Source organism: Planctomycetota bacterium (assembly GCA_016872555.1).
Taxonomy (GTDB): Bacteria; Planctomycetota; Planctomycetia; order Pirellulales; family UBA1268; genus F1-20-MAGs016.
Window position 1 is genome coordinate 1 of the sequence record VGZO01000028.1, and the last position, 56,094, is coordinate 56,094.

At 72.1% G+C, this 56,094-nt stretch carries 43 protein-coding genes; 16 read left to right on the forward strand and 27 right to left on the reverse strand.

Features of this window, described 5'->3' with window-relative positions; all coding sequences use genetic code 11:
* The 3 genes from FJ309_10645 to FJ309_10655 form a co-directional block, all read right to left on the reverse strand.
* Window positions 1–473, reverse strand: a 473-nt coding sequence (locus FJ309_10645) for a hypothetical protein (GenBank protein ID MBM3955054.1), incomplete at its 3' end; no start/stop codon positions are given.
* A gap of 103 nt (window positions 474–576) precedes the next feature.
* On the reverse strand, window positions 577–2,049 hold the full coding sequence (locus tag FJ309_10650) for a signal recognition particle protein (GenBank protein ID MBM3955055.1): 1,473 nt from the start codon (window positions 2,047–2,049) through the stop codon (window positions 577–579).
* A 49-nt stretch (window positions 2,050–2,098) separates the two neighbouring features.
* Window positions 2,099–2,386 carry a hypothetical protein gene (locus tag FJ309_10655; GenBank protein MBM3955056.1) on the reverse strand — a complete coding sequence of 96 codons (288 nt, stop codon included), beginning with the start codon at window positions 2,384–2,386 and terminating at the stop codon, window positions 2,099–2,101.
* Between the two features lie 208 nt (window positions 2,387–2,594).
* Between FJ309_10655 and FJ309_10660 the strand changes: the two genes are divergently transcribed.
* Window positions 2,595–3,572: a hypothetical protein gene (locus FJ309_10660; GenBank protein ID MBM3955057.1), complete on the forward strand. Its 978-nt coding sequence runs from the start codon at window positions 2,595–2,597 to the stop codon at window positions 3,570–3,572.
* Window positions 3,573–3,585: 13 nt separating this feature from the next.
* Here FJ309_10660 and FJ309_10665 read toward each other — a convergent pair whose 3' ends face one another.
* From FJ309_10665 to FJ309_10690, 6 genes are all read right to left on the reverse strand, one after another.
* Entirely contained in the window at window positions 3,586–4,563 is a 978-nt protein-coding gene (locus FJ309_10665) for an NAD-dependent epimerase/dehydratase family protein (GenBank protein ID MBM3955058.1), read from the reverse strand.
* Between the two features lie 153 nt (window positions 4,564–4,716).
* Window positions 4,717–7,044 carry a glycosyltransferase gene (locus FJ309_10670; GenBank protein MBM3955059.1) on the reverse strand — a complete coding sequence of 776 codons (2,328 nt, stop codon included), beginning with the start codon at window positions 7,042–7,044 and terminating at the stop codon, window positions 4,717–4,719.
* A 62-nt stretch (window positions 7,045–7,106) separates the two neighbouring features.
* Window positions 7,107–7,430, reverse strand: a complete 324-nt coding sequence (locus tag FJ309_10675; protein ID MBM3955060.1) for a hypothetical protein — start codon at window positions 7,428–7,430, stop codon at window positions 7,107–7,109.
* Between the two features lie 28 nt (window positions 7,431–7,458).
* Window positions 7,459–8,496 carry a GDP-mannose 4,6-dehydratase gene (gene gmd / locus FJ309_10680; GenBank protein ID MBM3955061.1) on the reverse strand — a complete coding sequence of 346 codons (1,038 nt, stop codon included), beginning with the start codon at window positions 8,494–8,496 and terminating at the stop codon, window positions 7,459–7,461.
* Window positions 8,497–8,578: 82 nt separating this feature from the next.
* A complete protein-coding gene (locus FJ309_10685; protein ID MBM3955062.1) occupies window positions 8,579–10,237 on the reverse strand; it encodes a glycosyltransferase family 4 protein in 1,659 nt (552 codons plus the stop codon).
* Entirely contained in the window at window positions 9,805–11,250 is a 1,446-nt protein-coding gene (locus FJ309_10690) for a hypothetical protein (protein MBM3955063.1), read from the reverse strand. Before FJ309_10690 ends, FJ309_10685 begins: the two co-directional genes overlap by 433 nt.
* On the opposite strand from FJ309_10690, the gene FJ309_10695 reads away from it, so the two are divergent.
* On the forward strand, window positions 11,249–14,371 hold the full coding sequence (locus FJ309_10695; GenBank protein ID MBM3955064.1) for a glycosyltransferase: 3,123 nt from the start codon (window positions 11,249–11,251) through the stop codon (window positions 14,369–14,371). The genes FJ309_10690 and FJ309_10695 overlap by 2 nt on opposite strands.
* Before the next feature lie 27 nt (window positions 14,372–14,398).
* Here the strand turns inward: FJ309_10695 and FJ309_10700 are convergent, their stop codons facing one another.
* Complete coding sequence (locus tag FJ309_10700) at window positions 14,399–14,869, reverse strand: hypothetical protein (protein MBM3955065.1); 471 nt, start codon at window positions 14,867–14,869, stop codon at window positions 14,399–14,401.
* A 96-nt stretch (window positions 14,870–14,965) separates the two neighbouring features.
* Between FJ309_10700 and FJ309_10705 the strand changes: the two genes are divergently transcribed.
* The 3 genes from FJ309_10705 (at window position 14,966) to FJ309_10715 (ending at window position 17,972) form a co-directional block, all read left to right on the forward strand.
* Entirely contained in the window at window positions 14,966–15,232 is a 267-nt protein-coding gene (locus FJ309_10705; protein MBM3955066.1) for an acyl carrier protein, read from the forward strand.
* Between the two features lie 319 nt (window positions 15,233–15,551).
* A complete protein-coding gene (locus FJ309_10710) occupies window positions 15,552–17,285 on the forward strand; it encodes a beta-ketoacyl-[acyl-carrier-protein] synthase family protein (protein ID MBM3955067.1) in 1,734 nt (577 codons plus the stop codon).
* A gap of 48 nt (window positions 17,286–17,333) precedes the next feature.
* Window positions 17,334–17,972, forward strand: coding sequence for a DUF4254 domain-containing protein (locus FJ309_10715; GenBank protein MBM3955068.1), 639 nt, complete (start codon window positions 17,334–17,336; stop codon window positions 17,970–17,972).
* Window positions 17,973–18,030: 58 nt separating this feature from the next.
* On the opposite strand, the gene FJ309_10720 is transcribed toward FJ309_10715, so the two are convergent.
* The gene (locus FJ309_10720) at window positions 18,031–20,040 is read right to left on the reverse strand and encodes a potassium transporter KefB (protein ID MBM3955069.1); all 2,010 of its coding nucleotides are present in this window, start codon (window positions 20,038–20,040) and stop codon (window positions 18,031–18,033) included.
* A gap of 198 nt (window positions 20,041–20,238) precedes the next feature.
* On the opposite strand from FJ309_10720, the gene FJ309_10725 reads away from it, so the two are divergent.
* From FJ309_10725 to FJ309_10745, 5 genes are all read left to right on the forward strand, one after another.
* Window positions 20,239–21,090: a hypothetical protein gene (locus FJ309_10725; GenBank protein ID MBM3955070.1), complete on the forward strand. Its 852-nt coding sequence runs from the start codon at window positions 20,239–20,241 to the stop codon at window positions 21,088–21,090.
* Between the two features lie 406 nt (window positions 21,091–21,496).
* Window positions 21,497–21,769: a carbon storage regulator gene (locus FJ309_10730; protein MBM3955071.1), complete on the forward strand. Its 273-nt coding sequence runs from the start codon at window positions 21,497–21,499 to the stop codon at window positions 21,767–21,769.
* Window positions 21,770–22,027: 258 nt separating this feature from the next.
* The gene (locus FJ309_10735) at window positions 22,028–22,804 is read left to right on the forward strand and encodes a hypothetical protein (protein ID MBM3955072.1); all 777 of its coding nucleotides are present in this window, start codon (window positions 22,028–22,030) and stop codon (window positions 22,802–22,804) included.
* Between the two features lie 37 nt (window positions 22,805–22,841).
* Window positions 22,842–24,263, forward strand: coding sequence for an MBL fold metallo-hydrolase (locus FJ309_10740; GenBank protein ID MBM3955073.1), 1,422 nt, complete (start codon window positions 22,842–22,844; stop codon window positions 24,261–24,263).
* A gap of 5 nt (window positions 24,264–24,268) precedes the next feature.
* Window positions 24,269–25,195 (forward strand): LOG family protein, encoded by a 927-nt coding sequence (locus FJ309_10745; protein ID MBM3955074.1) that lies wholly within the window; start codon window positions 24,269–24,271, stop codon window positions 25,193–25,195.
* Between the two features lie 10 nt (window positions 25,196–25,205).
* On the opposite strand, the gene FJ309_10750 is transcribed toward FJ309_10745, so the two are convergent.
* The 4 genes from FJ309_10750 to hemE form a co-directional block, all read right to left on the reverse strand.
* A complete protein-coding gene (locus tag FJ309_10750) occupies window positions 25,206–26,936 on the reverse strand; it encodes a PAS domain-containing protein (GenBank protein ID MBM3955075.1) in 1,731 nt (576 codons plus the stop codon).
* A gap of 28 nt (window positions 26,937–26,964) precedes the next feature.
* Complete coding sequence (locus FJ309_10755; GenBank protein ID MBM3955076.1) at window positions 26,965–27,678, reverse strand: response regulator; 714 nt, start codon at window positions 27,676–27,678, stop codon at window positions 26,965–26,967.
* Between the two features lie 166 nt (window positions 27,679–27,844).
* Complete coding sequence (locus FJ309_10760) at window positions 27,845–31,333, reverse strand: DEAD/DEAH box helicase (GenBank protein MBM3955077.1); 3,489 nt, start codon at window positions 31,331–31,333, stop codon at window positions 27,845–27,847.
* A gap of 103 nt (window positions 31,334–31,436) precedes the next feature.
* Entirely contained in the window at window positions 31,437–32,498 is a 1,062-nt protein-coding gene (hemE, locus tag FJ309_10765; GenBank protein MBM3955078.1) for a uroporphyrinogen decarboxylase, read from the reverse strand.
* 104 nt (window positions 32,499–32,602) lie between these two features.
* On the opposite strand from hemE, the gene FJ309_10770 reads away from it, so the two are divergent.
* Both FJ309_10770 and FJ309_10775 read left to right on the forward strand, forming a co-directional pair.
* Window positions 32,603–33,487, forward strand: coding sequence for a hypothetical protein (locus FJ309_10770; protein MBM3955079.1), 885 nt, complete (start codon window positions 32,603–32,605; stop codon window positions 33,485–33,487).
* Window positions 33,484–34,758 (forward strand): glutamyl-tRNA reductase, encoded by a 1,275-nt coding sequence (locus FJ309_10775; GenBank protein MBM3955080.1) that lies wholly within the window; start codon window positions 33,484–33,486, stop codon window positions 34,756–34,758. Before FJ309_10770 ends, FJ309_10775 begins: the two co-directional genes overlap by 4 nt.
* A gap of 52 nt (window positions 34,759–34,810) precedes the next feature.
* Here the strand turns inward: FJ309_10775 and FJ309_10780 are convergent, their stop codons facing one another.
* From FJ309_10780 to FJ309_10820, 9 genes are all read right to left on the reverse strand, one after another.
* Complete coding sequence (locus FJ309_10780; GenBank protein MBM3955081.1) at window positions 34,811–35,242, reverse strand: type II toxin-antitoxin system VapC family toxin; 432 nt, start codon at window positions 35,240–35,242, stop codon at window positions 34,811–34,813.
* Window positions 35,239–35,493 carry a plasmid stabilization protein gene (locus FJ309_10785; protein ID MBM3955082.1) on the reverse strand — a complete coding sequence of 85 codons (255 nt, stop codon included), beginning with the start codon at window positions 35,491–35,493 and terminating at the stop codon, window positions 35,239–35,241. Before FJ309_10785 ends, FJ309_10780 begins: the two co-directional genes overlap by 4 nt.
* 77 nt (window positions 35,494–35,570) lie before the next feature.
* Window positions 35,571–36,536: a sugar kinase gene (locus tag FJ309_10790; protein MBM3955083.1), complete on the reverse strand. Its 966-nt coding sequence runs from the start codon at window positions 36,534–36,536 to the stop codon at window positions 35,571–35,573.
* A gap of 53 nt (window positions 36,537–36,589) precedes the next feature.
* The gene (locus FJ309_10795; protein ID MBM3955084.1) at window positions 36,590–37,531 is read right to left on the reverse strand and encodes an SPFH domain-containing protein; all 942 of its coding nucleotides are present in this window, start codon (window positions 37,529–37,531) and stop codon (window positions 36,590–36,592) included.
* Between the two features lie 83 nt (window positions 37,532–37,614).
* Complete coding sequence (locus tag FJ309_10800) at window positions 37,615–39,423, reverse strand: redoxin domain-containing protein (GenBank protein ID MBM3955085.1); 1,809 nt, start codon at window positions 39,421–39,423, stop codon at window positions 37,615–37,617.
* A 49-nt stretch (window positions 39,424–39,472) separates the two neighbouring features.
* The gene (locus FJ309_10805; GenBank protein MBM3955086.1) at window positions 39,473–40,564 is read right to left on the reverse strand and encodes a terpene cyclase/mutase family protein; all 1,092 of its coding nucleotides are present in this window, start codon (window positions 40,562–40,564) and stop codon (window positions 39,473–39,475) included.
* A gap of 188 nt (window positions 40,565–40,752) precedes the next feature.
* Entirely contained in the window at window positions 40,753–41,325 is a 573-nt protein-coding gene (locus tag FJ309_10810; protein ID MBM3955087.1) for a hypothetical protein, read from the reverse strand.
* Window positions 41,326–41,547: 222 nt separating this feature from the next.
* A complete protein-coding gene (locus tag FJ309_10815; protein ID MBM3955088.1) occupies window positions 41,548–42,990 on the reverse strand; it encodes a DUF1501 domain-containing protein in 1,443 nt (480 codons plus the stop codon).
* 20 nt (window positions 42,991–43,010) lie between these two features.
* Window positions 43,011–45,611 (reverse strand): DUF1553 domain-containing protein, encoded by a 2,601-nt coding sequence (locus tag FJ309_10820; protein ID MBM3955089.1) that lies wholly within the window; start codon window positions 45,609–45,611, stop codon window positions 43,011–43,013.
* Here FJ309_10820 and FJ309_10825 point away from each other — a divergent pair.
* Window positions 45,610–46,899 (forward strand): aminoacetone oxidase family FAD-binding enzyme, encoded by a 1,290-nt coding sequence (locus tag FJ309_10825; GenBank protein ID MBM3955090.1) that lies wholly within the window; start codon window positions 45,610–45,612, stop codon window positions 46,897–46,899. The two genes, FJ309_10820 and FJ309_10825, sit on opposite strands and share 2 nt — an antisense overlap.
* Before the next feature lie 36 nt (window positions 46,900–46,935).
* Here FJ309_10825 and FJ309_10830 read toward each other — a convergent pair whose 3' ends face one another.
* Window positions 46,936–48,048, reverse strand: a complete 1,113-nt coding sequence (locus FJ309_10830; protein ID MBM3955091.1) for a glycosyltransferase family 9 protein — start codon at window positions 48,046–48,048, stop codon at window positions 46,936–46,938.
* Window positions 48,049–48,069: 21 nt separating this feature from the next.
* Window positions 48,070–51,219 (reverse strand): hypothetical protein, encoded by a 3,150-nt coding sequence (locus tag FJ309_10835; protein MBM3955092.1) that lies wholly within the window; start codon window positions 51,217–51,219, stop codon window positions 48,070–48,072.
* Between FJ309_10835 and FJ309_10840 the strand changes: the two genes are divergently transcribed.
* Entirely contained in the window at window positions 50,945–52,570 is a 1,626-nt protein-coding gene (locus FJ309_10840) for a hypothetical protein (GenBank protein MBM3955093.1), read from the forward strand. The two genes, FJ309_10835 and FJ309_10840, sit on opposite strands and share 275 nt — an antisense overlap.
* A 3-nt stretch (window positions 52,571–52,573) precedes the next feature.
* Entirely contained in the window at window positions 52,574–53,029 is a 456-nt protein-coding gene (rpiB, locus tag FJ309_10845; protein ID MBM3955094.1) for a ribose 5-phosphate isomerase B, read from the forward strand.
* Between the two features lie 33 nt (window positions 53,030–53,062).
* On the opposite strand, the gene FJ309_10850 is transcribed toward rpiB, so the two are convergent.
* A complete protein-coding gene (locus FJ309_10850) occupies window positions 53,063–53,800 on the reverse strand; it encodes a hypothetical protein (GenBank protein ID MBM3955095.1) in 738 nt (245 codons plus the stop codon).
* 230 nt (window positions 53,801–54,030) lie between these two features.
* Between FJ309_10850 and FJ309_10855 the strand changes: the two genes are divergently transcribed.
* Complete coding sequence (locus FJ309_10855; GenBank protein MBM3955096.1) at window positions 54,031–55,860, forward strand: helix-turn-helix domain-containing protein; 1,830 nt, start codon at window positions 54,031–54,033, stop codon at window positions 55,858–55,860.
* Window positions 55,861–56,094: the final 234 nt, after the last annotated feature.

The following is a 56,094-nucleotide window of genomic DNA, read 5'->3' on the forward strand; positions in this document are numbered from 1 at the left end:
GCGACCTTCTTGGCGACCTTCTTCGTGGTGCTTCCACGGGCCGGCTTCAGGGGCTTTTTGCCGGCCGGTTTCGTCGCGCCGTGTGGCCACTTCGTGTGCGCCGGCGTCGCCGCCGGCTTCCGCGGGCGGCGGCTCGAGCGCGCGGCGGAGACCGCATCGAGGAACTCGTTGGCCTTCTCCTCGAGATCGGCCGCCGAGATCGGCTCGACCTCGTCGATCACGAACAGCGACAGCCCGCCACGGCGCGCCTCGTCCATCAAGGCCTGGTACTCGACCAGCGACAGGTCGTCGTGGTCGTCGTCCTCGCTGCTGAGGAACTCGAATCCGACCCGTGCCTTCGGATCCCAGCCGTCGATGTCGAACTCGACGCCGTATTCGCGGAAGCGGACGTTGCGCTGGAGCGTGTAGCCGCGGGCGCGGAACAGCCGGGCGAGCATGTCGCAGCCCTCGATCTCGGACAGGGGGTCTGACATGGGGTCGGTCTCCGTGAAGTGTTCGACGGGCGGCTCGTCGCGGGGCGGCTCGCCGGCGATGTGCCGAGGGGGTTGCGGACGGGCGGAACGCCGCCACCGGGCCTCAGCTGCCGCGCTTCCGCCGCCGGGCGTCTTTCTCACGCTGCTTTTTCTGACGGCGCCGCTCCTCCGCGGTGAGCCGCTTGCCGGTGTCTCCCTTGGGGCGGGCGAGCCGCGCGGCGGGGTTGGCGAGCTCCCCCTGGAGTCGCTGCATCTGCCGGACACGGTCGGCCATCCCCAGGCCGGCCATCCCCTTCATCATCGCCGCCATGCCGTCGAACTGTTTGACCAGGTCGCTGACCTCGGCCGGCTCGACGCCCGCCCCGGCGGCGATCCGCCGGCGCCGGGCCTGGTCGATGAGCCGCGACGGCTGGCGACGCTCGGCCGGGGTCATCGAGTCGATGATCCCGAACAGCCGGCGCATGTCCCCCTCGATGTCGGTGCCGGCGAGCATCTCCTGCATCCCGCCCATCCCCGGGATCATCCCCAGCACCCGCCCCAGCGGCCCGAGACGGCGCGTCTGCTGGAGCATCTTCTTGAAGTCCTCGAGGGTGAACTCCCCCTCGCGGAGCCGCTCCTCCTGGCGGCGCATCTCCTCCTGGTCGAACTTCCGCTGCGCCTCCTCGACGAGCGACACGACGTCGCCCATGCCGAGGATCCGGCCGGCCATGCGCTCGGCGTGGAACGGCTCGAGGGCGTCGATCTGCTCGCCGGTGCCGATGAACTTGATCGGCACGCCGGTGACGCTCTTCACCGACAGGGCGGCGCCGCCGCGGGCGTCGCCGTCGAGCTTGGTCATGATGACCGCGTCGAGCTCGAGCGCCTCGTTGAACGCCTTGGCGCTGCGCACGGCGTCCTGGCCGGTCATCGCGTCGACGACGAGATACACCTGGTCGGGACCGACCGTGCGGTCGATCCGCGACAGCTCGGCCATCAACGCCTCGTCGATCGCGAGGCGCCCGGCGGTGTCGAGGATCACGACGGAGTGCCCCTCGCGCTTGGCACGGGCGACACCGGCCGAGCAGACGGCGACCGGATCGGCACCGCTCCCCTCGGGGACATGGACCGGCAGCTCGAGCTGGCGGCCGAGGACGGCGAGCTGCTCGATCGCCGCGGGGCGCTGGAGGTCGGCGGCGACGAGGAGCACGCCGCGCCCCTGTTCCTTGATCCGCTTGGCGAGTTTGGCGCAGGACGTCGTCTTTCCGGAGCCCTGCAGCCCGCAGAGCATCAGCACCGTCGGCCGGCCGGGGACGAACGGGATCGTATGGTCCACCGGCCCCATCAGGCCGACAAGCTCGTGGTGGACGATGCCGACGAGCTGCTGCGTCGGGTCGAGCGACTCGAGCACCCTGGCCCCGGCGGCCCCGGCGGCGACACGGTCGAGGAACCCGTCGGCGACGTCGTAGGCGACGTCGGCCTCGAGCAGCGCCGTGCGCACGGCCTCGAGGCCCTCGCGCATGTTGGCGTCGGTGAGCCGACCGCGGCCGCGGAGGCTCGTCAGGGCCGCCGACAGCGAGGCGGATAGCGATTCGAACATGGCGGGCGCGAGCGGAGGAAAACCGGGAGTATAGTCCCGCCCGCCCCGGTCAGTTGAACGCGCCGGCCGGCGCCATCGGCATCGTCACCGGAACCCCCTCGTGCATCGCCCCGTCGCAGCACGGAGCGGCCGACTCGCCCGCCGGCGGGCAGCCCGTTCCGCACGCCGGGGTTCCACACGCCGGAGCCGGGCTCCCCTGGAGCATCCCCGCGCCGCACGGGGAACCGAATTCGAGGAACGACGGGCGGCGGCAATTGAAGCCACCGAAGCACCCGTTGCAGCCGGGGGCCGCCACGAGGCTCGCCAGCACGATCGACAGGCATGCGACACGGGACATGGAGGTTCTCCACCGCGGCTGACGGGCCGCGCCGGTCCCGCCAGGCGCCACGCGGGTGGACGGCGTCGGGACCGTCAACCATAGCCCACGGATCGCGCCCGTGCGGAGCGGCGACCGCCGCCGCGCACCGGGACGCGTGCTAGGGTTTTCGGGCGGATTCTCAGGTCCGCCCCTGCGCACCGGTTGCCGTCCCGTTTCCGGATCGGTCATGCATTCCCCCACCCGCCGCCTCGCGCCGGTACCGAGCGGCGGTGCCCGGGGACCGTATCGGTGGCATTCGCTGGCCGCCGTCTGCCTGCTCGCGGCGGGCCAGCTTGCCGCGCCGGCAGCCGAGCGGTGCGAAGCTCCGACCGGCCCGGATGTCTGGGCGGTCAGTTCGCGCGGTGGCGGCGATCCGACCGAGCGGGTGCAGCACTACGTCCCCGGCCAGGGATGGGAGCGGTCGGATGCCGGGGCCCTGTTCGACGGTGACGGCAGGACGCTGGTCCTCCTCGTCCACGGCAATCGCTACGAGCATGCCGACGCCCTCGACCAGGCGCTGCGCTTGGCACGGTGGCTGGGCACCTGTGCCGACGGCACCCGCCCGGCGCCGCGCGTCGTCGCCTACTCCTGGCCGAGCGACAAGCAAGGCACGCCGCTCCGCGACAGCCGGCGAAAATACGAACGCGCGAGCCTCGAGGTGCGCCGGTTCGCCGGCCTGCTCGAGCGCATCGAGCCGCAGCGACCGGTGGGCATCGTCGGCTACAGCTACGGGGCCCTGGTGGCGCTCGGGGGCCTCGCCGCACGCGTCGGCGCCGATGGCAACGCCGCCGGTGGCCCGCGTGGCTGGGCGCTGCGCGAATCGCCTGTGAACCTCGTCCTCGTCGCCGCCGCGGTCCGCTGCGATGCCCTCGCCCCCGCCGGACCCTACCGCTCGGCGGCAGCGATCGTGGATCGCGTCGTGCTGCTCAACAATTCCTCCGACATCGCCCTGCGGTTCTTTCCCTGGGTCGACCGGGGCCTCGAGACCGACGCCCTGGGACGCGTCGGGATGCCTGCCCGATGGCTCCCCGAGGGAGTCGAGTTCCGCCAGTATGACGCCGCCGACGCCGTCGGCGTGAGCCATCGGTTCCTCGGCTACCTCGAGTCGGCGGGAGTCGCCCGGCGATTGTGTGCCGGGCTCGTCGACGGTGCGGCGGCAGAGTGACGAGGCCGGTGGATCATGCCCCGGCGCGGTCGGCGAACCAGGCGGCGGTCTCCGCCAGCCCGGAGTCGAGATCGACGGTCGGGCGCCAGCCGAGGAGGCGGCCGGCCCGCCCGGGATCGACGAGATTGCTGCGCAGGTCGCCGGCCCGGGGCGGGCCGTGGAGCGGCGTCGGCGCGGGCCGTGGCGCGGCGGCGCGGTGAGGCAGGCCCTCGAATGCGGCGCGAAGCCGCTGCTCGAGCATGACGACGTCGACACCGATCCCGGTGCCGACGTTGAACGCGGTCAGCGTGCCGGGGGCGACGACCTCGGCGCCGGCCGTCAGCGCCAGGACGTTGGCCCGGGCGACGTCGGCGACGTGGACGTAGTCACGCACGTAGCGGCCGTCGCCGTTGATCGTGGCGGGCTGCCCGGCGAGCCAGCGGTTGAGGAAGATCGCGACCACTCCCGCCTCGCCGTGTGGATTCTGCCGAGGACCGTAGACGTTGGAGTAGCGGAGTGCGACGGTCGTGAGCCCGTGCTCGCGGGCGAAGAACCCGAGGTACCGCTCGCCGACCCACTTGGTGATCCCGTAGGGGCTCACCGGATCGGCAGGAGTTTCTTCCGGTGCCGGGGCGATGACCTCGCCGTACAGAACCCCGCCGCTGGACGCGAAGACCACGCGGCGGCAGCCGGTCGCGGCCGCGGCCGCGAGGACGTTGATCGTCCCCAGGCAGTTGACCCGCGCGTCGAACGCCGGCTCGCGCACCGAGCGGCTCACCGACATCTGTGCCGCCTGGTGGCAGACGGCGTCGGGGCGCTGGCGGCCGAAGATCTCCGCGACGGCGTCGGCGTCGGCGACGTCGGCCACGTGGAGGGGCACGTGGGGCGGCAGATTGCCGCGGCTCCCGGTCGACAGGTCGTCGAGAACGCTCACCGCGTGCCCGGAGGCGACCAAGGCGTCGACGACGTGGCTGCCGATGAACCCGGCGCCGCCGGTGACGAGGATCTTCATATGACGGGAAACTGCTCGATGGTGGGGCCCCCGACGACCGCCGCCGGGACCTGCGGTCGGCCCGTCCGGCTCGGGTCGCCATCATCATGCGGACAGATGGAGCCGGGATCCAGCGGTGGCCACCTCGTCCAAGCGTTCTGAGGCCGGCTGGCTTCAGGCCGCCGCCCGGGCGCCGGCCACGGCGATGCCGAGGGTCTCGAGGAGCCCGGTGGCATAGCGGTCGAAGGCGTGTTCGCGCGTGTAGGTGGCGCGCGCCGCCTCGTCGCGGCCGCCGTCCACGCCGGTGGCGATCCAGGCGTCGAGAGCCGCCGCCACGCTCTCGGGGGCGAGCTCGTCGCCGACGCGGGCCACGGTCACCGGCGCGTCGAGAGCGGCGGCCAGATCTTCGTTGGCGACCGTCGGCAGCCCGGCTGCCACGCAGTCGACCAGCGCCCCGGACAGGCCCCCGAAGCGGTGCGTCCGCAGCTGGATCCCGTAGTCGGCGGCGAGCAGCCAGTCGCGGTATTCGGCTTCGCCGACCCACTCGTCGCTGACGTGGACCCGCCCGGCGGCGCCGTGCCGTGCGGCGCGGGCGCGGAGGGCCCGGGCCTGCCTGCCGGCACGGCCGACGAAGCGGAGCTCGACGTCCCGGCCGCGCCGCACCAGCGCCGCGATCGCGTCGATGCACGCCTCCGGCGCCTTGAGCGGCGAGACGATTCCCAGCGACACGACGACGATCCGCCCGCGCGGCACGCCGAGCCGTGCGCGGATCGCCTGCCGGGCGGCGGGGGCGACGGCAGCGGCGCTGAATGGCCGTTGCACGCAGAACGGCAAGTGGACCGGACGGGTTCCGTAGTGGCTCTCGATCGAGTCGGCCAACGCCCGGCTGTGGACCACCAGCGGTGCCGCCGCAGCGACGACCTCGCCGAGAAACAGCGTCGGCAGCGTGTGCGGATGATCGGTCCACCCGGCGAGCTCGCGGCGCGTGATCCGGCGGCCGAGCTCCGCTTCGGCGCGGTGCCGGAGGCCGTCGGTACCATGCCACCAGCCGTACAGGTCGGTGAGCCGGGAATCGTGGAGGATGCACGGCCCGCCATGGCGCGTGTGGAGGTCGAGGATCCGCCCGTGGAATCGCGAATTGCCCAGCACGGCGACCACCGCCGCGTAGTCGGAGCGGAGCAGCGCCGCCGGACCGAGCGCGCAGTGACGGCGGACCGCCGGCGTCGCGAGCGCCGCCGGCTGTTCGGAGTAGACGTCGACGTCGACGTGGGGGGCGAGCGCCTCGACCATGCCGGCGGTGTAGTCGGCGACGCCGGAGCGGTCGGGGGGGAACGGCGAGAGCACGGCGATCGCCGGGCGGCGTCGGGGAGCGGGCCGGTCGCCGCGCTGCCGGCGCCAGGCGGCCTCGACGGCGCTGCGGATCCGTCGCCCGACGGCGGCGGCGGTGAAGCGGCGGGGCACTTCTGCTTGGCCGGCGACGATCCGAACGCGTTCGGCCGCCGATGCGGTGACCGTTTCGAGCCGGGCGGCGAGGCCGTCGACGTCGTCGGGATCGAACCGTGCGGCCGGATCGGCGACCAGTTCGCGGTGGGCCGGAATGTCGGAGACGAGCACCGGTGACCCGCAGGCCATCGCCTCGATGACAGGCAGCGAGAACCCCTCCGCCCGGCTGGCGGTGACGGTCGCCAGCGCGTGGCGGTACCAGCCGGCCAGTTCGGCGTCGTTGACATGGTCGAGGAACAGCACCGCCTCCCGGCCCGGGACGCCGTGCCCTGCCGCGGCGCGGATCCGCTGGCGTTGCCGCTCCGGATACCCCCCGGCGACGACGAGCGTGGCGGGGGCGGCGTGCCGCTCGGCCATCCGCGCCCGCGCGGCGGCAACGGTCTCGACGTTCTTCCGCCAGTCGGCACCGCCGACGAACAGCAGATACTCGCCGGGAGCGCTGGCGGGGCGGGGGATCCCCGCCGCGTCGCCCCCGAGCAGCGCCTCGAAGGCGGGGCGGAGGGAGACGCCGGTGACGGCGATCCGCTCCCGGGGGATGCCGAGCCCGGCGGCGAGGTCGTCGGCGCACGATGCCGAGATCGGCAGGAACACGCGCATCGCCCCGAGCCACTGCCAGGCTGCCGCGTAGTGGAGCAGATCGGACCGGCGCCGAAGGTAGCGCGCGGGATGGTCGCGCGGGATGAAGTCGTAGACGACCGCGCAGGGGAGGATGTTGGGCCGGTCGAGCAGGCGCGCCGGGGCCCGGGTGTCGTGGGTCATCGGCGAGAGCTGGAGGAACAGCGCCGGCCCACCGGGCTCGGGTTCGGTGAACCCCGGGCGGATCGCGACGCACGCCCGCCTGACCCCGGCCGACGGCTGGGGAAGCGCGGGGTCGGTGAGCCCGACGATCCGGGCGCCGCCTTCGGCGAGGGCCTCGAGCACCAGCGCCGCGTGAGAGCCGATGCCGCGCCGCGCGTGGAGCGGATCCTGGAGCGCCCGGATGTCGGCGAGGATGAGCATGGGCCGCGGCCGCCTGGGCTGGAGTCCGGGGTCCGGCGGCTGTCCGCCGGCGATCGCCCCTGTCAGGCCGCGCGACGCCACCGAGTGGCGGGACCGACGCTGCCCGCTACGGGTTCGTCGGCCGTCCCCCGGCCGGCAGCCTCGATGCCGTGGGCGGGGGGCGGGCCGGCGGCGAGCAACCCTCTCACCAAACCGTCGAGGTCCCGGCCGGCCGCTTCGGGAACGGTGATCGCGGCTCCCCCGCGGCGCAGTTCGGCCCGCACGAGGGCCACGAGCAGCTCCTCGTCGGCCGATCCGGGTGCGGCTCCACGGTGGCGCGCGGGGCGCAGACGGTGGACCAGCGGGCGCAGCAGCAGCCGTTCGAGTGACTTGAGGAACCGGGGCATCGCGTCGGCTTCCGGACGGGTGCTGGGGTCAGGCGGCACACCGCTCGCGGGCGCTGATCGCCCGGGTGTTGGCCTCGCGTTCGCGACGGGCGAGTTCGAGATCGGAATCGACCATCATGTTCACGAGCCGTTCGAACGACACCTGCGGCATCCAGCCGAGGCGGCTCCGCGCCTTGCTGCTGTCGCCGAGGAGGAGATCGACCTCGGCGGGGCGGAAATAGCGCGGATCGACGACGACGTGATCGCGGTAGTCGAGGCCGAGCCGCCCGAACGCCTTGTCACAGAACTCGCTGACCGTGTGGAGTTCGTCGGTGGCGACGACGAAGTCGTCCGGTTCGTCCTGCTGGAGCATCAGCCACATCGCCTCGACGTAATCGCCGGCGTAGCCCCAGTCGCGCTGGGCGTCGAGGTTGCCGAGATGGAGCTTGTCCTGGAGGCCGAGCTTGATCCGTGTCGCGCCGCGGGTGATCTTCCGCGTCACGAACGTCTCGCCACGGCGCGGGCTCTCGTGGTTGAAGAGGATTCCGCAGGACGCGTGGATCCCGTAGCTCTCGCGGTAGTTGACGGTGATCCAGTGGCCGTAGACCTTGGCGACGCCGTACGGCGAGCGCGGGTGGAACGGCGTCGTCTCGCGCTGCGGCGTCTCGACGACCTTGCCGAACATCTCCGAGCTCGAGGCCTGGTAGAAGCGGATCTGCTGGCCGCTGTCGTCCTGGACGTCGCGGATCGCCTCGAGCAGGCGCAGCGTGCCGACCGCGGTCACGTCGGCCGTGTAGGTCGGCTGATCGAAGCTCACGCGGACATGGCTCTGGGCGGCGAGATTGTAGACCTCGTGCGGGCGGATCTCGCGGATCAGACGGACCAGACCGTTGCCGTCGGCGAGGTCACCGTAGTGGAGGCGGACCACCGTCTCACCGACGTCGACGAGATGGTCGATCCGTTCGGTGCCGAACGTGCTCGACCGGCGCCGAAGGCCGTGGACCTCGTAGCCCTTGGCGAGGAGGAGCTCAGCCAGATACGAACCGTCCTGCCCCGTGACGCCGGTGATCAACGCTCGTCGCTGCATCGCATGCCTCCCTGGTCTTACCGGTGGAACGAGCTCGGCATCGGCGGATGACGCCCCGATGCCGGCTCGAAGGGGAGGGACGTTAGCAGGCGCGCCGGAGCGGCGGAATGGCAGTTCCGCCCGCGCGCCGCATGGCCGTCACGGGCGCTCGGCCGACGAGACCGGCGTACACGTCGGCGTAGCCGCGGGCGGTCGCCTCCCAGGAATACGTCGCGGCGTGCCGGCGAAGCGTGGAGCCGCGGTGGGGATCGCCGTGGAACCGGGCCATCCCGCGCCGCCAGGCGGCGGCCAGCGACGGCCCGTCGAAGACGTCGAGATACTCCCCGAGGTCACCGGCGATCTCCGGCAGGCTCGTGCGCCGGGAGATGAACACCGGCCGGCCGCACTGCATCGCCTCGAGCACGGGGAACCCGAACCCCTCGGTGAGCGACGGGAAGAAGAACGCCTCGCAGTTCTCGTACAGCCACTGGCGGTCGGCGTCGGGGACCTCGCCGGGCATGAAGACCCTGTCGCCGAGGCCCCGAGCGGCGATCGAGCGCTCGAGGTGCTCGCCGTAGGGGGTCGCCTTCTTGCCCGCGATCACCAACCTCGTCCCGGGCTCGGCAGCGATCAGTTCGAGAAGGACGTGGAAGTTCTTGTGGGGCAGCGCGTTGCCGACGGTGAGCAGGAACGGCCCGGGGGGGAGGAACGGAGGGCGATCGGGACGCGCCGGCACCGGCGCGGCGACCCCCAGCGGAACGACGTGCAGCGGCCGGTCGCCGATGTCGACGTGGCGGGCGACGTCGTCCGCCACCCAGCGGGAATCGGTGACGATCGCGGTGGCGCGGTCGACACGGCGCTGGATGTCGGCCAGTTTCCGGACGCGCTCGCGCGGACGGCTCTCGGCGCCGGCCTCGTGGAGGAAGTTGAGGTCGTGGATCGTCAGCAGCACCGGCACGCGTGCGTCGAGCGGCAGGTAGCGTGACATCTGGTTGGTGGAGTGCCACAGCGCCGGTCGGGCCCCGCCCGCAGCGCGTCCGACGACCGGCCGGAGCCAGCGTTGCACGAATTCCTTCCGCCACGGGCAGACGAACAGGCTCTCGGCCGTGATCCCGGGGAAGTGCCGCCAGCCGTCGCGGGGGAGGAGGAACACCGGCTCGAAGCGGCCGGCGGCGGCGGCGTGGATCCCGCGGCCGAGGTGCAGCGAGAAGCGGCCGAGGCCGCAGTTGATGTGCCGCAGCTTCTCCAGGTCGATGACGACGCGCGGCAGGTTGCCGGCGCGGGTGGGGAGGCGGACGGTGGGCATGGTGGTGCTCGGAGGGGAGCGGGTCAGGCGGCGTCGGGCCAACCCCGGGCGAAGCGGCCGGCGAGATCGGAGCCGCCGCGGCAGCGGTCGAGCGCCGCAAGCGCCTCCTGGATGTCGGTGGCGGTGGCCTGCCAGCTGGCCAGCCGGGTGCGGAGCGCGGCGTTGTCGGCGGTCTCGCGCTCGAGGCGGGCCGTGCACTCGGCGAGCCGGGCGGCCAGGGCATCGGCCTCCGCGGCCAGGCGGTCGCGCTGGCAGCGGGCCTCGTCGAGTTCGCACCGCGCCGTCGCCAGATGGTCCTCGGCGACCGCGGCGCGGCGCGTGGCATGGCCGACCTCGCGGGTCGCGGCGGCGGCCCGCGCCCATTCCGCCAGCGCCAGCCGTGACGGATCGGGGCTGATGACGACCGGCGGTGGATCGATACCCCCGGCGCGGCGGAGGTCGGCGTAGAGACCGCATGCTGTCGGGGCGACGCGGCGCACCAAACGGGCGCGGGCCGGATCGGGGTCACGGCCGAGCAATTCGGCGCGGAACGGGTCGCCGGCAGGCAGCTCGAGGGGGACACCGTGCTCACGCAGGGCGCCGAACACGGCCGCCGGGTCGGCGACGACCTGCGACAGTTCACGGACCACGCAGCGCTCGGGATGGCGGACCGAGAACTCGAGCAGCAGCGTGTTGTAGTGCTCCCAGACGGCCAGCGCCAGCGGCGGGTTGTGGAAGAACGTCGGATCCCCGCGACGAAACAGCGAGTCGGCCACCTCCCAGGGCGGTCGGAAGACGAGGAGAAACCGTGCCTCGGGGATCGCCTCGGCCCAGAAGTCGAGGAGGAGCACTGTGCGCGGATCCTTCCAGCCCCACGGCGCCGCCACGCCGCGCCGCGCGGCGACCAGCGCCGCCGCCTGGTCGGCGAGCCCGTCGGGCACCTCGGGCCGGGCGGCGGTGGTGAATCCTTCGCTCCCGAGGCCGTTGGCGACGAGGATCCGTTCGTGGAGTTCGACGAAGTCAAGGTCCTCGAAATGGCCGGCGGCGTTGCCGTGGGCCGCCCCCATCAGCCGGTGGCCGAGATAGAGCCCCGCGCCATGGCACAGCGAAGCGACCAGCGACGTCCCCGAACGGTGCATGCCGCCGATGACGAGGACCGGGCTGTGGGCAGCGGATGGCATCGCGGAGGACCGTGAGCGGCCGGAACGAAATCGGCGGGGTTGTACGAGACTTCCGCGGCTCGGCCTAGGTCGATTGGGTGATCCGTCGCTGCCCCGTCCGGACCGCGCCGCGACGGGCGCACGACCTTGATTCGTGGCGCCAGGCGCCGGTACAGACTTGGCGTTTTTCCGCCTCCGCGGAGATTTGCCGCCTCCGCTGACCTTCCTCCGCCTCCGCTGACCTTCCTCCGCCTCCGCTGACCTTCCTCCGCCTCCGCTGACCTTCCTCCGCCTCCGCTGACCTTCCTCCGCCTCCGCTGGGACAGCCATGAAGATCGGACGCGCCCTCGCCGACGCCGCGCTCACCGTGCCGGGGATTTCCCTGGTGATCCCCACGCTCCAGTCACGGTTTCGCGCTGCCCGCTCGCGCCGCCGGGTCCGGCGGATCGCGCGGCGGGCGGCGGCCGAGTCGGCATCTCCGGCCGGCCCGCGGGCCACACCGGCGGCAACGCCCGCGGAATTCGCGGTCTGGATCGCCCACCAGGAGTGGCCGCGCGAGGCGGCTCACCGCGCCGCTCCTCCCCGAGCCCCGGCCACACCCCCCACCGCCCCGCTGGTCAGCCTGGTGATCCCCGTGTATCGGGTGAAGACGGCGTTTCTCGAGCGGACGATCGCGTCGCTGCGCCACCAGTCGTTCACCGCGTGGGAGGCCTGCCTGGCCTGCGCCGCCCCCGACGACCTCGACAACCGCCGCCTCCTCGAGCGCGCCGCGGCCGAGGATTCCCGGTTCCGCGTCGAGTTCCTCGCCACCAACGGCGGGATCGCCGCCAATTCCAACGCCGCCCTGGCGCTGGCCCGGGGCGAGTTCATCGGCCTCCTCGACCACGACGACGAATTGGCACCGTTCGCGCTGTCGCGGATGGCGGAGGCGATCGCCGCCACGCCCGACGTCGACTTCCTCTATTCCGACAAGGACAGCATCGACGAGGACTCGACGCTCCGGCAGCACGCCCTGTTCAAGCCCCAGTGGAGCCCGGAGATCCTCTGGTCGGTCAACTACCTGACCCACTTCAACCTCATCCGCCGCACGCTCGCGGTCGAGCTCGGGGGGTTCCGCAGCGAGACCGACGGGGCCCAGGACTGGGACATCTTCGTGCGCGTCTGCGAGCGGGCGCGACGGGTCGTGCGCGTTCCCGGGATCCACTACCACTGGCGGATCCACGCCGCCTCGACGTCGACCGGGATCGCCGCCAAACCCTACGCGCTCGACGGTCAGCTGCGCACGCTCGAGGACCGCGCCGCGCGCCTCCGGCTACCGGCGCGGGTCGAGCCCAACGCCGATTCCGGGTTTCAGCTGCGCTGGCGGCTCCCGGCCGATCTCGGCATCGAGGTGATCATCGACGGCACCGGGACCGGGGCGGCCGAACTGGCGGCGCTGGCCGGCCGCGTCGCCGGCGATCCGGCGGCCGGGGCCCGGGCCCGACGGGTGACGGTGATCGCCGAGCCGGCGACCGCGGCCGGCCTCTCGATCCCGGGTGTCGAGGTGATCAGCGCCGCCGACGGCCTGCCGCGCGCTGCCAACGACGTCGTCACCAGGGCCCTGGCGGATACGCAGGTATTCGTGTTCCTCTCGGGGCGCGTCGCCGACCTGTCACCGGGTTGGTTGGCGGAACTGGCCGGTTGGCCAGGCTGCCATCCCGAGATCGCGTTCGCCAGCGGCTTGGTGCTCGATCAGGGCGGAAACGTCGTCGAGGCGGGCCTCGTCGTCGACCGGTTCGGGGCCGGATCACCGATGTTCCGCGGCAGCCCGCTGCGCCAGTGGGGTTGGTTCGGCGGCCCGCTGTGGTACCGCAACTGTTCGGCATCGACCCCCTGGGCGGTCGCGGTCGCGGCCGACTCCTGGGTGGCGGCGGGGGGCTTCGACACCCGCCTCGACTGGCAGGGGGCGTTCATCGACTGCTGCAGGGCGATGCGCCGCGCCGGCCGGCGCGGGATGGTCGATCCCCACGCGCGGATCACGCTCGCCGCCGGCGACCTCCCCACGGTGCCGGAGTTTCACGACAGCCTGCGCGACGATCCCCACTTCCACCCCGCGTTCTCGGCCGTGGTCCCGCTGACCCTCGATTCCACGGCGCTCCCCGTTGCGGCGCCGGTGGCGCCGCCGGCCGCTCGCCTCCGCCCGGCAGGCCCGGGCATCAGCGCCTTGTTCCCGCGCCGCGCGCGGCCGGCGACGGCCCCGTCGGCGGCGCCGGCACCTGGTTCCTACGCCGCCGATGCCCTGGCACTGGCCCGGATCAACGGCTGCTCCCGCGCCGATCTGGCCGCCCCGCAGCAGCACCCCGAGCGCGTCGGCCGTGGGGCCGGGGCGGGCTGGTGCAACTGGTACCTGCCGCCGTTCGACCATCCCTACTACGGCGGCGTGATGACGATCCTCCGCTGCGCCGACTACCTGGCGCGGACGCGCGGGCTGCGCCAGCGCGTGCTGGTCTGCGGCCCGTGCGACGCCGACGCCCTCCACGCGCGGATCAGCGGTGTCTTTCCCGGGCTGGCGGCGGCGCGTGTCGTGCCGCTCGACTGCGCCGAGGCGATCGCGGCGATTCCCCCGGCCGACTATTCGTTCGCCACGCTGTGGACGACGGCGTACGTCCTCCAAAAGGTGCGCAACACCGGGCTCAAGTTCTACTTCATCCAGGATTGGGAACCGCTCTTCTACCCCGCCGGCTCGACCTCGGCGCAGGCCGAGCTGACCTACGACTTCGGCTTCTACGGGATCGCCAACACCCGCACGCTCCGCCGGCTCTACGAGGACGAGCATCGCGGCACGGCGATCCACTTCACGCCGCAGGTCGACCCGGCGGTGTTCCACGGCCATCCGCTGCGCCCCGCCGCCGGTCCGAAGCGGTTGTTCTTCTACGGGCGTCCCGGTCATCCGCGCAACGGCTTCGAGCTGGCGGCGGTCGCGCTCGCCGAGGCCAGGGCGCGGCTCGGCGAGCGCGTGCAGATCCTCTGCGCGGGTGCGCCGTGGTCGACGCGGGACTTCGGCCTCAACGGCGTGATCGAGAACCTCGGCCTCCTCGCCTACCGGGAGACCGCGGAGCTGTACCGCTCCTGCCACGTCGGGTTCGTGATGATGATGACCCGCCACCCCTCCTACCTGCCGTTCGAGTTCATGGCCTGCGGGGGGCTGCTCGTCTCCAACGACAATCCCGCCAACCGTTGGCTGCTCGCTGACGGGACGAATTGCCTGCTCGCCCCGCCGAGCGCCCCGGCGATCGCCGAGCGGCTCGTCGAGGCGGTCGAGCGGTTCGACGACCTGCTGCCGGTGAGGCGGCGCGGCTGGGAGCAGATCCGCGATCACCACTCCGACTGGGACCGGGCGTTCGCCGGCGTGTGGGAATTCATCGCCGACTTGGGTGCGCGGGGCGGGACATCATCGACGCGCGCCGCGTGAGGCTTCCGATGCCGGAGGCGGGGCCGCTCACGAGGCGCTGTCCGACGGCGTGTCCGCCGGCAGGGCGTCGGCGGGAGCGGCCGGCGCGGCGCGGCGCGACGTGAACAGCACCACGACGCCGATCCCCACCGCCAGCCCTGCCAGATCGGCCAGCCAATCGAATCCGTCGACCGCGCGGCCGAACCACGGCTGCGTCACCTCGTCGAGCGCCGCGAACACCGCCAGGGCCAGCGCCATGAGCGTGACGCGCGGGCCGTTCCAACCGCCGCGGGCCGAAGCCGATGTGGCGGCGAGCACCCCGAGCCCGGCGTAGGCGAGGAAGTGGAGGATCTTGTCGGAAGGGGGATTGGGCCCGAGCAGGTCCTGTGGCCTGGGATAGTGCGTGGCGGCGACGAGGAGGGAGGCGTAGAGGCCCGCCGCGAAGTCGATCGCGAGGGTCGCGGTCCGGGAAACCGAGCCGCCGGACGGCCCATTTGGCCTTCGCTGGCCCGCCCCCATCCGCTACCCTCCCCGCCCCGCGGTGTCGAACCCGTCCCTCGCGCGCCGCGGCGAGTCTAGCCCAGTCGATCCACCGTTCCCAGGAGCCTGCCCGTCATGGATCGCGCCCACATGGCCGCCGTCGTCCTCGACCTGCTCGAAAAGGAGACCGGGGAACGTCCGCACGACCTCGCCGAAACGACGTCGCTGCGCGACGATCTCAACCTCGACTCCCTCGACATGGCGGGTCTCGTCCTCCACATCGAGAGCCACTTCGGCATCCAGATCGAGACCGAATTGCTCGAGTCGATCGAGTCGGTCGGCGGTCTGCTCGACGTCCTCGAAAAGAAGGTCGCCGACAAGGCCAGCCGGCGCGCGGCCTGAACCCCGTCGCGAGTCCCATCGTGCCCCGCTCCCCGTGCGACACCCCCGTGGCGACCACGCCGCTCCTGGTGGTCCGTGGCCAGGCGACGCTGTCCCTGCCGAGGCAGGGCGTGGACGACCTGCGCGATCAGCCGCCGCGGGGAGTCGCGTTGCCGCCGCGGTTCCTCCGCCATGCCGACGAGCAGACAGTGGTCGGCGTCCATGCCGTCGCCCTGGCGCTCGCCGGCGCGGTGGGCGGTGATGACGACCGTCAGGGTTGGGCCGTCGTCGCCGCGCCGCGCCAGGCCGGCCGTACGGCTTCGGCCCGGACACTCGCCGGATGGCACGCGGGGGGCCATGCCGCGGTCTCGCCGCACGTCGTCCCGCAGTGTTCGCTGCATGCCATGGCCAGCGCCGTGAGCGTGGCCTTGGGCTGCCATGGCACCCACCTCGGTGTCGGCGGTGGCCCCGAGGCGGTCGCCGAGGCGCTGTTGGCCATCCCCTGGCTGGCCTCCGCCCATCCGACCGTGATCCTCGTCGCCACCGGGTGGGACCGCGAACCGGAGATCGACGGGGACGGTGCCGGCGGCGCCGGCATGGTCGTGCGGGCGATCGCCGTGCTCGTCGCGCCGTCCGCCGCGGCGTGCGGACCGACACTGTCGCTCGCGCTCGATCGCCAGCCGCCCGCCCGGGAACCACGCTCCGCAGCCGAACTGGACCGCTTCGCCCGCCTCGTGGGCGCCGTTCCGGAACGGGCCGGGCGGGTCGCCACCGTGGCGTCGTTCGCCACGCGGCGCGGCGGCAGCCTGCGCGTCACCGTCGGCCCGGTCGGGCGCCGGGAGGCCGCCTGACCATGCCCTCGTCGCGAGACACCTCCGGCGCGATCGCGATCACCGGCGTGGGCGTGCGCAGCCCGCTGGGGGATTCGTTCGCTGCCGTCGCCGACGCGCTGCTCGCCGGTCGGCCGGCGATCCGCACGGTCGACTTCGGCACTGGCATGGAGGGAGTCCGCACGCTTGCCGCGCCGCTCGCGGACGGTGACTGCGTCGCGGCGGTCCCCGCGGCCGGGGCCGTCGGCCGATTGGAACGGATCAATCTCCAGGCCCTCGCCGCGGCGTTGGCCGACGGGGGGATCGATCCGCGGGCCACGGGCCCGCGCCTCGGTCTCGTACTCGGGCAGGGCGCCGAGCATCTCAAGGAGTGGGAGGCGGACTTCCGTGGCGGTGGGCGCGACGTCTTCACCGGTGCCGGGGCCGAGCCGCTCGTCGAGCGGCTCGCCGCCGCGACGGGGTGCGCCGGCCCGGCGTTGACCGTCGGCGCTGCCTGCGCCTCGAGTGGATTCGCCATCGCCCTGGCCCGGTCGTGGCTCGACGCGGGGTTGGTCGACATCTGCGTCGCCGGTGGCTGTGAGGTCCTCAGCCCGATCGCCATGGCGGCATTCCACAACCTCCGCGCGTTGTCACGGTGGAGCGGTGCGCCCGATCAGGCCTCGCGTCCCTTCGACCGGCAGCGCGACGGATTCGTGATGGGGGAGGGAGGGGCGTTCCTCGTCCTCGAGCCGGCCGCCCGGGCCCGGGCCCGCGGAGCGGTGATCCGCGGGCTGCTGACCGGTGTCGGCACCAGTAGCGACGCGGCCCACATGGTCGCCCCGTGCAGCGATCCGACCCAGGCGGCGCGGGCGATCAACGCGGCGCTGGCCGATGCCGGCATCGCCCCCGGGGAGATCGACTACGTCAACGCCCATGCCGCCGGCACCCCCGTCGGCGACGTCGCCGAGGCGGCGGCGATCCGCCGCGCCCTCGGGGATGCCGCCGCGACGGTTCCGGTGAGTTCGACCAAGGGGCTCTCCGGCCATCTCGTCAGCGGGGCCGCGGCCTTCGAGGCCCTGGCCTGCCTGGTGGCCTTCGACCGCCGGGCGATCCCCGCCACCGCCAATCTCGACGCCCCCGACGAGCGCTGCGTGCTCGATCACGTCCGCGGTCAGCCGCGCGAACGCGCGGTCCGGATCGCGGCGAGCAATTCGTTCGGGTTCGGCGGCGCGAACCTGTGCCTGATCCTCGAGCGCGCCGCCTGACGCCACGTTCGGATCGATCCATCACGTTCGTTTCCCAGGAGATCCCCAATGACCCAGCCTCACCCGGCCGTCTCCCGGCCGCCCGCGGCTGCCGCCGCGATCGTCGACAAACTCTGCCACCTCGTCGCCCTGTGGCATGAAGTGCCCCCGGCCCACGACGAGCAGGGGTTGCTGGCGCGGGTCTGCAACGTCCATCGCTTCAACTTTCTCCTCTGGCACGAGGAGGACATCGCCCGGTCGCCGGAGGTGACCGACGCCCGGATCGCCGCCGTGAAGCGCGCCATCGACCGCTATAACCAGGCCCGCAACGACGGTATCGAGCAGGTCGACGACTGGCTGATCGCGGAACTGGCGGCACGGGGTATCCAAGCGCCGGCCGGGGCGCCGGCGGCGACCGAGACGCCAGGCAGCGCGATCGACCGGCTCTCGATCCTCGAGCTGCGCCGCTACCATATGCGCGAGCAGATCGAACGTGCCGACGCTAGCCCCGAGCACCGGGCGAAGGCAGCGGCGCGGCTCGAGCTCCTCGACCGCCAGCGCGACCACCTCGTCGAGGCGCTCGACCGCGTGCTGGCGGAAATCTTCGCCGGCCAGCGGCCGCTGCGCGTCTTCCGGCAGATGAAGATGTACAACGACCCGACGATGAATCCCTACCTCTACGGCGGCGGCAAGCCGGCGGCCGCCTGAGCGGCCGGGATCGCCCGCAAGCGCCCCGTCGATTCCCCCCGTGGTTCGGGAAGGCCCGTCACGATGCGACGGGCACTTTCTCCGGTCCCCCCGGGTGGGCCGGGGCGAGGAGGGCCGCACAGGCAACGCGCTGCGCCGGGGTGCCGATGAACGACACCCCGTCGCCGGCGGCGAGGCGCTCGCCGGGCCCGGGGTTGGAACGCACGGCTCCGGCGCGGCGCACGGCCATCACCGTCGCCCCGGTGGTCGAGCGGATCGCCAACTCGCCGATCGACCGGCCCGCCGCCGGGCTGTCGGCGGGGAGCACGACCGTCACCAGGCCGACGCCACTCCCCGCGGCAACGCGCGACGCGCCCCTGCCGCGGAGCAGGCCGTAGTTCTCCAGCCGCATCCGCTCGACGAGGCCGTCGATCGACTCGGCGGGTACGTCGTACATCCCCAGCACCCGCTCGAACAGCGCCAGCGCAGTCTCGAACTCCGCCGGGACGACTTCGGTGGCCCCCAGCGCCACGAGATCCTCGACCTCGGCGATGTACTCGCTGCGGACGAGGATCGGCACGGCCGGGGCCAGCTGGCGGGCGACGCCGACGGCGCGCCTCGTGCTGGCCGGGTCGGAGATCGCGATCACCAACGCCCCTGCGCGGCGGATGCCGGCGTGGTCGAGGACCGCGGCGCGCGTGCAGTCGCCGAACTGGATGTCGAGGCCGGCGGCACGCTGGAGCCGGACCGTCTGCGGATTGACCTCGAGGACCACGTGGGGGATCCCGCATTCGCCGAGCGCCGTGGCGAGCGTCCGGCCGTTGAGCCCGAAACCGGCGATGATCACGTGGTCGGCCAGGACGCTGGGGGGCGCCGCCGGAGCGGCTTCGGGCAGCCAGCGCCGCAGGGCCGGGAGGCCGGCGAGACGGTCGAGCAGCCGCGGCATCGCGGCGACCGCCAGCGGCGTGGCCGCCATGGTGAGCACGGCGGCGGCGAGGAAGGTCTGGTAGTCGCGGTCGGCCAGCAGGCCCAGTTCGAGGCCACGCGAGCCGAGCACGAACGAGAACTCCCCGACCTGCGCGATCGTCGCCCCCGCGACGAGCGCCGTCCGCAGCGGATGGCCGGCGAGCACGGCCGGCAGTGCCGTGGCCACCGTCTTGGCGACGACGATCGCCACCACGGTGACGGCGACGAGCCCGGCGTTGGCGGCGAGGAAACGGACGTCGAGAAGCATGCCCACCGACACGAAGAACAGGCTGGCGAGCGTGTCGCGGAACGGAAGCATCTCGGTGAACACCTGGTGACCGTACTCGCTCTCGGCCAGCGCCAGCCCGGCGAGGAACGCCCCCAGCGCCAGGGACAGCCCGACGCGGGCGGTGAGCGCCGCCGTCCCCAGGCAGATCAGCACGATCGTGATCAGGAACAGTTCACGGTTGCGCAGCCGGACCACCTCATGGAGGATCCGCGGCACGGCGAGCCGGCCGGAGATGAGCACCGCGGCGACCGCGGCGCCGCCGAGCGCCACCTGCGGCAGGATCCCGCCCGTCTGGGCGGCGCCGGCGGCCGGCTCCCCGCGGCCCGCGGCCGCCGCCAGCAGCGGTACCGCCAGCATCGCCGCGACGACCAGCAGATCCTGGAAGAGGAGCACGGCGACGGCGATCCGCCCGGCCGGTGTGCCGGTCGCGCCGCGGTCGGCGAGCAGCTTGAGCACGATCGCGGTGCTCGACATCGCCACCAGCAGGCCGGCGAAGATTCCCTGGGCGACGCTCCCCAGGTACCAGGCCGTCGCCGCGGCCACGACCGCCGTCGTCACTGCCACCTGTGGGAGTCCGACCGCGACCATCACCGGCAGCATCGCCACCAGCCGCGACAGCGAGAACTCGAGCCCGACGGTGAACAGCAGTACGACGACGCCGATCTCGGCGAGCAGCTCGACGCTGTGAACGTCGGCCACCAGCGACAGCCCGTAGGGACCGATGATCACGCCCGAGACGAGCAGGCCGATCACGCTCGGCACGCGCGCCTGCCCGAAGGCGAACACGACCACCGCGGCGACGGCGAAGACGACGAGGAGGTCGGCGAGGAACATCGGCGACGGCGGTCCCGGTGCAGAGGGGAGACCGGGCCGGACCGGTCGGCCCCGGCGCGGTTCTACCACCGGGGGGCCCACCGCTTCTGCTTCGACCGACGCCAAGGGCGATCGGCCGCGACCCTGCCCGCGACTCCCCTGGCGACCCCGGCTGCCGGCTGCTACCGTCCGCCACCTTTTCCTGCCGGAGGAGCCCCGATGCGCCCCTGTTCGCCGTTCCCGACCGGTGCCGCCGTGTGGTTCCGGGCGACCCTCGTCGCCGGTGCGCTTGCCGGAGGTGCCGTCGGCCTGGCCGGGGACGACCCGGCTCCTGCCGGCGCGGCCGTCCTCCTCCGGGTGGAGACCGAACTGTCCGAAGGCAGCGCCCCGGAGCCGGTGGCGCGGAGCCTGACGCTGTTCCAGGACGGCGTCGCTTGGAACTTCCTCGAGCCGTCGACCGCCGCCGACGAGGCGGTGCCGGGAGGCGAGATCGTCCTCCACGATCCGGCCCGCGGACGCGTCGTGGTGATCGACCCGGCGCGGCGCGTGCGCACCGAGATCCCGGCGACGCGGCTGGCCCGCGTGCTCGCTTCGCTGCGGACGTGGGCCGAGGGCAGCGACGATCCGCTCGTGCGCTGGTCGGCGTCGGCCACCTGCCCGGCGGCCGACCCGTCCGCGGACGACGCGATCGTGGTCGAGGGCCCGGGAGTCCGCTACGCGGTCGCCGCACTGCCGGCCCCGACGTCCGGCGCCGCCGAACAGTACCGCTCGTTCGCCGACGTCGCGCTCGGGCTACGGGCGCTGACCCACCCCGGCGGCGTGCCCCCATTCGCGCGGATCGCGATCAATCGTCAGCTCGCCGCCGCCAACCTCCTCCCGGAGACCGTCACCCTCGAACTCGACGGCCCGGGCCTGGGCCAATCACGCGTCCTGCGGAGCCGGCACCGGTTCGCTCCACGCCTCGACGCCACTGACCAGCGGCGCATCGAGTCGGCGTCGGCGCTGTTGGCCGTCGCCGAGGTGGTCGATGCCGAGACCTACGCCGGTCGGAACGCCACCGCCGAACGTTGACTGTCCGTGGACAAAGCCCTCCGTGGCCTTTGTCCACTCAGGCGACCGTGGGAAACGCCAAGGGTTTCCCAGGTCGCCGTCGGCCGCATCCGGCGGCCGATCACGATGGCGGCAGCCTGCTGACAATCCGTGGACAAAGCCCTCCGTGTGCCATGGCCTCAAAACGGGCGGCGCTCCCTCGCTCCGGAATAAAGCGTTTAACCGGTGTGAGGACCGTCGGAGACAAGAATCTCCCCCTGTCCCGACGATGTTTCCTCTGCGGCACACCTTACCTAGCCCCCCGCGACGACGCGGTCACCGGCTGTCGGTAATGGTTGACATCCGTACATATATCCGGTCTGATGGCGGTCGGGTCCGACCGCGGGCCGGTCCATTTCAGGTCATCGAGAGGCAGGGAGGCTATTCCATGCTGGTGCTGTCACGGCGGCAGAACGAGCGGATCCGCGTCGGCGACACGGTGGTCGTCACGGTCGTGCGGGTCAGCGGCGACAAGGTGCGGATCGGGATCGAGGCTCCGCCCCACGTCAAAGTGCTCCGCGACGAACTGCCCGTCGACGACGTCCCGGCCGGCACTCCGATCGGCGTTCGCGTTGTCCACGACTCCCATGTCACCGAGATCACCACGGCTGCCACGACGCCGGCCGTGGCGTTTGGCAGGGTCCTCGGCGCGGTCGGCTGACGGCCAGCCGGCCCCGTGCCGCTACACTTGCGCCGAAAATGACGGACGATCACCGGCGCGGTGGGCGGTCGACCGGGGGCGGGTGCGGAGGAGCCGCGGCCGGCAACCTGTCCTGACCGCCGCCACGGTGGTCCTGCCGGCTGTCGTGCTGTCGCGACAGCCGGCGGCTGACGGCAGCGGGGCGGACGCAACCGTCGGCCGACGCGGCCCGTCGCCGGCGCGGCTGGCTTCCGTCGCGGGCTGGTGCAGGGATTACGCATGGTCCGGACGGCGCCCACACAACCACGCACGACGGCTTTCGCCCCGGCCGCTTCCGCGGCGCGGCCGCAGGCGTCCCTGGGCGGCGGCGGTCCATGGCGCCGGTGGCTGTGGCTGGCCGGCGCCCTGACGGCGGCGGCGCTGGCGGCGATCGCCGTCGCGCTGTCGTACGAGCCGGCCGCGCTGCGGGCCGTCGCCCCCGGACTCTCCTCCGGGTCGTCGCCCGACGACGAGGACGCGGTGCGCCTCTCCGGGCGCCTGATCACGACCGCGTCGGCCCTCCGCGCCGCGGCCATGCGGCCGGGGACGTGGGACGCGTTGGTCACCGACGACGAGGTCAACGCGTGGCTCGGCCACGACCTCCCCCGCAATCATCCGCGCCTCCTCCCGGCGGGCTGGTCGGCACCACGGGTGGCATTCGCCGACGACCGGTGCTGGCTCGGCGTGCGCCGCTGGATCGGGCCGGTGCCGGCGCTGGTCTGGGTCCGTGCCGAGGTCAGACCGCGAGACGGCGGGGCGATCGAACTGGCCGTCGACGGCGCCGGGCTCGGCGGACTGCCGCTGCCCGGCGACGCGCTGATGGCGCGGATCGGCTCCGGGCTGCGCCGGGCCGGCCTTTCCGTCACGGTGGGTCGCCTCGACGGTGCCAACCGCCTCCTCGTGCATCTCACCGACGGCCACTCTGCCGGCGCCGGGATCCGCCTCGGGGGGGTCCGGTTTCGCGACGGCGAGGCATTGGTGACGGGGCAGACCGTGGCGGCGGCACCACGGCAGTGAGTCGCGGGCTGGGCAATCGGGGGCGGAGGGTGAACAGATGGCACGGCTGACGTTTCTCGGGGCGGCGGGGGTGGTGTCGGGATCGCGCCACCTGCTCGATCACGGCGGCGCGCGGATCCTCCTCGACTGTGGGCTGTTCCAGGGAGACAAGGGGCTCCGCGAGCGGAATTGGCGGCCGCTCGACCCGCCGGCCGACTCGGTCGACGCGGTGGTCCTCACCCATGCCCACATCGACCATTCCGGATGGCTGCCGCGGCTGGTTCGCGAGGGATTCCGGGGACCGATCTTCGCCACGCCGGCCACGGCCGACCTCCTTCCGCTGCTCCTCTACGACTCGGCGAAGTGCCAGGAGGAGGATGCCATGTACGCCAACCGCAAGGGGTTCTCACGCCACCAACCAGCGCTGCCGCTGTACGACGAGGCCGACGTCGCCCGGACGCTGCGGCGCGTGCGCCCGGTGACGCGCCAGCGCGTGTTCGAGCCTGCCCGTGGGGTTCGCTGCCGGTTCCACGACGCCGGCCACATGCTCGGTAGCGCCTTCGTCGAGATCGAGCTCGACGGCCCCGGCCGGCCGACCACGGTGCTGTTCTCCGGCGATCTCGGGCGCTACGACGCGCCGCTCTACGCCGATCCCTGCCCGCCGCCGGCCTGCGACCACCTCGTCCTCGAGAGCACGTACGGCGATCGCGACCATCCGGCGATCCGCCCGCTCGACGACCTCGAGCGCGCGATCCGCGAGGCGCTGCCGCGCGGCGGGATGATCCTCGTGGCCTCGTTTGCCGTCGGCCGCACGCAGCAACTCGTCTACCTGCTGCGCACGCTGATGGCCACCGGGCGCCTCCCCGAGATCCCGGTGTGGATCGACTCGCCGATGGGGGTCGAGGCCACGGAGGTGTTCCGCCGCCACGCCGCCGAACACGACTTCACCGAAGCCAACGTCGCCGGCGTCGCCGAGGCGCTCGTCTCCCCGTGGGTGCGGATGGCACGGACGGCCGAGGAATCGAAGGCGATCAACGGTCATGCCGGCAGCGGCATCGTGATCGCCTCCAGCGGGATGATGACCGGTGGCCGGATCCTCCACCACCTCGCCAGGCGCCTGCCCGATCCGCGGACGACCGTCCTCGTGGCGGGCTTCCAGGCGGCCGGCACGCGCGGGCGCAGCCTCCTCGACGGTGCCGACACGCTGCGGATCCACGGCCGCGACATTCCCGTCCGGGCCGCCATCCGCCGCGTCGACGCCCTCTCCGGCCACGCCGACCGCAACGAGGTCACGCGGTGGCTCGAGCGGATGCCGGCCCCGCGCAACGTGTTTCTCGTCCATGGCGAGCCTCCCGCCGCCCGTGGCATGGCCGAGCGCCTCCACGAGCGGTTCGGATGGCAGGCGACTCTTCCCGCGCTCGGTGCCAGCCACGATCTCGACGGCCCCGTGACCCCTCCCCAGCCCCCGACGACCCGGTGAAAGCGATGGCGAAGAAGACCAAACCTGCCGCCCCCAAGGCCTGCGCGATCCTCCCCGACACCGTCCTCGGTGACGATGTCGCGCTGGCGGCCGACAACATGGAGGCGATCCTCCGCTCCCCCAGCTACCGGCTGGCGCAGGAGGACCACGCGCTGCTCGAGAAGACCGAGTTGCGCGGCGTGCGGATGCTGCTGGAACTGCAGAAACCGGAGCTGGCGTTCCAGCAGCACGCGATCGAGTCGACCGTGATCGTCTTCGGCGGCACGCAGATCGTCGAGAAGAACGCCGCCGAGCGCCGGTTGTCGGAGGCGCGGCGTGCGGCGACCGCGGCCCCCGGGGATGCCCGGCTGGCCCGCGACGTCAGCCGGGCGGAGCGGCTGCTCGACCGCTCGCGCTACTACGACGATGCCCGGGAATTCGCGCGGCTGGTGTCGATCGACAACCAGTGCGAGGAATTGCGGAAGTTCGTCGTCGTCACCGGTGGCGGGCCGGGGATCATGGAGGCCGCCAACCGCGGTGCCTTCGACGTCGGCTGCCAGTCGATCGGACTGAACATCAAGCTCCCCGCCGAGCAGCAGCCCAATCCGTTCATCACCCCCGACCTGTGCTTCCAGTTCAAGTACTTCGCACTGCGGAAGTTCCATTTCATCCTCCGTGCCGCGGCGGTCGTCCTCTTCCCGGGCGGCTTCGGCACGCTCGACGAGATGTTCGAGACGCTCACGCTGCGGCAGACGCAGCGGATGCAGCCGGTGCCGATCATCCTCTACGGCCGCGAATACTGGTCGAAGATCATCGATTTCCAGCGGCTCGCCGACGATGGCGTCATCGACGACCGCCACCTCGAGCTGTTTTCCTGGGCCGAGACGCCGGCCGAGGCGTGGCGGCAGATCACCGCCTTCCATGACGGCCGGTCGCGGCGCGGCGCCGGCTGAGGGAGCGGGTTCACGCCGTGGCGCCATCGCGCGGGAGAACGATGGTGAACGTGCTGCCTACTCCCGGTGTGCTCTCCACCGCGACGGTTCCGCCGTGCGCCAGGGCGATGTGTTTGACGATCGACAACCCCAGTCCCGTGCCGCCGAGCTTGCGGCTGCGCCCCTTGTCGATCCGGTAGAAGCGCTCGAACAGGCGGGGGAGATGCTCGGCCTCGATCCCGCAGCCCTCGTCACGCACCACCAGTCGGACGTGCGTCACCGCGCCGGCGCCGCTGCCCGGGGCGACGGTGATCCAGATCCGCCGGCCGGAATCGCTGTATTTGATGGCGTTGTCGACGAGGTTGATCAGCGCCTGCTCGAGGAGCGGGGCGTTGACCGCCGCGTCGAGGTCGGGAGGACACTCCCCCGCTAGCTCGATCGCCCGCTCGCGGGCCCGGGGGAGGCAGTCGGCGACCACGTTGTCGACGACGGTGGCCAGCACCACGTGCTCCACCGGCAGGCTGCCCGCCCCCTCCTGCTGCTCGATCCGCGACAGCGAGAGGAGATCCTCGATGATCGCTCCGAGGCGGTCCGCCTGCCGGGCGATGATCCGCAGGAACCGGCGCGAGTCGTCGGGGTCGTTGGCGGCCCCGTCGAGCAGGGTCTCGACGAACCCCTTGATCGAGGCCACCGGCGTCTTCAATTCGTGGGACACGTTGGCGACGAACTCGCGGCGCACGTTTTCGAGCCGCCGGATGTCGGTAATGTCGTTGAGGACGATCACCGCCCCCCCTTCCCCGTACACGTCGCGCAGCGCCGTGCCACGCACGCGCAGCGTCCGATCGCGCGGGCCGCGGAGGAGGAGGTCGTCCTCGACGGGCGTCCGGCAGTCGATCGCCAGCAGGGCGAAGCGCCGGAGATCGGCGTTGTCGACGGCATCCTGGAGCGGCCGGCCGACGGCGCCGGCGCCGTCGAGGCCGAGAAGCTCGGCGGCGGTGGCGTTGATGCTCACGATCCGCTGCCGCGAGTCGATCGCCAGCACGCCTTCGATCATGCTGCCGAGGACCGCTTCCTGCTGGGTGCCCTGGCGGCCGATCGTCAGCCCGCGCTCGATGAGTTGACCGTGGAGCGTGGCGATCGCGGCCGACAGCGACGCCAGCTCGCGGCTCTCCGGGCGCTCGAGCGTGACCCCCTCGGTGCCGTCGGCGAGGCGCGTCGCCGTCCGCGCCAATTCCTCGACGGGACGCGTGAGCCGCGAGATCGCCAGGTACCCCAGGGCCGCGGCCGCCAATCCCCAGACGACCTGCCAGCCCAGGAGGGTGCGCTGGTCGCGGGCCAGACGCTTGTCGTCGCTCCCGGCCTGGAGGGTGACGCGCACCTGTCCGCCGGAGGCGGGGCCGGACTCCACGGCCCGGGTGACCGACAGCACGCGCTGCCGGGTCGCGGCATCGAACCGCGTCGTGCGCCGCGGGGGACCGGCCATCGTCGGGCCCGCCCCGACGGCGCCGGCCGGGGTGTCGGCGGCGACGAACTCCACCGCCATGCCGTCGCTCCCCGACCAGATCCGGTGGGGCATCGACGCGCCCCCCGTGTCGAGCGCGGCGATCGCCAGCGCGGCGGCATCCTCGAGCCGCCGGAAGGCCGCGGCATCGGCGAGCCGTCCGAGGGACACGCTCGCCAGCCACGCGCCGGCGACGAACAGGCCGGCGAGCACCGCCGCCAACGCCGCGAAGAACTGCCAGACGAGCCGCGTGCGGGGCATACGAGGGGTGACCGGCGACCACGGTCGCTCAGGGCCGGAACCGATAGCCGACGCCGCGGACGGTCTCGATGTACCTGCCGTGAACGCCGAGCTTCTTCCGCAGACCGGCCACCTGGACGTCGACCGACCGCTCCGTGACAGGATAATCCTCTCCGCGGACGGCGTCGACGATCTGCGTCCGGGTGTAGGCCCAGCCGGGACGCTTGGCGAGGAACTGCAGCAGCGCGAATTCGGTGTAGGTCAGCTCGAGCGGCGTGCCGGCGAGGATCACCTCGTGGCGACCGGGATGGATCGACAGTTCGTGGACGCGGATCGTGGTGTCGAGCTCGGTCTCACGGCGGCGCAGCAGTGCCTTGACGCGGGCGACGAGCACGCGCGGGCTGAACGGCTTGGCGATGTAGTCGTCGGAACCGTGTTCGAGCCCGGCGACGATGTCGCTCTCCTCGCTCTTGGCGGTGAGCATCACGATCGGGATCTCGCGCGTCTTCGATTCGCTCTTCAGCCGCCGGCAGACCTCGAGCCCGTCGATCCCCGGCAGCATGACATCGAGCACGATCAGGTCCGGTGGCTGGCGGCGGACGCTGCGCAGCGCGTCTTCGCCGGTCGCCACACAGGTCACCTGGTAGCCCTCGCGCGAGAGGTTGTAGCGGAGGAGCTCGAGGAGGTCGTCCTCGTCGTCGACGACGAGGATCCGCTGGGCCGCGGCGTCGTCGGCCTTGTTCCGGGAGGGGTTTGGTTTCACCTGCCGTCGCCTCGGAACCGCCGGGGCTGTGCGCCGGACCCGCCACGCCGGATCGGCCGGCCCTGGATCGGCCCAGAGTGTACGCCGGCCCGGAACCGGGGGTGTTAGTTTTCGGTGAATCCTGGCCCCGGCGCGGGGACACCGCCCGCCACCTGGGGGGCGCGGCTCACGACAGCAGCAGCTCGACGTCGTCGGCCGACAGACTGGTGATCATGTTCTCGTCGGCGCGGACGATCGAGTCGGCCAGCTCGCGCTTCCGCGCCTGAAGGGCGAGGATCTTCTCCTCGACCGTGTCACGGGCGATGAGCCGGTAGGCGAACACGCGCCGTGTCTGGCCGATGCGGTGTGCGCGGTCGACGGCCTGTGCCTCGACGGCGGGATTCCACCACGGGTCGAGGATATAGATGTAGTCGGCGGCGGTGAGGTTGAGCCCCTGCCCGCCGGCCTTGAGGCTGACGAGGAACAGCCGGCAGTCGGGGTCTTCCTGGAAGCGGGTCACGCGCGCCTGCCGGTCGGTCGTCTTGCCGTCGAGGTACTCGTAGGTCTGGCCGCGGCCGTCGAGGTGATGGCGGAGGATCGCGAGGAAACTGGTGAACTGGCTGAACACCAGGACCTTGTGCCCCTCGTCGATCACCTCGCCGAGTTGCTCGAGGAGGGTCTCCAGCTTCGCCCCCGGTTCGTCGATCCGCGACGGATCGATCAGCGCCGGGTGGCACGCCGTCTGCCGCAGCCGGAGCAGCGCCTCGAGGACCGCGAACCGCGCCTTGCCGATCCCCAGCCTGCCGATGCGGCCGGAGAGCTCGAGACGGTAGTGCTCGCGGAGCTCGTCGTAGGTCTTGCGCTGCGATTCGCCGAGCTCGCAGAAGATCGTCTGCTCGGTCTTCTCGGGAAGGTCGGAGAGCACCTGCGCCTTGGTGCGCCGCAGCAGGAACGGCTTGACCGCTCGGGCGACCACCTCGGCAGCCCCGGTTCCCTGGCCGCCGGCGAGGAACCGCTTGAGCCGCGACGCGCTGCCCAGTTGGCCGGGATTGAGGAACTCGAAGATGCTCCACAGCTCGCCGATGTGGTTCTCGACCGGCGTCCCGGTCAGCGCCAGGCGGTGCCGGGCACGCAACAGCCGGCACGCCTTGGCAGCCTGGCTGCCGGCATTCTTGATCGACTGGGCCTCGTCGAGGACGACGTAGTCGAACTCGACCTCGCGATGGCGGACGATGTCGCGGCGGAGCGTGCCGTAGGTGGTGAGGACGACGTCGTGATCGGTCATCGACCCGGCTGCCTCGCCACGCGTGTTGCCGGTGTGGTTGAGGACGCGCAGCTGCGGCGCGAAGCGAGTCGCCTCCTCGATCCAGTTGAACACCAGGCTCTTGGGCACGATGACCAGCGACGGGCGGTGGCCGAGGCCACCGGCCTCGAGGGTCGCCCGACGGCGGACGAGCATCGCCAGGACCTGGATCGTCTTGCCAAGACCCATGTCGTCGGCCAGGCAGCCGCCCAGCCCCATCCGCTCCAGGAACGTCAGCCAGCCGAGGCCCTCGCGCTGGTAGTGGCGCAGCGTCCCCTGGAATCCGGTCGGCTCGGTTTCCGCCTCCGGCCGATCGCCGGCCGCCAGCTCGGCACGCAGGTGCGCGAACGCCTCGTCCACCTGCGACTGCGGCTGCCCGGCGAGCAGGGCGTCGAGGAGGGCGACCTGGAGCCGGCTGTAGCGCAGCCGGCCGTCGTGCCGTGTCGCCAGGGCGATCATCGGCTCGAACTGCTCGGCCATCCCCTCCGGCAGGATCCCCAGCGAGCCGTCGGACAGCTCCACCGCACGCGATCCGGAGGCAAGCGCCTCGAGAATCGCGGGGAGGTCGCCGGTCACGCCGCCGAAGTCGATGCTCCCGGCGAGTTCGAACCAGTCGATTCCGCTGGTCACGTTCCAGGCGACGCTGCCCGCCGGACGGTAACGGCGGCCCGAGACCTCGACGTTCCAGCCGGCGGCCGCGAGCTGCGGCACCGACGCGTCGAGCCGCGCCCGGGCCATCTCGACGTGGTGATCGGGGGGCGTGCCCGCGGCGTCGGGCCGGGCCGGCGAGGCACCGAGGCGCACCAGATGACCCAGTGCCACGCGCTCGGCGGCACGGTTGCGGCGCACGAGCAACCGTCGGTCGGCATCGGCGGCGCCCCCCGCCGGATCGTCGGCGGCGACCGACAGACCGCCGTAATCGAACCACACCCGTCCCGCCAGCTGGACGCGCGGGGCGGTCCGTCGGCGCCGCGCCGGCCCGGCATCGGCCGGCTCGTCGTCGATCACCGTCCGGGAGTCGTCGAGGACGAGCCGGGGGCGCGGCGAACCCGATTCCACGGTCCAGCGGCACCACGCCGGCAGCTCCAGCCGCGGCATGTCGGCCAGCGCCGCCAAGCGCACGATCAACTGATCGACCTGGGCCCCGGCGCATTCGAGCGGCCCACGCCGCTCGAACTGCTCCATCCAGCCGGTCGCCTCCTCGACCGCCAGCCGGGCGAGCCGGTCGGCGAAGATCACCAGCCCCGCTCGGAGGATCGCGCGCGGTTCGGCCAGTTCGCGGCGCTCGCTCCCGCGGACGAGCATTCCGCGGAGTGTGGCCTTGCCCGGCCGAGGTCCGGTCGCGGGGCCGTCGCTCATCTCGCGGAGCGACTCACCGCGGAGCTCGGCGCGCTCGTCGGGGCCGAGCACCAACGCGAACGACCAGGGGCGGCCGCCGTCCCAGGTGAGCGGGATGACCGTGTCGGGGTGGCGGCGGGCGTCGGGCTGGATCACCAGCCGCCCGCTTTCGCACAGTGCGGCGAGGCGTGCCGACGCGGCCCGTGGGTTGACGGCGATCCGGGCGATCGTCCGCCGCTCCAGGGCCTCTCCGCTCCCGTCCCCCACCACCTGGGCGCCGACCAGCCCGGCGAGGATCTCCTGCTCGGCGGCATCGAGGTCGTCGAAGGGGACCTCGGTGCCGGGGCCGGAGCCGATGATCACCGCCCGTGGGCGTCCCGTCGCCTGGCCGGCGACGTCGAGCTGCATCCGGGCGGGGAGGAGGATCGCCGAGCGGCTCTCGGTGGAGGCGCCCAGATCGAGGAGAAACACCAGCCCGCCGCCCTGCCGCCGGGCCTCGGCGAGGGGAAAACCCCGGCCGCGGACCGCCGGCTCCACCAGCCGGCGGCGCTCCTCGAGGTCTGTCAGCCAGGCGGGCTGCCGGCCTCCGCGCCGGTCCGCCGCCACCGGCGGCGCGACGGGCACGGCGGCGGCGGGGGAATCATCGTCATCCTCCGCCGCGGGCGCGAAGGCGTCGTCCTCGATCTCGTCGGCCGCTCCCTCGTCGGGGAGCACTTCCAGGACCAGCGGCGTGTGGTCGCCGATCCGCGACAGCAGGCCGCGGCGATCGACTTCGAGGAGGACGGCGGCGAGGATCGCGCACGGTTCGCCGAGGCGACCGCGATCGGTCGAGCAGCGGACCTCGAGCGTCATTCCACCGCGGCGTCCGGCCGACAACTCGAGGTGCACCTCGTGCACCACTCCCGCTTCCTGGCTGACCACCGCCTGCACGCGCCCGACACGCGGGCAGGAGACGCGGATCTCGTCGACGGCTCGTGCGGCGGCGACGTCGGCCGGGTCGAAGAGGTGGAAGAGGCGTTGCTGGAAGCTCGACATGCAAGCGGTCCCGGCGGGCTTCGGACCGTCCCGGGGGGCCGGCGGCGCGAAGCAGGCTGTTGTACCCCGGCGGGGGGCGGCGTGGCGAACAGTGCCGCGGTCATCAGCCGCCGCGGGCGGTGGCGATCAGCTCGAGGACGTTTTCCACCGGTGTCTCGGGGAGCACCCCGTGGCCGAGGTTGAGCACATGACCCGGCCGGCCGGCGACGGCGTCGAGCAGCTCCCGCGTCCGCCGGCGGACGGTCGCCCGGTCGGCGAGCAGGAGCGTGGGGTCGAGATTCCCCTGGACGGCACGGTCGGCCCCGACAGCCCGCCAGGCGTCGAGCAGGTCGATCCGCCAGTCGATCCCGATCACCGTCCCGCCGGCGGACGCCAGATGGGGCAACAGCGCCGGGTTTCCCGTGGCGAAGTGGATCACGGGCGCCCGCCGCGACGCCGCCTCGAGCGCCACGCGCGAATGGGGGAGCACGTAGCGGACGTAGTCGGCGGGCCCGAGGCACCCGACCCAGCTGTCGAATAGCTGCACCGCCTGCGCCCCGGCATCGAGCTGCGCGCAGAGGAACCGGCTCACTGCCCGTGCCAGCCGTCCCATCAGGTCGTGCCAGGCCGATTCGTGGCGGAGCATGAAGGAGCGCGTCCGCTGCCAGGAGCGGCTGGTTCCCCCTTCGATGCAGTACCCGGCGAGCGTGAACGGCGCGCCGGCGAACCCGATCACCGGGATCGAGTCGTCGAGGCCGGCGCGCGTCGCCGCGACGCAGTCCATCACGTACCCCAGCGCGTCGACGTCGCCGAGCTCGTGGAACCGCCCGAGGTCGGCCGGATCGCGGAGGGGATTGTGGATCACCGGCCCCTCGCCGGCGGCGAACTCCAGGTCCATCCCCATCGGCTCGAGGATCGGCAGCAGGTCGCTGAAGATGATCGCGGCGTCGACCCCGAGGCACTCGACGGTGGCGATCATCACGTCGGCCGCGAGGCGCGGCGTCTTCACCAGCTCCATGAACCCGACACGATCGCGGACCTGCCGGTATTCGGGGAGATAGCGGCCGGCCTGGCGCATCAGCCACACCGGAGTCCGCTCGACCGGCTCACGGCGGCAGGCGCGGAGGAACAGCGCGTGGGAATAGCGGTCGGTGGCGGTGGGCGGGGGCGTGGCCGCGGGGATCATCGGCGCAGTATAGGGTGGATCGAGCGGCGGTTTCGGCCGCGGGATCGGATCCGCGGGCCGACTACAATAGGTCGGTTCAGCATTCCCCCGAGGACCGGGTCGGGATGGGTGAATTCGTGGCGGGCATCTCCGTCGTCTGCTTCGCCGCCAGCTATCTGGTGGCGCTGGCCTGCGAAGGCTCGCGGCTGCTGTTCCGCTCCGGGATCCGCGGGGCGGCGATGGTGGCGTTCGCCGCCGCGGGGCTGGTCGCCCACACCCTGTTCCTCGGGTGGCGGGCCGCCCACGAGCCGGCCGTGCCGCTGTCGAGCCCATTCGATTGGTATCTCCTGGCCGCGTGGCTGTTGGCCGGCGGCTATCTGTGGGCGACGCTCGCCAACCCGCGGACCCCGGTCGGATTGTTCCTCCTGCCGGTCGTCCTCGGGCTCATCGGCGCGGCCGAGATCTCGAGCCGCGAGCCCTTTCCCCAGAGCCCGGCGACTCAGGCCTGGGGGGCGGTCCACGGCGTGTTCAACCTTGCCGCCAGCGTCGCCGTGGCGGTCGGCGGGACTGCCGGCGTGATGTGGCTGTTGCAGGCGGGACGGCTCGCGCAGCACCGCGCCGCGACTCCGGGCCTGCGCCTGCCGAGCCTCGAGAAACTCGCCGGCACGCTGCAGTGGACGTTCCCGGCCGCCGCCTCGACCGCGGCAGCGGGGTTCGTCTCCGGTCTGGTGCTCAACGCCGTCAACCACCGGCGCGGCCTGCTTGACACGATCCCCTGGAGCGATCCGGTGATCATTCGCCTCGGGGCGCTGGTGGCATGGCTCGTGGTCGCGGCCGCCATCGCCCAGGCCGTCCGCCATCGCCCCGGGGCGGCGCGGACCCGTGCATTCTTGGCAGTGGCGAGCCTGATCTGCCTCACGGCGAGCATCCTGTGGGGCGTTCTCGGCCACTCGCGCCACGGCGTGCCCCCCGATGCCCCGCCACCACCGCCGGCCGGGGTGCGGCCATGACGCTCGCCTTCGCCGGGGGAACGCACCGCACCGTGCCGCTCGACCTCCGCGAGCGGCTCGCCTTCTCCGCCGACCAGGCGGCCGAGGCGCTGCGACGCTTCCGCGACCGCTTCCCGGGCCGCGAGGTCGTGCTCCTTTCGACCTGCAACCGCGTCGAGCTGTACGCCGCCGGCGGCGCCGACACGGCGGCCCCGTCGCCAGGCCAGATCGTGTCGTTCCTCGCCGAGTGCCGGGGAATCGACGAACGTGTACTCGCCCCGGTGCTCGACGGGGACCGCGACGAGGCGGTCGTTCGCCACCTGTTCGGCGTCGCCTCGGGGCTCGACAGCATGGTGCTCGGCGAGCCGCAGATCCTCGCCCAGGTCAAGCAGGCCTGGGCCCTGGCGCAGGACAGCCGGACCGCCGGGCCGCTGACCGGCGACCTGTTCCAGGCGGCGCTGCGGACCGCCAAGCGCGTCGCCAGCGAGACGGCGCTGGGCCGCGAGCGGCTCTCGATCCCGAGCGTCGCCGTCAACGACTTCGCCCGCGGTGTCTTCGAACGCTTCGACGACAAGCGCGTGCTCTTGGTGGGCGCCGGGAAGATGGCCCGCGAGACGCTCCGCTACCTCCGCGAGGCGGGGGCCCGCGACATCGTGGTCCTCAACCGCACGGCGGCCCGGAGCGCGGAGCTCGCCGCCGAGATCGGCGGCCGGGCGGGGAGCCTCGCCGACATCGTGGCCGAGCTCGCCGCGGCCGATCTGGTAGTGAGCACGACCGGTGCCAGCCAGCCGGTCGTTTCGCTCGACGCCTTCCGCCAGGCGGAGCCGCGGCGCGGTGGCCGGGCGCTGGTGGTCCTCGACCTCGCCGTGCCGCGCGACTTCGATCCGCGGATCGGCACGCGGCCGGGGGTGTGGCTGACGGCGATCGACGACCTCGCCGCCGCCTGCGACGCCAACCGCAAGAGCCGGCAGCGCGAGGTGCCGGCGGCGCTGGCGATCGTCGACGAGGAGGCGCGGCGGTTCATGGGGGACCTCCACCATCGCTCGACGGCACCGGTGATCGAGCAGCTCCGTGCCGGCTGGAGCGAGCGCGGTGACGCGGAGCTCGAGCGGCTGTTCCGCCGCCTGCCGGACCTCGACGACGCGGCGCGGAGCGAGATCCGTCAGGCATTCGAGCGCTACGCGGCCAAGCTCCTCCACGTCCCGCTCAAGTCGCTGCGCACAGCCAGCCACGCCGGGCCGCCGCACGGCCTCCTCGACGCCCTCAAGCGGCTCTTCGACCTCAAGGACTGAGAGATCTCGCGAGGCTGGCGGAGGCATGACCGAGGGTAGCGGCTGGCGGCGATCAACCCGCCGCAGGGCCGTTCCACGGATCGATCACGACGATCCCGCATCCGCGAAAGTCACCGGTATTTCGCGTGGCGACGGTGGCTCCACGAGCGCGGGCGATGGCGGCGATCTGACAGTCGAACTGGCTGATCGTGCGGCCGGCGGCGCGGCGCTCGGCGGCGATCGTCGCATAGGCCTGGGCCGCCGCGCGGTCGAACGGCAGGATGCGATCGCGGAAATCCTCCTCGAGTATTCCCTCGATCGCCTGCGCGAGTCCGTGCCGGCGCTTCCCGGCGGGCAGGATCGCCAGTCCGTGGAGCAGTTCGGCCTCACCGACCGCCGTGAAGTAGACCTCGGCGCCATCCTGAGCCGCGAGCCACGCCTCGACCGCCGGAGCTGGTGACGGCCGGAGCAACTCGGAGACCACGTTCGTGTCGAGCACGATCATCGGCGTTCCGGCCGGAGGCGCGGTGGCGTTCGCAGCGCCTGTCGCGGCGGAAGCGCCACGTCGGCCCGATCCGCGGGAGAGATCCGGGCCCGGATCGCGGCCGCGAGATCGCGGGGTGGATCGGTCTGGTCAATCACACGGCGGAGGATGTCACGCGCCTCCTCCTCCATCGACCGGCCATGAAGCGCGGCGCGAACGCGGAGCCGCTGCTTGATGCCATCGTCGAGATTCCGGATCGTGATGCTCGCCATGAAGTCACTCCGTAGAGAACGTCCCACGATCGTACTCGATGGTTGCACTGCAATCAATGAAATTATCTGCCCGGTCGTCAGTCGGGCCGGCCGGGGGATGCCGGCCAGACCAGCGCCAGCTGGCGGTCGGCGATGCCGATCCGGGCGCGCATTCCGGCATCGAAGCGGACGAAGTCCTGCTCCATCCCGTCGCTGAAGATCACGCCGCCGCGCGGCATCTGCGAGACGATGTCGAGCGACTCGCCGGCGGCGACGGTGCCGCAGACGATCGTCGCCTGGCTCGACCGGCTGGTAAACGGCTCGCGGACACTGAACCGCAGCTCGCGCGCCTCGGCGTCGAACCGGTAGCGCTCGGCGATCCCGGCGGCCGCGCGCCCCGCGCCGAGCGCCGCGGCCATCCCCGCCGCCGCCGTCACCACCGAGCGGTACCAGCCCGTCGATCCGGCACCGGTGGACACGATCACGCCGCTGCTCGACTGGTCCTCGCGCCGGTTCCGCCACTCCAGCCGGTAGCGCGCCGAGGCATGCGACTGGACGCCGACGAACAGGTCGTTGACCGCGTCGACCACCTGGCCGTCGTCGAGCGTCGCCCGGGCCATCGTCACGCGCCGCACCGGCAAGGCGCCGGCCACCGCCGCCCCGAGCGTGGCTGCCGCGGTCGCCACGGCAAACGGCACCAGGACGCCGTCGATCCGCTCCGGGTCGGGGTTGAAGGCCACCAGCGGCTGGCCGGCGAGGTACTTGGCGACGTTGACCACCAGCCCGTCCTGGCCGAGCGTCACCACCAGGTCGTGCGGCCCGAAGAGGAAGTTCGGGAGGAAGCCGCGCTCGATCCGCTGCGTGCGGATCCCCGCCGGCAAGGCCGCGGTCACGTCGGCCAGCGCCCGCTCGTAAGCGGCGTGGGCGGCTTCGATGCCGGCGAACGACTCGCCGCGGTTCTCGGTGAGGAACCGGGCCTGGCCACGCGTGCCGTGGCGCTCGACGAGCTCCTCGAGCACCGTCTTGCGGGTCACGACGACGATCTTGGCAATCGAGTTCGCCATCGGGAGTGGGTGAAGTGGCGGCGGGGGAGCGGGCGCGGCCGAGCGGCAGCGCGTCAGCGACCCGACCGCTCGGCCCCACGGCCGTCGAGGAGCGAAGCGAGAATGTCGCTGGTGATCGTCAGGTTGCCGATGTTGCCGGCGTTGTCGGCCAGTTCACGCATCGCCAGCGCGAGCAGCGACCGCGGATCGACATCGCGAAACACGTCGAGCCGCTTCCGCTGGAAGTCGGCTTCGGCATCGGCGGCGACGGCGCGGGCGGAGGCGGCGTTTCGCGCCTCCTCCAGGGCGTTGGCCCCTTGCAACGCGATCATTTCCCGGCGCTGTTCCTCGAGCGTCTTCTCGCCGGCGAGCTCCTTCTCGCGGATCGTGCGCTCCTCGTCGACGGTGGCAGCGCGCCGGGCGTAGACGGCGATGTCGGCGCGGCGGAGGAGCGACTCGCGCAGCTCCGCCTCGAGCGCCTTGGCGACCTCGGGGGTGGGCCGTACCGAGAGGAACTCCACCGTCAGCAGCTCGGCCCCCATCTCGGCAAGGCCGGGGCCCCCACGCAGTGCCGCGGTAACCGCGCCGGCGAGCCGCGGCGCCTCGGCGAGGGCCTGTTCGAGGGGGCGAGGGGTGATCTCGTCGCGGGTCGCGACCTGGACGAGGTTGGCGATCCGGCGGCCGACCTTGTCGCGGTCTTCGGAGAGGGGGCGGTAGCTGACCGGGTCGATGCTGAAGTCGAACAGTTCGGCGGCGCGCCGCGGTTCGGCGAGCCGGAACGTCACCTGCCCCTGGAGCGTGATCTCCTGGTGGTCCGCGGACAGCTCGTTGAACACGAAGTTGACGTCCTGGCTCTGCGTCGGCACGGCGACGACCTGGGTGTCGTACTGCCAGTAGAAGAACGCCAGCCCGGGCCCCTCGCCACGACGGCGGCCGCCGGAGTAGCGGATGATGTGGTCGGTGGGCCGACCCTTGAAGTACGGAAACCACATCGGACGGGAGCCGGTCACGGCCATCGGATCACCTGATGGTGGAAGATTCCCATCATGATCCGGCGACGGCGCCAGTCAAAACCAGCGCGGTGTTTCCCGCGCCGCCGTCACCCGCCCGCGCCGGCCGTCGCGCCGGTGCCGCCGGCCGCGGCAGCCCGCGGTGGCCGCACGCGGCCGTTGGCGGGATCGATCTCGAGGCCGAGGGGCGGCTCGTCGGGGACGTAGAAGAAGAACCCGAACATCATCTCGTGGATCGTCTGCGGGCCGTAGGGGACCGCGACGGTGGGATCGGGGTTGAAGGGATTGAACGGCGAGTTGTCGAAGTGGGCCGTGACCTCGACCCGCGTGCCCTTCGGGAATCGCTTGGCGCCGGGCGTGAGGCGGTAGTTCTGCTGCCAGGCGTAGTGGTAGTTGGGGATCACCAGCAGCGTCTCGGGATCGGCGTCGGGCCGCAGCGCCGTGAACGTCATGTCGCGCCCGCGGAGGTGCATGTGGGCGAACATCCCCACGCCGAAGGCATCGCAGGGGAGCGTGCGGACGGCGGTCACCGGATGGAACGGGGCCCCCGGTGGGATCTCGAACTTCGACGTCGTCACCTGGAGGTGCTTGAGCTCGCGGTCGATCCGCGCCCGTGGGTAGCGGAGGCCGACGCTCATCCGGTTGGTCTCCGGCTTGCCCGTGGTGGTGTAGTGGATCTGGAGGACGAGGACCGAGTTGGCCGGGATCCGGAACCCCATCCCTTCGTCGAGGATCATCGCCGTGCCACCGGGGACGCGGCCGGTGATGAAGTTGCTGTCGTCGACCGGATCGCCGACTGCCATGTAGGCGAGGTTGCAGTGGTGGACCGTGCCGGGATTCGACGGCTTGATCTCGATCCCCGAGATCCACGTCTCGGCGAGGAACACGTGCGGAAGGATGACGTAGCGGTAGTCGACAAAGCCGTCGGCCGGGAGCGAGTCGGACCCCAGCGCCGTGACGACGAGGTCCGGCGTGCCGATCTCCCATGCCGGCGCCGGCGACGGGGCGGGGGGAGTCTTGGCGGGGTCCCCGGCCGGGCTGCCCGCGCCCACCCAGGCGGCGACCAGCCGGCGCTCCTCGGCGGACAGGCCGCGCTCGTTGGAGAAGTGCTCGTGGCGGCTGGCGTACCACGGCGGCATGCGCCGCTCGGCGACGGCGTCGGCGACCGCCGCCGCCTGCCCGGCGACGTCGTCGTAGGTCACCAGCGGAAACGGCGCGCCGCCGTTGGCGCGGTGGCACTCCTGGCAGTGGGCGGCCAGGAGCGGGGCGACATGCTCGTGGAACGTGACCGTGCGGTCGGGCTCGGCCGGGGCGGGGCGTGTGATCCGGCAGCCGTCGACGGGGGTCTCGGCGACCGCCACCGGCCGGCCGGCGAGGACGTCTTCGAGCGCCTCGCGGAGATCCTCGCGCGTCGCCGCGGGGCGCTCGCCGCCGAGGCGGAGTTGGTCGTCGATCCGCCCGCGGTAGACGATGCGGCGATCCGCGTCGAGGACCACCGCCTGCGGCGTGAATTCGGCGCCGACCGCGGCGGCGAGGGCGCCCGTCGTGTCTTTCACCAGCGGGAAGGGAACGCCGTGGTCGAGCCCGACGCGGGCCAGCTCGGCGATCTCGTCGCCGGCGGCCGCGTCGACGGCGACGATCCTCACCCCGCGCGGCGCGAACGCCTCGTCGAGCCGGACCAGCTTCGGCCAGCTGCGCCGTACCAACGGGCAGGTGAGATTGACGAACACCAGCACCGTCGCCGGCGGCTTCCCCAGATCGGCCAGCGAGCGCTGCTGGTACCAGATGTCGGTGAAGTGGAGGTCGGCGACGGGTTCGCCCAGCGGCGCGGCCGTGGCCAGCGCCGCCAGGCCCGACACGATCCATCCGGTGACGACCGACCGGCCGAGGCGGCTCATGGACGATTCTCCAGGGAGCGGGCCTGACCCGCGCTGAACGGCGGTCCGGTCAGGGCAGGCAGTAGGACAGGGCGAGGAGTGAATAGGCGGTGACGAGGTTGGCGTCGCCCTCCATCCACCGCGCGTTGGCGTTGGTCCACGAGCCGTCGTCGCGCTGGCGGGCGAGGAGCACCGTGGAGAGTTCGTCGCGCCAGGCGTGATCGGCCCCGGCAGCGTCGCGGAACTCCTTCCCGCCGAACGCGTCGAGCGACTTGGCTGCGGTGTGGAAGTAATAGAACAGTCCGTTGTCGGCCATCCCCGGGTTCTCGGCGAACGTGTAGTGCTTCGCCAGCCAGGCCAGCGCCGCCTTGACGCGCGGGTCGTCGCGATCGACACCGGCGTAGATCATGCTCTTGAGCCCGGCGTAGGTCATCGAGCCGTAGCTGCGCAGGCCGCCGTCGGGCGTCTTCCCCGCCTGGCTCTCGCCGCCGGCGGCCGGGGTGTAGTAGAAGCCGCCGTCGGGGTTCTTGGCCGGATGGGGCTGGTCGTTGTGCGGCCCGGGAAGGTTCTGCGTGCGCGACACGAACGCCAGCGCCCGCTGGATCGCCGGATCGTCCTCGGCGGCGCCGGCGGCGCGGAGGGCGTCGATGAAGAACTGCGTGTTCGACAGGTCGGGGCGCTGCTGGCGGCCGTAGCCGGCACCGCCGTAGGCCGGGTCGTCGGGCCCGCGCCCCTCCCCCTCGTCCCACTGCAGGGCCCGGAGGAACGCGGTGGCCGTGGCGATCTCCCGGTCGTGGCGGCCGTCGGCGTTGCACGCGACCAGCGCCATCACGGCGATCGCCGTCTCGTAATTGGCCACCGGCGCGCCGGGGGTGTGGATGCCGCCGTCGGCCTGGCGGAACGTGAGCAGGTGGGCGACGGCCTTGGCGACCGCGGGATCGTCGGCGGCGACGCCGCTGCGGACCAGTGCGGTCACCGCCAGTGCCGTCACCGCCGGGCCGGCTTTCGGTGAGAAGCTGCCGTCGGCATCCTGGCCGGTCGCCTTGAGGTAGGCGACACCGCGGTCGATCGCGGCACGGATCGCGACCGCGTCGGCCCCGCGCCCCGGAGTGGCGAGGGAGACGACCGTCAGGCAGGCGATGGCAAGCGCGCGGGAGGGCATCGAATCGGCTCCGGGGAGTCACGGGGCGCTTCTCCGCGCCGCCCCCAAGAATACGCGGCGGGTGGCTCCGGGGCAGCAGCGCTCCCGGTGGCGTCACCCCCGGCGCTTCTCGCGGTCGCCTGAGTGGACTGAATGAGCCGGCCGTCCCGCGGCCGGTCGGGGCCATGGAGGGCATTGACCGCCGACGGTCAGACGGGGGCGACCGGCAGGGCCCGCGGGTGGGCCGGCACCCGCCGGGGCGGGGGTTCGTGCCCGCTCTCCAGGCTCCACGCCTCGCGCTCCTCGTCGCTGGCGTAGTAGGTCAGCCAGGTGGCCAGATCGCCGTCGTCGCTGGCGCTGCAGTCGAAGTGGACGTAGTTGTCGGGCAGGTCGACGCGCTTGATCGGCGCGGTGAGGATGTCGCGGCGGATCAGCGTGTAGAGCTCGCGGTCGGAGAGGTGGTCGGTGAAGTCGAGCACGATCCGCTTCTCGAACAGCCGCTCGATCGTCTCCCAGAGGCGGTCGTGGAGCTGCTCGGCGTCGAGCGTGCAGGCCGGCTGCATCGCCAGCACCGGCTGGAACCAGCGCGCCACCGTCTCCACCGGGGCCTGCTCCCAGGCGAGCATCGACTCGAGAAACCGGTTCTCGACGGCCGTCGGCAGGCGGTCGAGATCGAGATCGGCAATCGATTCGTCGAGGTAGGGCTCGATCGCGTCGCGCAGTTCGGCGTTGCGGAGCAGGCAGTCGACCTCGTCCGAATCAGGACGCTGGGCGCGCGGCATGCCGGGACCCCGAGAGGTTCGCGTCGCACCCGCCGACACCCGCCGGCACCGCGCCACGCACGATCCGACGATACCAACGGGGTTCGCCGGTTCAACGCTTCGGAAGGCCGTTTTCCCGCGGTTTGTCCCCGCTCGGTCCGCACGATCGGTACGAACCGACGAGTTTCCGCCGCCCCCCGAGGCCCCCCGCTCTTGCCCCGTTTCCGCCCCTTCCGCCACCGCTCAGGCGAGGATCCCGGAGACGACATGGCCGTGGACGTCGGTGAGGCGGAACTGGCGCCCCTGGTAGCGGAAGGTGAGGCGGGTGTGGTCGATTCCCGCCAGGTGGAGCAGCGTCGCCTGCATGTCGTGGACATGGACCGGGTCGGCGGTGATGTTCCAGGCGAAGTCGTCGGTGGCCCCGTGGACGTGCCCCTTCCGCACGCCGCCACCCGCCAGCCACCAGGAGAACGCCCGCCCGAAGTGGTCGCGCCCCTTGGGGTTGGCCGGATCCCCTTGGCCGAACGGCGTCCGCCCGAACTCCCCGGCCCAGACCACCAGCGTGTCGTCGAGCAGGCCGCGCTCGCGGAGGTCTGTGACCAGCGCCGCGGCGGGGCCGTCGGTGTCGAGGCACTGCTCGGCCAGCTGGGTGTGGAGGTTGTTGTGCTGGTCCCAGCCGGCGTGCATCAGCTGCACGAACCGCGTGCCGCGCTCGAGGAGCCGTCGGGCGACGAGGCAATTGAAGGCAAACGACCCCTGGGTGCGGACCAGCGGCCCGTAGCGGTCGAGGACGCGCGGCGACTCGTCGGCGAAGTCGACCAGCCCCGGCACGCTCTCCTGCATCCGGTAGGCCATCTCGTACTGGGCGATCCGCGTGTCGATCTCGGGGTCGCCGTAGTCGGCGAGGTGAGCCGCGTTGAGCGCGGCGAGGTCGTCGAGCAGCGCCCGGCGCGCCTGCCGGCTGACGCCCGGCGGATCGGCGAGGTACGGCACCGGCTCGCCGGTGTTGCGGAAGCGCACCCCCTGGTAGCGGCCGGGGAGAAACCCACTCCCCCAGTAGTAGTCGAAGAACAACTGCCCGCAGGTCTTGCCGCGGTCGCTCGACGTCATCACCACGAACGCCGGCAGGTCGTCGGTGTCGCTTCCCAGCGCGTAGGTCAGCCAGGCGCCGAGGCTCGGCCGCCCGGGAACCTGGGCGCCGGTGAGGAAGAAGGTCACGCCGGGAGCGTGGTTGACCGCCTCGGTGTGCATGCTGCGCACCAGGCACAGCTCGTCGGCGAGGCTGCCGGTGCCCGGCAGCAGTTCCGAGAGCTCGATGCCGGCGGCGCCGTGGCGGCGAAACGGCTTGATCGCCGGGACGGTCGGCCACTTGGCGTAGCCGCTGCTCATCGTCGAGAGGCGCGTCGTGCCGCGGACGCTCGCGGGGATGTCCTCCCCGGCGCGGCGGATCATCTCCGGCTTCGGGTCGTAGAGGTCGACGTGCGACGGCCCCCCCCCCTGCCAGAGCATCACGATCCGCCGGGCCCGCGGCGGATGGTGGGGGAGGCCGGCGAGGGGGCGACCGGCGGCGCTTCCCTGCCGCGCCAGGAGCGAGGCGAGGGCCGCGGTGCCGAGCCCGGCGCCCGACGAGCCGAACAGCCGGCGGCGGGTGACCCGGGCGGCGTTCTCGGCGAGGAGCGGATGCATCGGGGATCTCCTCTCGGGCGTCACTGGCGCGACAGCGCCTCGTCGAGGTTGAGGATCGCCAGGCAGACGGCGGCCAGCGCCGCATGCTCGACGGAGTCGAGCGCCGGATCGCGCGGGCTCGCCCCGACGCTCACCAGCGCCGCCGCTGCCGCCGGGTCGGCGGCATACAGCTCGCGCTGGCGGCGGTGCATCCGCGACAGGACCGCGAGGTCGGTGGCCGTCGCCGGCCGGCCGACGACCAGCGCCACGGCGCGGCCGATCCGCCCTTCGGCGTCGCCCGCCGCACCCCACGCGCGGGCCGCCAGCGCCCGGGCCGCCTCGACCCAGGTGGGATCGTTGAGCGTCGTCAGCGCGTGCAGCGGCGTCGAGGTGACGGCGCCGCGGACCCGGCAGGTCTGGCGGTTGGCGGCGTCGAACATGTTGGCCGGGCTCACCGTCCTCCGCCAAAACGTGTACAGGCTGCGGCGGTAGAGGTCGGCGCCCTGCGACAGCGGGTAGGTGAAGTCGCGTTCCTTGGTGATCGCCAGCGACTCCCAGATGCCGTCGGGCTGGTAGGGATACACCGGCGCACCGCCGACGCGCCGGTCGAGGAGCCCCGCCGCCGCCAGCGCCTGGTCGCGGAGGACCGGCGCCGGCATCCGGAACCGGCCGGCGCGGGCCAGGAGCCGGTTCTCCGGGTCGAGCGCCAGGTGCGCGGGCGTCACCCGGCTGGATTGCCGGTAGGTGGCGCTGGTGACGATCAGCCGGTGGATCCGCTTCTGGCTCCAGCCGCCGTCGCGGAACTCGACGGCGAGCCAATCGAGCAGGTCCCGATGGCGCGGGAACTCCCCCTGGACGCCGAAGTCCTCGGCGGTCTTCACCAGCCCGATCCCGAAGAAGTGCTGCCAGATCCGGTTGACGTGGACCCGGGCGGTGAGCGGCTGCTCGGGCAGGAACAGCCACGTCGCCAACCCGAGGCGATTGGCCGGCACCCCCGCCGGCAGCGGCGGCAGGAACGCCGGTGGCGCGAAGGACAGCGCCTCGCCTTCCGGGGAGAGATAGTCGCCGCGGCCGAGGAGCCGCGTCTGGCGCGGCCGCTCGTCGCTCATCACCATCACGCGCGGGATCCGGTCGGCGCGGTACGCGGCCAGCTCGCCGCGGAGATCGTCGGCCTGCTTGACGGCCGGCTGCGCGCCGACCACGGAGCGCTTCACCGTGTCGTCGAACTGCCGGCGCAGGTCGGACTCGATCGCCTGCTTGTCCTCCGCGGAGCGCTCGCCGTCAGGTTTGGTCAGCTTGGCCACGAGCGCCTCGGGCAGCCCGCGGCCCTCCGCGCCCCCTGCCAGGACCCCGGCCTTCCAGCCGGCGAAGGCCGCCTCGACGATCGGCCGGGCGGCCTCGTCGGCGGCGGCGATCCGCTTCTCGTAGTCGGCGATCGCGGCCGTGTTCTCGGCCGATGGCACCTCGACCACGGGGGGGGCGACGCGGATCCGCGCCGAGAAATACTGCGGCGCGCCAGATTCGGGCACGCGGTTGAAGGCGTCGAGGAGCCGATAGTAGTCGGTCTGTGTGAGCGGGTCGTATTTGTGGTCGTGGCACTGGGCGCAGGCCATCGTCAACCCCAGCCAGGTCGTGGCCGTGGTGTCGACGCGGTCGAAGAGGTTGTTGAAGCGCTGCTCCTCGGCGATCGCGCCCCCCTCGCCGTTGAGGAGATGGTTGCGGTTGAAGCCGCTGGCGATCCGCTGGTCGACCGTCGCCGAGTCGAGGAGGTCGCCGGCGAGCTGCTCGATCGTGAACCGGTCGAAGGGCAGGTCGTCGTTGAGCGCCTTGACGACCCAGTCGCGCCACAGCCATTGCCAGGTGTCGCCGTCCTGCTGGAACCCGTTGCTGTCGGCGTAGCGCGCCGCGTCGAGCCACGGCAGCGCCATCCGCTCACCGTAGTGGGGGCTGGCAAGGAGCCGGTCGACGAGGTGCTCGTAGGCGGACGGATCGGGATCGGCGACGAAGGCGGCGACTTCCTCGGGCGTGGGGGGGAGGCCGATCATGTCGGCGTGGAGCCGGCGGATGAGCGTGGGCCGGTCGGCCGCGGGGGACGGCGCGAGCCCCGTGCCGCCGAGGCCGTCGAGGACGAACGCGTCGATCGGGTTGGCCGGCCAGCCGGCCGGCGGGGCGGAGGGCTGCGGCACCGCCGGGCGCCGCGGCGCCACGAACGCCCAGTGCTCGGCGTAGGGCGCGCCGGCGGCGATCCAGCGGCCGAGGATCTCCTTCTGTTCGGCCGATAGCCGGCGGTTCGAGGCCGGCGTCGGCATCACCACCTCGGGGTCGGTCGAGTGGATCCGCTCGAGGAGGCCGCTCGCCCCCGGCTCCCCGGGGACGATCGCCCGCGCGGCGAAGGCGGCGTCGCGAGCGTCGAGCCGCAGGTCGGCCTGCCGCTTGGCGGCGTCCTGGCCATGGCAGGCGAAGCAGTTCTCGGCCAGGATGGGGCGGATATCGCGGTTGAAGTCGGGCGCCGCAGGCTCGGCGGCGACGGCGATGGCGCTCGCCGCCAGGGCCGCCGCCAGCGCGGCAGGCCACGGCACCGCGGAGCACCGCGGCGTCCGGTGGTGACCACGCCGAATCGAGCCTGCTCCGGTCGCGCGCATGACACTTTCAGAATACCACCCGCCGGACGGGGGTGGAGCGGCATTGCCCGGGGCCGACGTGATCGTCGTCGGGGCGGGCGCGGCCGGCCTGTTCGCCGCGACCTGGGCGGCGCGGACGCAGCGTGCCCTGGGGAGGGGCGTGTCGGTGGTCGCCCTCGACGGTGCCCGGCGCCTCGGGGCGAAGATCCTCGTCTCCGGCGGCGGGCGCTGCAACGTCACCCACCGGCAGGTCAGCGAACGCGACTTCGCCGGCAGCACGCCGCCGGCGATCCGCAAGGTGCTCGGCCGGTTCGGCGTCGAAGAGACGACCACCTTCTTCCGCGAGCTGGGGGTCGGGTTCGCGCTCGAGGCCGAGACCGGCAAGCTCTTCCCCGCGACCGACTCGGCGCGGACGATCCTCGACGCGCTGCTGTCGGCGGCGCGGATCGCGGGGGTGCGGCTCGTCCACCCGGCGCCGGTCACGGCGCTGTCCCACGGCGACGACGGCTTTCGCGTCGTCTCCGCTGCCGGGGTGTTCGTCGCCCCGCGCGTGATCCTCTGCACCGGTGGAAAGTCGCTCCCCAAGAGCGGCTCCGACGGCTCGGGGTTCGCGCTTGCCGAATCCCTCGGCCACTCACTCGCCCGCCCGCTCGTGCCGGCGCTGGTCCCCTTGGTGCTCCCCGGGGACCACTGGATCCGGACCCTCTCCGGCCTCGCGCTCCCCTGCCGGTTCCGGCTGGTGTCGGAGGCCGGCAAGACGCTCGCCGAGAGCGCCGGCGCCACGCTCTGCACCCACACCGGCCTGTCGGGGCCGGCGACGCTCGACATCAGCCGTCACTGGCTCGTGTCGCGCGTCCACCTGCCCGCCGCGCGCCTCCTCCTCGACTGGCTCCCCGACGTCGACGGCGCGGCGCTCGAGACGCTGCTCGTCGGCGCCGGCGCGCGGGGGGTGCTCGCCGCACTCAAGCCCTGGTTGTCCGAGCGGCTCGTGCGCGGGCTGTGCTCCGAGGCGGCCGCGCCGCCGACGGGCGACCTGCCGCGCGACGCGCGGAAGCGACTCGTCGCCGTGATCAAAGGGACGGTCCTGCCGGTCACGGGAGACCGCGGCTGGAACGTCGCCGAGGCGACGGCCGGCGGCGTGCCGCTGGCGGAGGTGCGCCTCGACTCGATGGAGAGCCGGTGCTGCCCGGGGCTCCATCTCGCCGGCGAGGTCCTCGACGTCGACGGCCGGATCGGCGGCTTCAATTTCCAGTGGGCCTGGGCGAGCGCCTTCGTCGCCGGCTGCGCCGCGGGAGGGGTCGGCGCGTGAGCCCGGCGGAGTGCCGACGGCCGTGTGGACGATCCGCTACCCCGCCGCGCGGAGGCGCGGGCGCTCGGTGGCCGGCGCCGTGAGGAGGCCGAGGGCCGCATCCCACACCGCCGCGACGGGGATCGACTCCATCGTCGCCTCCCCCGGCTCCCAGCGGAGGGCGCTGGTCGCCGGCTTGGGCCGGCGGCGTGGCTGTTGTAGCGCGCCGCGGACGACGACCGCCGGGGCGTCCCACGGGCACCAGTGGTTGGGATCGGTGGGGCCGACGAGGACCACCACCGGCGTGCCGTGGCTGGCGGCGACGTGCACCGGCCCGCTGTCGACGCCGATGCACAGGTCCATCCGCGCAAGCAACGCGCCGAGGTGGGCGAGCGAGACGCGCTGCGACCAGTCGTGGGAATGCCGGGCGGCGAGGGGCCCCGCGCGCTCGACGATCTGCCGGTGGAACGGCATCTGCGCGGGGGACCCGCAGAACACCACGTCGCAGTCGCGCTCGCGCACCAGCCGCGCCACCAGCGCCCCCCAGCGCGCCTCGGGCCACTCGCGCTGCCAAGAGGTCGATTTCGGGCTCAGGAACACGCGCTTCCGGCCGGCGGGAACGAGGCTCTCGAGCGCCGCCACCGTCTCCCGGGCCGCCTCCGACACCCAGTTCTCATTGCGGCCGTCGTCGATCGCGATCCCGTCGGCCCGCAGCAGGTCGAGGAACAACTCCACCTCGTGGCGGTGCGGGGGAATGGCGACGGAGCGCGAGAGGAACGCCGCCCGGCCGCCGCCGGCGAAGCCGACGCGGTGGGGAATCCCCGCCAGCCACACCGGGAGGATGCTCGACAGGGCGCGCTTGAGGACGTAGGCCCGGGTGTAACGGCGCTCGCGGAGGCAGGCGGCGAGGCGGAACTGGTTGGTCAGCAGCACCGGCGCGAGGCGATGCCCGGGCCGGGGCAGATCCCAGGAGACGAGCCCGTCGTGGTACGGGCAGTCGGCGAGCACCGCCCCGGAGACCTTCTCGACGAGGACCTCGATCCGCGCCTCCGGATAGCGCGTCCGCAGGTTGCGCAGGAACGGGATCGCCATCACCGTGTCGCCGACGTAGCGCGTCCGGACCACGAGGATCCGCTCGTCACGACCGCCGGACAGCAAGGGACGGGTCATGGCGACGCGGCACGGAGGCGGTCAGCGGGCGAAGCCGACGAAGAAGCTGAACAGCTGCTGGCTGTCTTCCGGGGCGTAGGCCACCGGGACGGCGAAGTCGAGCGCGATCGGCGCCGGGCCCATCGCCGGCAGCGTGATCCGCAGGCCGAACCCCGGGGCGACGCGGAAGTTGTTGATCGAGACGTTGCTCTCGACGGTACCGAAGTCGGTGAACACCACACCGCGGAGCGTGTCGTCGGCGGTGATCGGGAACATGTACTCGACGGTGTTGAGCCACTGGAACGGACCGCCGACGATGGCCCCGTTTTGCCGCGGGCTCGCGCCGCGGAACACGAAGCCGCGGAGCGTGTTGTAGCCACCGGCAAAGAAGTTGTCGTAGGCCGGTGTGTCGGGGCCCGACATGCCGAGCACCGAGCCCACCGAGAGGACGTGGCGCCCCGAGCCGTCGGGGCGCTCGGCGAGGAGGAAGTACTGCCGCCCCTCGAGGATCCCGCGCGGGTAGACGAACGTCCCGATCACCTGCTCGAACTCGAACGTCACCAGGTGCCCCTGGGTGGGGAGGAACGGGCTGTCGCGCGTGTCGTGGATGATGCCGCCGCTGAAGCCGTACACCGAGTTGGTGCCGACCATGTTGACGATGTCGGGGGCGAGGACGCGCGGGTTGAAGATGTCGACGCTCTCGCCGCGGAAACCGGCGTTGACCGACAGGTCGGGGGCGAAGGCGAACTGGTAGCCGAGGCCGACGCGGCCGCCGACGCGCGCCTCGGCCCAGTCGTAGAAGTAGCGTGTGTAGTAGCTGGCGCTGGTCGACAGGCCGATCCGCGTGTCGAACAGGTATGGCTCCTGGAACGTCGCCGTGTAGCGCTGCAGCTGCGTGCCGGGGGCGGCCTCGAGGCGGAAGCGCTGCCCCGCGCCGCGGAAGGCGACGCCGTTGCGGATGTCGTCCCAGCTGCGCGGCAGCCGGAAGAGGTCGAAGTTCTGCTCGTCGACGACGATGTTGCCGACGAGGCCGGCGTTGGAGTTGACGCCGGCGCCGATCATCAGACGGCCGGTCTGCGTCTCCTCGGCGTCGACGTCGACGATCACGTAGGGCTCGGTGCCGGGAAACACCTGCAGCGGCGGCGGTCCGCCGAAGTCGGGCACGGCCGGCGCGCCCGGGAACGGCGCCATCCCGGGAGCGACCGGGGGGAGCATTCCCGGCTGCACGGCCTGGGCGGGAACGACCGGCGCGAACGGCTGGAACGGCCCGCCGGCCTGCTGCACGCCGGGAGCCTGCTGCGGAGCGACGGTCCGACCGTAGTCGACCGCCTCGGGGCCGGTCGGCGCCAGGGCCGTGCCCCCCCACGGTCCGGCGGGGACGGGAGCGGGGCCCGGCGCGGGCACGACCGGCACGCCGAACGACGACGGGCCGGGAGCCTGGGCATAGCGCGGGGCGGGCTGACCGGCGTAGCTCGCCGGCGGCACCTGCTGGTAGCGCGGGGCGGCGGGCGGAGGGGAGGCGCCGGGGCTCTGGCCACGCCACACCTGCCGCGGCGGCGCCACGGGCGCGGTGGGCGGCGCCGAGCGCTCGGCGGGATTGCCGGGCGCGGCGGCCTGCCCGGCGGTCGCCTCGGGGACGAGGTCCCCTTCGAGCACCAGGTCGATCACCTCGTCGGCCGGCTCGCCGTCGGGGCTCTGGCCGCGGAAGCCGGGGCGGGCAGGATCGCGGGCGATCTGCTCGCGCTCCAGTTCGCCCGGGTCGGGCTTGCTGAAGGCGATCCGCGGCCCCTCCCCCTTGGAGGCATCGGTGAGGAACAGGCTGCTCGACTTGAGGCGGCGCTCGTCCTCGCGGAGCTTGCGGATGTCGAGGATGTCGCCGGGGCGGAGCGACAGCCGGTTGAGGATCGTGGCGTGGCGCGTGTGGGGATGCTCGCCGCGGATCCGGACGTTGATCTTCCCGACGCGGTAGCGCTGCCCCTCGGCGACGCTGTACACCAAGTCGAGCTGACCCGGTTCCTCGAGAAACCGCGGATCGGCGCGGATGTCGGCGAAGACGAAGCCGCGGCCGCCGTAGATGTCGCGGATCAGCCCCAGGTCGGCGTCCATCTTCGCCTGGTTGAACGGCTCGCCGCTCGTGAGCTTGAGGTCGCGGGAGAGGAACTCGCTCTTGAACCGGCTGTTGCCGATGAACGAGACGTTGCGCACCGAGTAGCGCGGCCCTTCGTTGATCACGAAGGTCAGCAGGGTCCAGTCGCGGCCGGCGCCGTGGACGACCTGCAATTCGCGGCCGACGCGCGCCTGGAAGAAACCGAGGCTGCGGTAGTAGGCGGTGAGGACGTCGACGTCTTCGTCGATCTTCTGCCGGTCGACGTCGCCGCCGAGCAGCCAGAACACGCCGGGCTTCGACTTGATCTGCGTGAGCAGACGGGCGTCGCTGACGATCGTGTTGCCGACGAAGTCGGTCCACAGCGTCTTGCGGGAGCGCCCCTCGTCGATGAGGAACACCGCCCCCTTGTCGCCCGGCTTGTTGCCCTCGATCGTCGCGACACGGGCCGCGTCGTAGCCCTTCTCGTGGTAGAAGGCCTCGAGCCGGCGCCGCGCCTCCTCGACGACGTAGGGATCCAGCGAGTCGCCGACGTCGATCTCGGCCTTCTTGCGCAGCGTGCGCGTCATCACCGACTCGTTGCCCACGTAGCGGACGTAGCGGAGCATCGGCCGCTCGACCACCTGGAACACGACGACCGCCCCCTCGGCGCCGCGGATCACCTTCGGGTGGACGTCGACGAACTTCCGCGTGCGGTGGAGCGTGCGGACGTCCTCGGCGATCGCCTGCGGGTCGAAGGTCTGGCCGGCGCGGGTGGAGAGCTTGGGGAGCTTCGAGACCTCGGTGGCGTGGTTCCCCTCGATCCGGACCTCGATGATCCGCTCCCCCGCGGCGGGCTGGGCCGCGGTGTCGCCCGGCGGCGCGACGGCCGGTGCTCCCGGGGCGACCGGCGGCAGGGTTGCCACCGGCGCCGAGGGGGATCCGGGGGCGGCAGGCGCCGGCAGCGGCACGGGTGCCTGGGCGGCCGCGAACTGTCCTCCTGGCGGGAGGCCCAAGGCGGCGACGGTCGCCAGCACGGCCACGGTGATCCGGCCGACCGCGGAGCCGGCGGTCGGGCTGTTCGGCAGGTGGCGGTGGGACGACGGCATGAGCTTGAGCGAGAGGCGGATCGGCCACGGGAGGAAGCGTCGGAGAGATAGCGGGGGCCCCGCGCCGCCACAAGGCGAACTCGCCGTCGATCGCCGTCAGCCCGGGAGCGGGTCGCTTGACGGTCGCCGTCGTCGAGCGGTACCGTTCCGTGCGTGCTCCCCCCGGGGGCCCGGTTCCCCGGTCTTGCCCATGCCGCCAACGGTCATCGACCTGCGCCGTGCGGACGACCCTCGCGATGTCGTGCACCGTGCGGTGCAGATGCTCGCCGAGGGGCGCTGCGTCGGTTTTCCCACCGAGACCGACTACGTCGTCGCCGCAAATGTCCGCGATCCGGCGGCCGTGGGGAGGCTCACGGCACTCGTCGAGCCGCGCCGTGGCGAGCCGGAATTGTCGCTGGCGCTGAAGAGCGCCGACGAGGCGCTCGACTGGGCGCCGCACCTTCCCGCGCCCGTGCGTCGGCTGGCGCGGCGCTGCTGGCCGGGGCCGGTGGTCACGCTCGTCCGCGGTGACGCCCCTTTAGCCCTCGTCCACCGGCTCCCGGAGGCCGTTCGCCCGGCGCTGCTCGCCGATGGTCGGCTGCGCCTGCGCGTGCCGGGCCATCCGATGCTCGCCGAAAGCCTGCGGATGCTCGCCGGCCCGCTGGCACTGGCCGAGCCGCTCGTCGACGGCCGGAGCGCCACCAGCGCCGCCGAGTTGCTGTCGCGCGTCGGCGACGGCGTCGGCCTGGTGATCGACGACGGCGGCGTCCGCTACCCGCAGGAGGCGACGACGATCACCGTCGCCGACGGGACGATGGAGGTCGTGCGGCCGGGGATCGTCGCCGCCGACACCCTCTGGCGCTTGTCGAGCCTGATGGTCCTGTTCGTGTGCACCGGCAACACCTGCCGCAGCCCGATGGCGGAGGCCCAGTTCCGCCAGCTCGTCGCCGAGCGCCTCGGCTGCCGCGCCGACGAAATCGAGCAGCACGGCATCGTCGCCATCAGCGCCGGCCTCGCCGCCTGGGCCGGGGCGCCGGCCAGCGCCGGCGCGCTCGAGGCGATGGCCGAGCTCGGTGCCGACCTGGCCGGCCACGAGAGCCAGCCGATCACCGACGCGCTCGTCCGCCAGGCCGACGTCATCCTGACGATGACCGCGTCGCACCGCACGGCCCTCCTCGCCCAGTTTCCCGAGGCGGGGGGGCGCGTGGAGATGCTGTCCCCCGACCGGCAGGACGTGAGCGACCCGATAGGCGGCCCGCTTCCCACTTACCGCGCCTGTGCGGCGCAGATCCGCGGGCATTTGCTCGCCCGGCTCGCTACACTACTCGACGCTCCATCCGGCCGGGATTCGGGTGGGAAGACACGGGAATGAGCCATGCGGATCGCCGTCGGCAGTGACCACCGGGGGGTTTCCGCCCGGCTGCGCTTGATCGGTCTGCTCGAGCGCCTCGGCAACACGGTCGTCGACTGCGGCTGCCCGACGACCGATCCGGTCGACTATCCCGACATCGCCGCCGACGTGGCCGGCCGGGTGAGCCACGGCACGGTCGACCGCGGCATCCTCCTCTGCTGCACCGGCGTGGGGATGGCGATCGCTGCCAACAAGCTCCCCGGCGTCCGCGCCGTGACCTGCGGCGACGAGGTGACGGCCGAGCTGAGCCGGCGGCACAACGACCTCAACGTCCTCTGCCTGTCGGCGGAGATGGTGGGGCCGGAGCTGCAGGAAAAGATCATCCGCACCTGGCTCGACACGCCGTTCGAGGGGGGCCGCCACGCCCGCCGGGTGGCGAAGATCAAGGCCCTCGAGCCCCACTGCGGTGACGGCGGCTGATAGCTCCGTCCTTCGCGCAGCCGTAAGAGTCGTTCAATCGGCTGTTCGTTTCTCACTCAGAACCTCGTTGAGCACGATGCGGCATCCAGTCTTATCGAGCACAAGCAACAACTCCTTCTCGGTCTGGGCGTAAATCTGAATCGTGGGCTCCACGTGGAGGATGTGTTGCACGTCCGCAGGGCACTGCACCTTTTGTGCTGCCCTTTCCATGTGCCCGCACTCGCCAAGTACGAATCGGTACTCCCTCTGGTAGGCATAACCAGCCGGCTTGCAGAAAACTCCCCACTCGCTCTGCCTCGCCGAGTACTCGACTAGGCCATGATCGAGCGCGTTGGCCGACTCTGAGGGAGCGTTTGCGCGCACGTGACTGGCAAAGACCTCGATATGGTCCCGATGGAGAAACACGTACCGGGAACCAAATGTGGCTCGCATCTGATTGACGTCGTTGACGAGCCTCTCAAGTTCTTCGAAATCAGTCGGTAATCCGATCGCGAACCAGCAATTTAGGCGCCCTGGCTTCCGACCAGGGTTGTGCGCTGTGAGCGCGGTTACCTGGAGTTCCTGGTCGCCAAACTTCATTTGCAGGGGGAATCCGCCATCCTGCATGCGAAATGTAGCCGAGCAGGATTCCTGGGGGTCGCCACGCCCCTCATGCCCATCGATGCGATAGGACTCGGGCGGCGTGAAGTACACGAGTCCACGGGCTAACGAGGCAAGGTACTCGTCCTTCCCGAAAAACTTCAGCAGCCCGACAACCGCCTGGCTTTCCACCTCAAAGCCTCCTTCTCATCGCTAGTTTTGTTTTGGTTCTCGCGCATCCCTCCCGTCTTGGGGGTCGCTACAGGGCACGAGGGCCTGGCCGCCCATGGCGATCAATTCGATCGGACCCCGCTCGAGCGATCGTCGGACAGGAATCCGGCGGCGAACATCGTTCCGTGCCGGTGCGTGCCGATCCGGACAACCCCCTTGACTTCGCGTGTCATATCGCAAACATAGCAGACATGACATCTTCATTCAACGTCCCCGTCGTCCTGCGAGCGATCCGCACGAATCTGTCCCTGACCCAAGAACAGCTCGCCGAGCGGCTCGGCGTCTCGTTCGCCACGGTGAATCGGTGGGAGGGCGGCACCACGAAGCCGCAGAAGGCGGCGTTGGCCGCGATCGAGGCACTCGCCTCCGAGGCGGGCGTCGGTGATGAGCCAGAGGCTGCGGTGCCGACGGCGGCGCGACCACGGCGGAAGCGTGCGTCGGCGGCCGTGCCGACGACGAAGCCGATGGAGCAAATGCTGTGGGATGCCGCCTGCTCGATCCGTGGCGAGAAGGATGCGGCGAAGTTCAAGGACTATCTGCTGCCGCTCCTGTTCCTCAAGCGGCTCTCGGACGTGTTCGACGACGAGGTGGCCCGCCTCGCCGATGAATACGGCGATCGCACCACCGCGCTCGAGATCGCGGAGTCGGACCATTCGCTCCTCCGCTTCTACCTGCCGCCCGAGGCCCGATGGGCGGTGATCAGTGGCCGCGAGCAATATGAATGGCCTGTCGATGAGCGTGGTCGATCGACTGCCCCGCGCGGGTTTGGTGAGCACCTCACGAAGGCAGTGCGGGCCGTCGTCAAGCACAACCCGTCGCTCTCCGGCGTGATCGACATTGTTGATTTCGCGGCTGAACGGAACGGTGAGCCGGACATCAACCCGGCGAAACTGCGAGGAGTCGTCGAGACGTTCTCCGACCCCCGTTATCGTCTCGGCCTCGCGGATGTGCAGCCTGATTTCCTCGGCCGGGCGTACGAGTTCCTGCTCCGCAAGTTCGCCGAAGGAGCAGGGCAGAGCGCCGGCGAGTTTTTCACGCCGACGGAGGTGGGCTTCCTCATGGCCCATATCCTACGGCCGCGGCCGGGCGAGACATGCCACGACTATGCGTGCGGTTCAGCCGGCCTGCTGATCAAGCTCCAGCTCGTCGCCCGGGAGCTGGACCCCACTAGCAAGGTGCCGCTCAAGCTGTCGGGGCAGGAGCTCGGGGCCGAGAGCTTCGCCGTGGCCCGGATGAACGCGATCATCCACGACATGGACGTCGACCTCGCCCGGGGCGACACCATGATCAACCCGAAGTTTCTGGATGCGGCCAGCCGGATTCGCGGTCACGACATCGTCGTGGCCAATCCGATGTGGAACCAGCCGTTTTCGCCCGAGTTGTTCGGCAACGATCCGTTCGACCGATTTCAGCCTGCGGGCGGGATCACCAGCGGCAAGGGTGACTGGGCTTGGCTCCAGCACACGCTCGCCTGCCTCGATGACGACGGTCGTGCAGCCGTTGTGCTCGACACCGGCGCCGTGACGCGAGGCTCTGGATCGCAGAATGAAGACAAAGAGCGGAACATCCGCAAATGGTTTGTGGACAATGACCTTATCGACGGCGTCATCCTCTTGCCCGAAAATCTCTTCTACAACACGAACGCGGCCGGTGTGATCGTGATTATCGCAAGGCGCAAGGCCACCTCCCGCAAAGGGCGCATTGCGCTGCTGAACGCTAGCCGCCGGTTCATCAAAGGCAAGCCGAAGAACTACCTGCCAGAAAAGGACATTCGGCTTCTTGCCGGAATCTATGCGAAGGGCGAGCCTGTAGTCGGCGAACTCACGATCATCACGAACGAGCAAGCCAAAGAAGCTGACTACAACCTGAGTCCAAGTCGCTGGGTGAGTACAGCGGCGCCGGAAGAAGGGGATGCCCTTGCCGTAGTGCTTGATCAGTTTGAGACCGCGCTGGCCGCAGAAGCCGAGGCATCGCGAGACCTCGTGCCCTTGCTCGCGAAACTGCGGGAGTTGGCGCGATGAGTGACGGAACGGTGTGCTTAGCAGACCTTTGCGACTGTGTTGGTGTTCACGTCGATCCGTGCGATGGCAAGGACGGCGTGTATGTAGGGCTCGAGCATGTCGCCTCCGGAGCTATTGTCAAGAGTTGTGTTTAGAGGTCCTGGATCAGGCGGCGTTCTGCAGGACTCCGTCGGTGAACACTTTTCCTTCGAGAACAAGAACGATCTGGTGATGGCCGTTGAGTCGTCGCCAGCG

Bases quoted from the DNA above. Each gene is read 5' to 3' on its own strand.
- FJ309_10650 (MBM3955055.1), bottom strand. From the start codon at position 2,049: ATGTTCGAATCGCTATCCGCCTCGCTGTCGGCGGCCCTGACGAGCCTC.
- FJ309_10655 (MBM3955056.1), bottom strand. From the start codon at position 2,386: ATGTCCCGTGTCGCATGCCTGTCGATCGTGCTGGCGAGCCTCGTGGCG.
- FJ309_10660 (MBM3955057.1), top strand. From the start codon at position 2,595: ATGCATTCCCCCACCCGCCGCCTCGCGCCGGTACCGAGCGGCGGTGCC.
- FJ309_10665 (MBM3955058.1), bottom strand. From the start codon at position 4,563: ATGAAGATCCTCGTCACCGGCGGCGCCGGGTTCATCGGCAGCCACGTC.
- FJ309_10670 (MBM3955059.1), bottom strand. From the start codon at position 7,044: ATGCTCATCCTCGCCGACATCCGGGCGCTCCAGGATCCGCTCCACGCG.
- FJ309_10675 (MBM3955060.1), bottom strand. From the start codon at position 7,430: ATGCCCCGGTTCCTCAAGTCACTCGAACGGCTGCTGCTGCGCCCGCTG.
- gmd (MBM3955061.1), bottom strand. From the start codon at position 8,496: ATGCAGCGACGAGCGTTGATCACCGGCGTCACGGGGCAGGACGGTTCG.
- FJ309_10685 (MBM3955062.1), bottom strand. From the start codon at position 10,237: ATGCGGTCTCTACGCCGACCTCCGCCGCGCCGGGGGTATCGATCCACC.
- FJ309_10695 (MBM3955064.1), top strand. From the start codon at position 11,249: ATGAAGATCGGACGCGCCCTCGCCGACGCCGCGCTCACCGTGCCGGGG.
- FJ309_10690 (MBM3955063.1), bottom strand. From the start codon at position 11,250: ATGGCTGTCCCAGCGGAGGCGGAGGAAGGTCAGCGGAGGCGGAGGAAG.
- FJ309_10700 (MBM3955065.1), bottom strand. From the start codon at position 14,869: ATGGGGGCGGGCCAGCGAAGGCCAAATGGGCCGTCCGGCGGCTCGGTT.
- FJ309_10705 (MBM3955066.1), top strand. From the start codon at position 14,966: ATGGATCGCGCCCACATGGCCGCCGTCGTCCTCGACCTGCTCGAAAAG.
- FJ309_10710 (MBM3955067.1), top strand. From the start codon at position 15,552: ATGGCACGCGGGGGGCCATGCCGCGGTCTCGCCGCACGTCGTCCCGCA.
- FJ309_10715 (MBM3955068.1), top strand. From the start codon at position 17,334: ATGACCCAGCCTCACCCGGCCGTCTCCCGGCCGCCCGCGGCTGCCGCC.
- FJ309_10720 (MBM3955069.1), bottom strand. From the start codon at position 20,040: ATGTTCCTCGCCGACCTCCTCGTCGTCTTCGCCGTCGCCGCGGTGGTC.
- FJ309_10725 (MBM3955070.1), top strand. From the start codon at position 20,239: ATGCGCCCCTGTTCGCCGTTCCCGACCGGTGCCGCCGTGTGGTTCCGG.
- FJ309_10730 (MBM3955071.1), top strand. From the start codon at position 21,497: ATGCTGGTGCTGTCACGGCGGCAGAACGAGCGGATCCGCGTCGGCGAC.
- FJ309_10735 (MBM3955072.1), top strand. From the start codon at position 22,028: ATGGTCCGGACGGCGCCCACACAACCACGCACGACGGCTTTCGCCCCG.
- FJ309_10740 (MBM3955073.1), top strand. From the start codon at position 22,842: ATGGCACGGCTGACGTTTCTCGGGGCGGCGGGGGTGGTGTCGGGATCG.
- FJ309_10745 (MBM3955074.1), top strand. From the start codon at position 24,269: ATGGCGAAGAAGACCAAACCTGCCGCCCCCAAGGCCTGCGCGATCCTC.
- FJ309_10750 (MBM3955075.1), bottom strand. From the start codon at position 26,936: ATGCCCCGCACGCGGCTCGTCTGGCAGTTCTTCGCGGCGTTGGCGGCG.
- FJ309_10760 (MBM3955077.1), bottom strand. From the start codon at position 31,333: ATGTCGAGCTTCCAGCAACGCCTCTTCCACCTCTTCGACCCGGCCGAC.
- hemE (MBM3955078.1), bottom strand. From the start codon at position 32,498: ATGATCCCCGCGGCCACGCCCCCGCCCACCGCCACCGACCGCTATTCC.
- FJ309_10770 (MBM3955079.1), top strand. From the start codon at position 32,603: ATGGGTGAATTCGTGGCGGGCATCTCCGTCGTCTGCTTCGCCGCCAGC.
- FJ309_10775 (MBM3955080.1), top strand. From the start codon at position 33,484: ATGACGCTCGCCTTCGCCGGGGGAACGCACCGCACCGTGCCGCTCGAC.
- FJ309_10780 (MBM3955081.1), bottom strand. From the start codon at position 35,242: ATGATCGTGCTCGACACGAACGTGGTCTCCGAGTTGCTCCGGCCGTCA.
- FJ309_10785 (MBM3955082.1), bottom strand. From the start codon at position 35,493: ATGGCGAGCATCACGATCCGGAATCTCGACGATGGCATCAAGCAGCGG.
- FJ309_10790 (MBM3955083.1), bottom strand. From the start codon at position 36,536: ATGGCGAACTCGATTGCCAAGATCGTCGTCGTGACCCGCAAGACGGTG.
- FJ309_10795 (MBM3955084.1), bottom strand. From the start codon at position 37,531: ATGGCCGTGACCGGCTCCCGTCCGATGTGGTTTCCGTACTTCAAGGGT.
- FJ309_10800 (MBM3955085.1), bottom strand. From the start codon at position 39,423: ATGAGCCGCCTCGGCCGGTCGGTCGTCACCGGATGGATCGTGTCGGGC.
- FJ309_10805 (MBM3955086.1), bottom strand. From the start codon at position 40,564: ATGCCCTCCCGCGCGCTTGCCATCGCCTGCCTGACGGTCGTCTCCCTC.
- FJ309_10810 (MBM3955087.1), bottom strand. From the start codon at position 41,325: ATGCCGCGCGCCCAGCGTCCTGATTCGGACGAGGTCGACTGCCTGCTC.
- FJ309_10815 (MBM3955088.1), bottom strand. From the start codon at position 42,990: ATGCATCCGCTCCTCGCCGAGAACGCCGCCCGGGTCACCCGCCGCCGG.
- FJ309_10825 (MBM3955090.1), top strand. From the start codon at position 45,610: ATGACACTTTCAGAATACCACCCGCCGGACGGGGGTGGAGCGGCATTG.
- FJ309_10820 (MBM3955089.1), bottom strand. From the start codon at position 45,611: ATGCGCGCGACCGGAGCAGGCTCGATTCGGCGTGGTCACCACCGGACG.
- FJ309_10830 (MBM3955091.1), bottom strand. From the start codon at position 48,048: ATGACCCGTCCCTTGCTGTCCGGCGGTCGTGACGAGCGGATCCTCGTG.
- FJ309_10840 (MBM3955093.1), top strand. From the start codon at position 50,945: ATGATCCGCTCCCCCGCGGCGGGCTGGGCCGCGGTGTCGCCCGGCGGC.
- FJ309_10835 (MBM3955092.1), bottom strand. From the start codon at position 51,219: ATGCCGTCGTCCCACCGCCACCTGCCGAACAGCCCGACCGCCGGCTCC.
- rpiB (MBM3955094.1), top strand. From the start codon at position 52,574: ATGCGGATCGCCGTCGGCAGTGACCACCGGGGGGTTTCCGCCCGGCTG.
- FJ309_10855 (MBM3955096.1), top strand. From the start codon at position 54,031: ATGACATCTTCATTCAACGTCCCCGTCGTCCTGCGAGCGATCCGCACG.